Source organism: Mariniflexile fucanivorans (assembly GCF_004341235.1).
Taxonomy (GTDB): Bacteria; Bacteroidota; Bacteroidia; order Flavobacteriales; family Flavobacteriaceae; genus Mariniflexile; species Mariniflexile fucanivorans.
The window spans coordinates 173,014-230,684 of sequence record NZ_SLUP01000005.1; the positions used below are offsets into that span (position 1 = coordinate 173,014).

At 34.3% G+C, this 57,671-nt stretch carries 46 protein-coding genes and 1 tRNA gene (2 of these 47 only partly in view); 17 read left to right on the forward strand and 30 right to left on the reverse strand.

The genetic code is table 11. The features are described from left to right. The 9 genes from argC to EV196_RS11555 form a co-directional block, all read right to left on the reverse strand. Positions 1 to 544: the 5' portion of an N-acetyl-gamma-glutamyl-phosphate reductase gene (argC, locus tag EV196_RS11515; protein ID WP_132217912.1), read on the reverse strand. 440 nt of this gene lie to the left of the window's left edge; 544 of the gene's 984 nt are visible here — the first part of the coding sequence; its start codon is at positions 542 to 544; its stop codon lies beyond the left edge, outside the window. Between the two features lie 185 nt (positions 545 to 729). Next, on the reverse strand, positions 730 to 1,905 hold the full coding sequence (locus EV196_RS11520; RefSeq protein WP_132217913.1) for an argininosuccinate synthase: 1,176 nt from the start codon (positions 1,903 to 1,905) through the stop codon (positions 730 to 732). A 55-nt stretch (positions 1,906 to 1,960) separates the two neighbouring features. Then, positions 1,961 to 2,527 (reverse strand): GNAT family N-acetyltransferase, encoded by a 567-nt coding sequence (locus EV196_RS11525; RefSeq protein WP_132217914.1) that lies wholly within the window; start codon positions 2,525 to 2,527, stop codon positions 1,961 to 1,963. A gap of 92 nt (positions 2,528 to 2,619) precedes the next feature. Then, on the reverse strand, positions 2,620 to 3,234 hold the full coding sequence (locus tag EV196_RS11530; protein ID WP_132217915.1) for a GNAT family N-acetyltransferase: 615 nt from the start codon (positions 3,232 to 3,234) through the stop codon (positions 2,620 to 2,622). A 524-nt stretch (positions 3,235 to 3,758) separates the two neighbouring features. Continuing rightward, positions 3,759 to 4,736: a ThuA domain-containing protein gene (locus EV196_RS11535; protein WP_207902859.1), complete on the reverse strand. Its 978-nt coding sequence runs from the start codon at positions 4,734 to 4,736 to the stop codon at positions 3,759 to 3,761. Positions 4,737 to 4,764: 28 nt separating this feature from the next. Beyond that, positions 4,765 to 5,817 carry a sugar phosphate isomerase/epimerase family protein gene (locus EV196_RS11540; RefSeq protein ID WP_132217916.1) on the reverse strand — a complete coding sequence of 351 codons (1,053 nt, stop codon included), beginning with the start codon at positions 5,815 to 5,817 and terminating at the stop codon, positions 4,765 to 4,767. A gap of 64 nt (positions 5,818 to 5,881) precedes the next feature. Further along, positions 5,882 to 7,027, reverse strand: a complete 1,146-nt coding sequence (locus tag EV196_RS11545; protein ID WP_243652232.1) for a Gfo/Idh/MocA family protein — start codon at positions 7,025 to 7,027, stop codon at positions 5,882 to 5,884. Between the two features lie 7 nt (positions 7,028 to 7,034). After that, positions 7,035 to 8,213, reverse strand: coding sequence for an MFS transporter (locus tag EV196_RS11550; RefSeq protein WP_132217917.1), 1,179 nt, complete (start codon positions 8,211 to 8,213; stop codon positions 7,035 to 7,037). Between the two features lie 232 nt (positions 8,214 to 8,445). Then, positions 8,446 to 9,477, reverse strand: coding sequence for an AraC family transcriptional regulator (locus tag EV196_RS11555; RefSeq protein WP_132217918.1), 1,032 nt, complete (start codon positions 9,475 to 9,477; stop codon positions 8,446 to 8,448). Between the two features lie 297 nt (positions 9,478 to 9,774). On the opposite strand from EV196_RS11555, the gene EV196_RS11560 reads away from it, so the two are divergent. Then, positions 9,775 to 12,591 (forward strand): TonB-dependent receptor, encoded by a 2,817-nt coding sequence (locus EV196_RS11560; protein WP_132217919.1) that lies wholly within the window; start codon positions 9,775 to 9,777, stop codon positions 12,589 to 12,591. Between the two features lie 65 nt (positions 12,592 to 12,656). Here EV196_RS11560 and EV196_RS11565 read toward each other — a convergent pair whose 3' ends face one another. The 7 genes from EV196_RS11565 to ilvD all read right to left on the reverse strand — a co-directional run bounded on the left by EV196_RS11565 (position 12,657) and on the right by ilvD (position 23,834). Then, complete coding sequence (locus EV196_RS11565) at positions 12,657 to 14,894, reverse strand: DUF7133 domain-containing protein (RefSeq protein WP_132217920.1); 2,238 nt, start codon at positions 14,892 to 14,894, stop codon at positions 12,657 to 12,659. A 228-nt stretch (positions 14,895 to 15,122) separates the two neighbouring features. Next, entirely contained in the window at positions 15,123 to 16,715 is a 1,593-nt protein-coding gene (locus EV196_RS11570) for an NADP-dependent glyceraldehyde-3-phosphate dehydrogenase (RefSeq protein WP_132217921.1), read from the reverse strand. A gap of 171 nt (positions 16,716 to 16,886) precedes the next feature. Further along, entirely contained in the window at positions 16,887 to 18,152 is a 1,266-nt protein-coding gene (gene ilvA, locus EV196_RS11575; protein WP_132217922.1) for a threonine ammonia-lyase IlvA, read from the reverse strand. 68 nt (positions 18,153 to 18,220) lie between these two features. Then, a complete protein-coding gene (gene ilvC / locus EV196_RS11580; RefSeq protein WP_132217923.1) occupies positions 18,221 to 19,696 on the reverse strand; it encodes a ketol-acid reductoisomerase in 1,476 nt (491 codons plus the stop codon). A 15-nt stretch (positions 19,697 to 19,711) separates the two neighbouring features. Further along, positions 19,712 to 20,245 (reverse strand): acetolactate synthase small subunit, encoded by a 534-nt coding sequence (ilvN, locus tag EV196_RS11585; RefSeq protein WP_132217924.1) that lies wholly within the window; start codon positions 20,243 to 20,245, stop codon positions 19,712 to 19,714. Between the two features lie 111 nt (positions 20,246 to 20,356). Continuing rightward, positions 20,357 to 22,090 carry a biosynthetic-type acetolactate synthase large subunit gene (ilvB, locus tag EV196_RS11590; RefSeq protein WP_132217925.1) on the reverse strand — a complete coding sequence of 578 codons (1,734 nt, stop codon included), beginning with the start codon at positions 22,088 to 22,090 and terminating at the stop codon, positions 20,357 to 20,359. Positions 22,091 to 22,151: 61 nt separating this feature from the next. After that, the gene (ilvD, locus tag EV196_RS11595) at positions 22,152 to 23,834 is read right to left on the reverse strand and encodes a dihydroxy-acid dehydratase (RefSeq protein ID WP_132217926.1); all 1,683 of its coding nucleotides are present in this window, start codon (positions 23,832 to 23,834) and stop codon (positions 22,152 to 22,154) included. A gap of 602 nt (positions 23,835 to 24,436) precedes the next feature. Between ilvD and metK the strand changes: the two genes are divergently transcribed. Both metK and EV196_RS11605 read left to right on the forward strand, forming a co-directional pair. Next, the gene (metK, locus tag EV196_RS11600) at positions 24,437 to 25,690 is read left to right on the forward strand and encodes a methionine adenosyltransferase (protein ID WP_132217927.1); all 1,254 of its coding nucleotides are present in this window, start codon (positions 24,437 to 24,439) and stop codon (positions 25,688 to 25,690) included. A gap of 194 nt (positions 25,691 to 25,884) precedes the next feature. Beyond that, entirely contained in the window at positions 25,885 to 26,331 is a 447-nt protein-coding gene (locus tag EV196_RS11605; RefSeq protein WP_132217928.1) for a hypothetical protein, read from the forward strand. A gap of 285 nt (positions 26,332 to 26,616) precedes the next feature. Here the strand turns inward: EV196_RS11605 and EV196_RS11610 are convergent. The 3 genes from EV196_RS11610 to EV196_RS11620 all read right to left on the reverse strand — a co-directional run bounded on the left by EV196_RS11610 (position 26,617) and on the right by EV196_RS11620 (position 30,419). Next, positions 26,617 to 26,698: transfer RNA gene (locus EV196_RS11610), tRNA-Tyr, on the reverse strand. A 58-nt stretch (positions 26,699 to 26,756) separates the two neighbouring features. After that, positions 26,757 to 29,456, reverse strand: coding sequence for a carboxypeptidase regulatory-like domain-containing protein (locus EV196_RS11615; RefSeq protein WP_132217929.1), 2,700 nt, complete (start codon positions 29,454 to 29,456; stop codon positions 26,757 to 26,759). A 111-nt stretch (positions 29,457 to 29,567) separates the two neighbouring features. Beyond that, positions 29,568 to 30,419 (reverse strand): GLPGLI family protein, encoded by an 852-nt coding sequence (locus EV196_RS11620; RefSeq protein WP_132217930.1) that lies wholly within the window; start codon positions 30,417 to 30,419, stop codon positions 29,568 to 29,570. Between the two features lie 175 nt (positions 30,420 to 30,594). Between EV196_RS11620 and EV196_RS11625 the strand changes: the two genes are divergently transcribed. Together EV196_RS11625 and EV196_RS11630 are read left to right on the forward strand one after the other, a co-directional pair. Continuing rightward, complete coding sequence (locus tag EV196_RS11625; protein ID WP_132217931.1) at positions 30,595 to 31,383, forward strand: hypothetical protein; 789 nt, start codon at positions 30,595 to 30,597, stop codon at positions 31,381 to 31,383. Between the two features lie 4 nt (positions 31,384 to 31,387). Next, complete coding sequence (locus tag EV196_RS11630; RefSeq protein WP_132217932.1) at positions 31,388 to 32,002, forward strand: deoxynucleoside kinase; 615 nt, start codon at positions 31,388 to 31,390, stop codon at positions 32,000 to 32,002. A gap of 6 nt (positions 32,003 to 32,008) precedes the next feature. Here EV196_RS11630 and EV196_RS11635 read toward each other — a convergent pair whose 3' ends face one another. The 7 genes from EV196_RS11635 to EV196_RS11665 all read right to left on the reverse strand — a co-directional run bounded on the left by EV196_RS11635 (position 32,009) and on the right by EV196_RS11665 (position 43,922). Beyond that, positions 32,009 to 33,007: an App1 family protein gene (locus EV196_RS11635; RefSeq protein ID WP_132217933.1), complete on the reverse strand. Its 999-nt coding sequence runs from the start codon at positions 33,005 to 33,007 to the stop codon at positions 32,009 to 32,011. 9 nt (positions 33,008 to 33,016) lie between these two features. Beyond that, on the reverse strand, positions 33,017 to 34,330 hold the full coding sequence (locus EV196_RS11640; RefSeq protein WP_243652233.1) for an MgtC/SapB family protein: 1,314 nt from the start codon (positions 34,328 to 34,330) through the stop codon (positions 33,017 to 33,019). 241 nt (positions 34,331 to 34,571) lie between these two features. Then, positions 34,572 to 37,043: a chondroitinase-B domain-containing protein gene (locus EV196_RS11645; RefSeq protein ID WP_165876154.1), complete on the reverse strand. Its 2,472-nt coding sequence runs from the start codon at positions 37,041 to 37,043 to the stop codon at positions 34,572 to 34,574. 141 nt (positions 37,044 to 37,184) lie between these two features. Continuing rightward, positions 37,185 to 39,563 carry a sodium-translocating pyrophosphatase gene (locus EV196_RS11650; protein WP_132217935.1) on the reverse strand — a complete coding sequence of 793 codons (2,379 nt, stop codon included), beginning with the start codon at positions 39,561 to 39,563 and terminating at the stop codon, positions 37,185 to 37,187. Between the two features lie 135 nt (positions 39,564 to 39,698). Next, positions 39,699 to 40,226 (reverse strand): inorganic diphosphatase, encoded by a 528-nt coding sequence (locus EV196_RS11655; RefSeq protein WP_132217936.1) that lies wholly within the window; start codon positions 40,224 to 40,226, stop codon positions 39,699 to 39,701. Positions 40,227 to 40,372: 146 nt separating this feature from the next. Further along, positions 40,373 to 42,880, reverse strand: coding sequence for a DUF5686 and carboxypeptidase-like regulatory domain-containing protein (locus tag EV196_RS11660; protein WP_132217937.1), 2,508 nt, complete (start codon positions 42,878 to 42,880; stop codon positions 40,373 to 40,375). 64 nt (positions 42,881 to 42,944) lie between these two features. Continuing rightward, a complete protein-coding gene (locus tag EV196_RS11665) occupies positions 42,945 to 43,922 on the reverse strand; it encodes a pyruvate dehydrogenase complex E1 component subunit beta (protein WP_132217938.1) in 978 nt (325 codons plus the stop codon). 159 nt (positions 43,923 to 44,081) lie between these two features. Here EV196_RS11665 and EV196_RS11670 point away from each other — a divergent pair, with 159 nt between their 5' ends. The 6 genes from EV196_RS11670 (at position 44,082) to EV196_RS11695 (ending at position 49,653) form a co-directional block, all read left to right on the forward strand. Beyond that, complete coding sequence (locus EV196_RS11670; protein ID WP_132217939.1) at positions 44,082 to 44,828, forward strand: electron transfer flavoprotein subunit beta/FixA family protein; 747 nt, start codon at positions 44,082 to 44,084, stop codon at positions 44,826 to 44,828. Between the two features lie 77 nt (positions 44,829 to 44,905). Next, positions 44,906 to 45,865, forward strand: a complete 960-nt coding sequence (locus tag EV196_RS11675; protein ID WP_132217940.1) for an electron transfer flavoprotein subunit alpha/FixB family protein — start codon at positions 44,906 to 44,908, stop codon at positions 45,863 to 45,865. Positions 45,866 to 45,985: 120 nt separating this feature from the next. After that, positions 45,986 to 46,609: a bifunctional nuclease family protein gene (locus tag EV196_RS11680; RefSeq protein ID WP_132217941.1), complete on the forward strand. Its 624-nt coding sequence runs from the start codon at positions 45,986 to 45,988 to the stop codon at positions 46,607 to 46,609. 18 nt (positions 46,610 to 46,627) lie between these two features. Further along, on the forward strand, positions 46,628 to 48,154 hold the full coding sequence (locus EV196_RS11685; RefSeq protein ID WP_132217942.1) for a NupC/NupG family nucleoside CNT transporter: 1,527 nt from the start codon (positions 46,628 to 46,630) through the stop codon (positions 48,152 to 48,154). A 161-nt stretch (positions 48,155 to 48,315) separates the two neighbouring features. Continuing rightward, entirely contained in the window at positions 48,316 to 49,140 is an 825-nt protein-coding gene (locus EV196_RS11690) for a thymidylate synthase (protein ID WP_132217943.1), read from the forward strand. Positions 49,141 to 49,143: 3 nt separating this feature from the next. After that, positions 49,144 to 49,653 carry an energy transducer TonB gene (locus EV196_RS11695; protein ID WP_132217944.1) on the forward strand — a complete coding sequence of 170 codons (510 nt, stop codon included), beginning with the start codon at positions 49,144 to 49,146 and terminating at the stop codon, positions 49,651 to 49,653. Between the two features lie 61 nt (positions 49,654 to 49,714). Here the strand turns inward: EV196_RS11695 and EV196_RS11700 are convergent, their stop codons facing one another. Further along, positions 49,715 to 50,011, reverse strand: a complete 297-nt coding sequence (locus EV196_RS11700; RefSeq protein ID WP_132217945.1) for an isoamylase early set domain-containing protein — start codon at positions 50,009 to 50,011, stop codon at positions 49,715 to 49,717. A gap of 303 nt (positions 50,012 to 50,314) precedes the next feature. Here EV196_RS11700 and EV196_RS11705 point away from each other — a divergent pair, with 303 nt between their 5' ends. Continuing rightward, on the forward strand, positions 50,315 to 51,205 hold the full coding sequence (locus EV196_RS11705) for a dihydrofolate reductase (RefSeq protein ID WP_132217946.1): 891 nt from the start codon (positions 50,315 to 50,317) through the stop codon (positions 51,203 to 51,205). A 34-nt stretch (positions 51,206 to 51,239) separates the two neighbouring features. Here the strand turns inward: EV196_RS11705 and EV196_RS11710 are convergent, their stop codons facing one another. Next, positions 51,240 to 51,419, reverse strand: a complete 180-nt coding sequence (locus EV196_RS11710) for a hypothetical protein (RefSeq protein ID WP_132217947.1) — start codon at positions 51,417 to 51,419, stop codon at positions 51,240 to 51,242. A 168-nt stretch (positions 51,420 to 51,587) separates the two neighbouring features. Between EV196_RS11710 and EV196_RS11715 the strand changes: the two genes are divergently transcribed. Genes EV196_RS11715 through lspA form a run of 4 tightly spaced genes read left to right on the forward strand, consistent with a single transcriptional unit; the run spans position 51,588 to position 55,164 of the window. Further along, positions 51,588 to 53,144 carry an NAD(P)/FAD-dependent oxidoreductase gene (locus EV196_RS11715; protein ID WP_132217948.1) on the forward strand — a complete coding sequence of 519 codons (1,557 nt, stop codon included), beginning with the start codon at positions 51,588 to 51,590 and terminating at the stop codon, positions 53,142 to 53,144. Positions 53,145 to 53,149: 5 nt separating this feature from the next. Further along, the gene (locus EV196_RS11720; RefSeq protein ID WP_132217949.1) at positions 53,150 to 53,710 is read left to right on the forward strand and encodes a sugar O-acetyltransferase; all 561 of its coding nucleotides are present in this window, start codon (positions 53,150 to 53,152) and stop codon (positions 53,708 to 53,710) included. Positions 53,711 to 53,752: 42 nt separating this feature from the next. Continuing rightward, the gene (gene fabD, locus EV196_RS11725; protein ID WP_132217950.1) at positions 53,753 to 54,634 is read left to right on the forward strand and encodes an ACP S-malonyltransferase; all 882 of its coding nucleotides are present in this window, start codon (positions 53,753 to 53,755) and stop codon (positions 54,632 to 54,634) included. Next, positions 54,634 to 55,164 (forward strand): signal peptidase II, encoded by a 531-nt coding sequence (lspA, locus tag EV196_RS11730; protein WP_132217951.1) that lies wholly within the window; start codon positions 54,634 to 54,636, stop codon positions 55,162 to 55,164. Before fabD ends, lspA begins: the two co-directional genes overlap by 1 nt. A 194-nt stretch (positions 55,165 to 55,358) precedes the next feature. Here the strand turns inward: lspA and galE are convergent, their stop codons facing one another. Further along, complete coding sequence (gene galE, locus EV196_RS11735; protein WP_132217952.1) at positions 55,359 to 56,384, reverse strand: UDP-glucose 4-epimerase GalE; 1,026 nt, start codon at positions 56,382 to 56,384, stop codon at positions 55,359 to 55,361. Beyond that, positions 56,377 to 57,531 (reverse strand): DegT/DnrJ/EryC1/StrS family aminotransferase, encoded by a 1,155-nt coding sequence (locus EV196_RS11740; protein WP_132217953.1) that lies wholly within the window; start codon positions 57,529 to 57,531, stop codon positions 56,377 to 56,379. The genes galE and EV196_RS11740 overlap by 8 nt, the downstream gene beginning before the upstream one ends. 125 nt (positions 57,532 to 57,656) lie before the next feature. Here EV196_RS11740 and EV196_RS11745 point away from each other — a divergent pair, with 125 nt between their 5' ends. Then, positions 57,657 to 57,671, forward strand: the 5' end (the start) of a protein-coding gene (locus EV196_RS11745) for a 3-deoxy-D-manno-octulosonic acid transferase (RefSeq protein WP_132217954.1). It continues 1,221 nt past the right edge of the window; 15 of the gene's 1,236 nt are visible here — the first part of the coding sequence; the start codon lies at positions 57,657 to 57,659; its stop codon lies beyond the right edge, outside the window.

A 57,671-nucleotide genomic window follows, 5' to 3' on the forward strand; every position in this document is an offset into this window, starting at 1 on the left:
AAGGAAAATGTGAGGTTTCAGACAATGATGTTCCTGCACCTGTAGCACCTGTAACTGCGTTAATATGTACATCGTTATTTAGTAATCCTTTTTCCGCAAGCGGCAATAATGATAATTGAATAGCAGTTGCAAAACAACCTGGGTTGGCTATATAATTTGCTTTCTTTATGTCTTCTCTTTGTAATTCTGGCAAACCGTACACAAAGGTTTTTCCATTAAAAACTTTATCATTTTCAAGTCGGAAATCATTTCCTAAATCAATAATTTTTGTGTTTTCAGAAAAGGTATTTGATGATAAAAACTTAATAGAGTTTCCATGACCTAAACATAAAAATAACACATCAACCTCTGGGTTAACAGTGTCTGTAAATTTCATGTCTAAATCGCCCAATAAATCTTGGTGAATACTGCTTATTTTATTTCCGGCATTGGATGTGCTATATACAAAGTTGATTTCTGCATGGGGATGATTAATTAACAATCTAACTAATTCGCCCGCTGTGTAACCTGCGCCTCCAATAATTCCGACTTGGATGTTTTTCATTGTTCTACTGTTTTTTATTCTATCGTCATGTCGAAATGAGGCACGATTGAGACATCACATAAAGTAGATTTCTAAAATTATGCGATTTCTCCTTTCGTCGAAATGACTCACTTCTTTTCATTTTAATACTATTTTAACTTTCGAAATTGTCAGCTTTAAAAAACCTGACTGTTTCATCAAAGCTACTATGAATTTACTTGATGATATATTTTGTTCTGGTTTCCTAAGATTTTAATAAATCCTTTAGCTTCATCGGCAGTCCAACCTTTATTTTCTTCACCGTAACTTCCAAACTTAGCACTCATTAAATCATGTTCCGAACTAATGCCATCTAATGTGAAATGGTATGGTCTTAAAGTAACCGTTACATCACCTGTCACTTTTTCTTGACTACTTTGTAAAAAGGCTTCAATGTTTCTCATTACAGGATCTAAATACTGACCTTCATGTAAATGCATCCCATAGAAACTTGCTAAATATTCTTTATGCTGTAATTGCCATTTTGTAAGCGTATGCTTTTCCAATAAATGGTGTGCTTTAATGGTAATTAATGCAGCTGGTGCTTCAAAACCAACACGCCCTTTAATGCCAACAATAGTATCACCCACATGAATATCACGACCAATAGCATATGCTTTTGCTAGATTATTTAAGGTTTCAATATTAATTTCAGGATCATTCTCAATACCGTTTACAGCTACTAACTCGCCTTTTTCAAACGTTAATTTTACTTTTTCATTTTCGGTATGTTTTAACTGCGACGGATACGCACTATCTGGTAATGGTTTATCCGATGTTAAGGTTTCGGATCCACCAACACTCGTTCCCCAAAGTCCCTTGTTGATTGAGTATTTTGCTTTTTCCCAAGACATATCGATGCCATTGGCTTTTAAATAGTCGATTTCTTCCTGTCTGGTTAATTTTTCATCTCTAATTGGCGTGATTATTTTAATTTCTGGCGCCAAGGTTTGAAATATCATATCGAAACGTACTTGATCGTTTCCTGCACCTGTACTACCGTGAGCAATATATTCTGCATTAATGCTTTTAGCATATTCAACAATTTCAATAGCTTGAATAATACGTTCTGCACTTACCGATAATGGATAGGTGTTATTTTTTAACACATTTCCAAAAATTAAATACTTCACTACTTTTTGATAAAAAGTAGCTACGGCATCAATATTCTTGTAATTTGTAACACCCATTTTATAGGCGTTTGATTCTATATGGTCAATTTCAGTTTTTGTAAATCCACCTGTATTTACGCTTACTGCATGTACTTCAAATTCTTTTGATAAACTTACTGCACAGTACGACGTATCCAAACCGCCACTATATGCTATTACTAGTTTTTTCATATCCTCTCCCTAACCCTCTCCAAAGGAGAGGGAATTTTTGTTAATTTATTTTTATTTATTTTAATTCTCTTATTTCTGCTTCAAAACAGGCGTTCACATAGTACTTGAAATTTAATTCGTCTCGTAACTTTCCTAACTTCTCAAGTTCTTGCACTAATACCGCTGACATTTTAGACAAAGTAACATGTGTCATTCCCAACAATTCATTGTAATGATGTACTTTAGGTGTTTGCGCTATGGAGATAAGAAATGTATCACTGTAAAATTCAGTTATTCTAGCCATCAACAACAAACCAAGGTTGTAACTTCTGTAGGCATTATCTACCCACAAAGAAGAACGCTCATAAACAAAATGCCCTTTAACTTGATGCTCATGAACAAAAATATGGCCAATAATTTGATCCTCTTTTTTCAATATAAAGCATCCGTTTTCTACACGTTTTTTCAGCATTTCAACACTCACAAAATACAGAGTAGGCAGTTCTTTGGACCTTTCTGAAATAATTTCTAACGATCTATTAGAAAGTTTATACACCAATTTTATTTCTATCCCTGCTTCTGCACAAAATGATTCTGCTTCTTCTATCACGCTATCAATTTCTATGTCTAATATTGTATTCATTTAATTTATATGACTCTTAATTTTGGTAAAACCTACCCATATTTTCAACAACAAAATCAACTTTTGATGTCATTAAAAATCTCCAACTAACATTACTTCTTATCCTTTTTTAAAAACATGGTTTGTTTTATGCTTTTAAGTCTATTAAAAACTTTTTCTTTTATTTTTTTGGGTTCAAATTTTTTAGCTTTCGGGTCGTACAACATGCCTGTACACAAGCACATTTTTCTGTTGGTACGTGTTAAAACATCATAATTTTTACAAGTTTGGCAACCATCCCAAAAAGTTGGATCATCTGTTAATTCTGAAAACGGTACAGGTTTATAACCCAAATCGGTATTCATTTTCATAACAGCTAAACCCGTAGTAATACTAAAAACTTTAGCATCTGGAAATTTGGTTCTGGAATGTTTAAAAACCTTATGCTTTATTTTTTTTGCTAGTCCCATATTTCTATAATCTGGGTGCACAATTAAACCAGAATTAGCCACATACTTACCATGACCCCATAACTCGATATAACAAAAACCTGCAAATTTATCACCATCTAAAGCAATAACAGCATTCCCGTTTTCCAACTTTTTCGTGATGTATTCTGGGGTCCGTCTTGCAATACCCGTGCCTCTAACAGCTGCTGATTCTGCAATAGTATCGCAAATAGTTTCTGCGTATTTTGAATGTGATTTATCTGCAATTACAATTTCCATTATAATTTAAAATATATTTAAAAGTTAAAGTTAATTTTTTTTAACTGAACTGGACTCACCTAGTTCAAAAAATAAAGCGCGCCACTAAGGGCGACGCGGATAGATGCGACACATTAAATATGTGTTGATGACTATATTAAATAAACTTTGAAACTTTATGGATGAAATTCTATACACTCTAAAAAATTAAATTACGTTTTGGTTTTTGCTCATTGAAAGACTAGAAGCTGCGACGAGTAATACTCGCGCGGAAACCGGGTGATGAAGGACGTATTTTATTTTTTAATGTATTCATGACGTAAAATTATGATTTTATTCATTACGTCTGTTAAAATTAGGTGGTTTTTTTGATAAAATTATGAATATCTCTACTTTTTAAGACTTTATTTTATATAATTTCATACATAAGACAATCCTAATCAAAAAAAAACAAATTATCTAAGAATCTAAATACCAAATATTAAGCATTTTTCACCTAATGAAAAATATCAGGAAACTTATTTTGTTATCCTACTCTTTGAAAACTACTTTTTATATTGAAATTCTCTTGTGGAGGTTTTGCTTTCTGTTGGAAAATCGCTTGGAATATTTGTTTGTTTTACTTTACCAGTTGCTGCCCATTCCACACCTCTTTTTAGAAGCGTTATAAAACCAACACATTCCAGTGCTGTTGTGTCGTGCCCTAATGTGGTATGAAACACTCTACCTTTACCATATTTGATGGTCATAACCACAGGTTCTTTTTGCTGTAATTCAGAAGCTTTTAACGTACTAACTGCTGTTGCTAAAACAGTTACATTTTCAGCAGGCCCTCTCATATAAGCGTAACATTCATCGTCTGCATGCATCCAAGTTAATGGCAAACCTTTTGTTATTGGGTGTTTTTTATTGTAAATAGTTACCAGAAAATCTTCTCTTTTACCATGCTTACCTCCAGGTCCTGGAGTGTAATCTTTTTTAGGCTTATTATATTCGTCTATGTAAAAATAGGGACCATTTTTTTCGGTTCTATTGCCCCAGCCGCCAATACCAATCATTTTATTGTATGCTTCCCATTCTGGAAAAGAATTATCAGCAGCATGTACACTTACAAAACCACCACCATTTTTTATATAATCATCAAATTTTTGTTGTGTTTCTTCAGGCCACGAAGCAGCTTTATATCCGAAATTAGAAATAACGACATCGTATTTAGAAAAATCAGGATTGAAATTTGGGTCAGTTATTGGCTTCCCTTCAACACCTTCCTGAACATTTGCCAATGGCAACCAGTCCTTGTGTGTTTCGCTATTGTTTAAATATTGAGTTCTTTCAATATCAACTTCAAATAAATTGGTTTCTTCTAAATATTGCTTCATCATGATGGTCGATTTTGGCCATACCGAATGATTATTTTGACCATCAACAATCAACACTTTTATTTTACCTTTATCTACATTCTCGGAAAATCCTTTTGTAAAAAAACAAAGACTGATTACTAAAAAAACAACTTGCTTCATCATAACAACACCTAATTTTTAATATTAATTTCTAGATACCTAATATCTTTTTTAAATAATTTTCATCTGGTTTTGCCCCTGCAAAATCATCAAAACTACGTTCTGCAGCTTCAATAATATAACTTTGAATAAATGGTGCACCTTCTCGAGCGCCTTGAGCAGACGATTTTATACAACATTCCCATTCCATAACTGCCCAAACATCACACCCATAAGTGGTTAGTTTAGAAAATATTCCTGAGAAATCTACTTGTCCGTCACCTAAAGATCTGAATCTTCCAGCACGATCTTTCCAATCGGAATACCCACCGTAAACACCTTGTTTTCCTGACGGATTAAACTCGGCATCTTTCACATGAAATGCTTTAATACGTTCGTGGTAATAATCTATAAACGTTAAATAATCCAACTGTTGAAGCACAAAATGACTTGGGTCGTATAAAATATTAGCACGTTTATGGTTTCCTGTGGCTTCTAAAAAACGTTCAAAAGAAGTGCCATCGTGTAAATCTTCACCTGGATGCAATTCATAACAAATATCCACTCCATGTTCATCAAAATGATTCAAAATTGGCAACCAACGTTTCGCTAATTCTTCAAAACCCATTTCCACTAAACCTTGCGGACGCTGAGGCCACGGATACATGGTGTGCCATAATAAAGCACCTGAAAATGATGCGTGTGATTTTAAACCCAATCTACCACTTGCAGTTCCAGATTTTATAACAAAATCGATAGCCCATTCGGTTCTTGCCTTTGGGTTTCCTTTTACTTTATCTGGCGCAAAACCATCAAACAAGGTATCGTAAGCTGGATTAACAGCAACTAATTGCCCTTGCAAATGTGTTGAAAGTTCGGTGATTTCTAAACCGTATGAATTTACTTTTCCTTTTATTTCATCGCAATAAATTTGACTTTCTGCAGCTTTTTCAATATCGATTAATCCAGATTCCCATGTGGGAATTTGAATGCCTTTATAACCTAAATCGGCAGCCCATTTACATAAATTATCTAACGTATTAAATGGTGCTTCGCTTCCTGCAAATTGCGCTAAAAAAATGGCTGGTCCTTTGATTGTTTTCATATCTATATTCTAAAAGCCCCACCTAACCTCCCCAAAGGGGAGGAACTGAGACGTATTAATTATTTTAAATTTTTGTCCAAGCTGTATTATTTTTGTCGCTTTCAACGGCTGCATAAATAAATTTCATACCTCTAATACCATCTTCAATGGTTGGGTAATCTGGTTTCTTTATGGTTTCTCCCGTATTAAAAGCTAAAATATGTTTGGCGAAATTTTTATAAATAGTGGCAAAAGCTTCCAAATAGCCTTCTGGATGCCCCGATGGAATTCTTGAAACTTCTAAAGCTTCAGCATGCAACCCGTTTCCATTTGGGGTGTATATTTTTTTAGGTTCCTCTAACCAACGTGTGATTAATTCATTCGGGTTTTCTTGATGCCATTCCAAGCTTCCTTTTTCCCCATAAACCCTCACAGATAAATTATTTTCTTCACCTAAAGCAATCTGTGAAATGGAAATACTTCCTTTGGCACCATTTTCCATACGGATTAGCATGTTGCCATCATCATCTAAAACGCGACCTTCTCCAAAAACACCTAAATCGGCAGCTATTTCCTCAATTTTTAATCCTGTAATATATTCTATTAAATTTTCGGCATGCGTACCAATATCACCTAAAGCGCCACCAATTCCCGATCTTTTTGGATCTGTTCTCCATGCCGCTTGTTTTTGCCCTGTTTTCTCTAAAGAAGTGGACAACCAACCTTGAAGATACTGCGCTTGAATTTTTCTAATTTTACCCAACTCGCCTTTTGCAATCATAGCTTTCGCTTGTTTTACCATAGAATTACCCGTGTAATTATGCGTAAGTGCAAATAATTTACCACTATTTTTTATAACGGTTTCAAGTTCGGTAGCTTCTTCAAGTGTAAGCGTTACTGGTTTATCGCAAATAACATGGAAGCCATTTTCTAGCGCCATTTTTGCAGGCGGAAAGTGCATGTGGTTAGGTGTTACAATCGCAACAAAATCCATTCTTACATCTTCTGGCAACTCTTGTTCTTTATGAATCATGTCTTCAAATGTTTTATAACATCTGCTTTCATTTAAATTAAGGTCTTTTCCGGATGCTATAGATTTTTCTTCAGTACTACTGAAAGCACCACATACTAATTCTATCATACCATCAATGGCAGCTGCTTTTCGGTGTACATCTCCAATAAATGAACCGATGCCACCACCGACCATTCCCATTCTTAATTTTCTAGCCATAATAAATTTATACGTGTTCTTTATTTAAAGATTTATTTTTCTTCATATATATGTTTAATCCTAAAAACGCCACAATAAGAATGGCAGGTAAAATAGACATGGTTCGTAATGCTTCGCCAGCACTTGCATTATCCATTAAATTCCCCATAATTGGTAATACTATAGATACTGAAAACATGCCTGCGCCACCCATAATTGAAAGCCCTAACGCCCCTGTTTCTGGTAAATATTCTGCGACAAACCCCAACATGGTTGGCCAAAAGAAGGTGACTCCAACAGCGAATACCGCAGCTGCGACAAATATCATTCCACCACTTGTAACCGTAAGTAACCACAATCCTATAAAAGTGAAGATTGCTGAATATAATAACATGCCAGATGGTTTTAATTTATGCACTACTTGACCAGCAAACAATCTGCCTAAAGCCATAATACCATTTATAAAAGCAAGCACTAATAAAGGTGCTTCGACGGATGTTTTTAAAAGCGATTCAATACGTTGTGTAGTACCAAGCTCTGAAGCCGCTGTTAACAGCATACAGAAAACCATAAACAGAAACAAGGGTTTGAAAACACTTGAAAACATGGTTTTATTACTTACCCCTAACTGAACACGCTCGGTTACTGGCATTTTTTGTCCGAAAAACAAAACCGCATAAAGCACTAATGGTACAAACAAGGTTGCTACCATAACTTGCCAACTTAAGCCCATAAGATCCATAACAAGCCAACCAACTAAAGCGCCAATAACGATCCCACCAGGAAACCATACATGGAACCTGTTAAGCATTTTTGTTTTTTCGGTGGTGTACATGGATGCAATCATTGGGTTTAATGCAGCTTCTACCATACCGTTTCCTACACCTACAAATAAAGTTGCTATAAATAGCGACGTCATGGAATCTGCCATAAGCGTTAACACAATACCAATGGCGTGTGTAACGAATGCCATCCACGTGATTTTCTTAATTCCTAACAAATCCACTAAAGGCCCACCAATAATCATGGCGATTGTAAACCCAAAAAACGCAGGAGCAAAAGCATAACCTAATTGCTCTAAAGTTAAACCGATACCTTCCGGTCCGAAAACGGTTTCTAATCTTGCCCGTATGGCAAAAGTCATGGCTGTTGTAATTAATGCGAGACAACTGGCTAGGAAAAGTCGGTTTTTGTTAATGTTCTCCATTTTTTAAATGATTCAGTTTAGTGGTTTAATTTTAGAGTTATATCCTTTTACGAACTATATTCTCATGGTATAAAAAAAATATTTCTCACGAAATCAAGTTTCATAATTTGTGAATGACACAATTTATAATATTGAAACATTAGAATCATGATAACATTGTGAAAATAAGGTATTAGAATAAAAAACCCGTTTATTTTTATTCAGTGAAAAATATCAAACAAAAAAAAATACGCTAAACCAATTCCAAATTAGCCACTTCACACTTCATTCTATATTCGTTAGGCGAACATTTTTCATGTTTTTTAAAAACAGTTGCAAAATATTGACTAGATGCAAAACCACACATATAGGCTACATCGGCAATGGTTAAGTTGTTATTACTTTGAAATATTTTTTTAGACATATCCAAACGCTTCATAGTTAAATAACGCATGGGTGTTAAGTTTGTAATTTGCTTACAATGGTATGTAAATCGTGTTAATCCCACACCAGCAGATTGTGCCATGAGTTCAATGGTCCATTGCTCTGATAAATTCTTTTCAAGTTCTTTTAAAAAATATTGAACACTTCTGGAACTATCCGTTAATGATTCATTCAATACTATATCATTCGTATCGAGCAAATCAAGTAAATTTACAAGTAAATAATTAATAAGGATTCTTATTTTAGAAGCACTACTGCCATTTTCGTCTGTATTAATCGCTTTATTAAGTTGAGAAAAACAATCTTTTATACTTTGATTTGTTTTTAAAATAGATTTTTCATTTTGTCTTAAAATGGTGGTTAGCCTTGATAAATCTTGTGGTGTTAAGGTTATCCAATCGGGCCAAACCCAATCTTGATGTGGCCTCCGCACACCCAAATCTATAATTACCCAATAAAATTTTCCCATGCCAATATGCGGGTTTCCCACTTTATGCGCTTCCCAAGGTCGGGTAATGGTAAGATGATTTGGTGTAAGCAACACTTCTTTACCTTCCTGCGCGTAAGGCATGCTGCCAGATTCTAAAAAATGAAATTCTATACCTTCATTTCTATGCCAATCCAAACCCCAATCTTGAGATTCATTAGCATCCCAGTACCCCAAGCTATTCAAACCCAATGTGTTTTCATCTAATCTATCACCAGGATAGGTATGTCTTGCAAGTGCTTTGAACTTTATTTTTTTTCGTTTGAAAGCGTCCGTTAATGGCAAACAAGTATCGGCATGATAGACAACGCCATCCGCTTTATAAGGTTCAATCTTTTTTTTGTTTGCTTTCACTCAAAGTGTTTGAATAATTTCACTTTGCAAAATACAATTTTTTTACATTTAAAAATATCAGTAAAATCATGATTCATCAAACGATTATTATTACAAAGAGCCTTAGAAACCAATTAGTTTCTTTTCAGAATAACAACGTTTTAGATAGAAAAATTAGAAAACACATCCATTTACTCAAAATTTTATAAAATTTGAAACACTTGTTTAAACGCTTTCAGTGATTTTATATAAACAGGAATGATGATATATTTTTTAAATTTGCATTCATTTTATAAAACACAAAAATCATCCCTATTTATGATCAAAATTAAGTATATCATTACCTTATTGATAATAGCCTCCACGGTTTCTATCTTTGCTCAAACATCCATTAGCGGAACAATTAAAGACAGTAACAACAAACCCATTGAAGGTGCTACTGTTGTTTTAAACACAACTTCTCATTTATATGGAACCACAAATATGGATGGATATTTCAATATTAATAATGTGCCAACGGGTAATTATAATCTGATTATTTCTCATTTAGGATATAAAACCATTGAAACTTCCATTGAAGTTAATGCAAACAATAAAACGTTTTCATATACTTTACAAACCGATTTGCTAAACCTACACACGGTAGTTGTAACCGGTACTTTTAACCCTAGAACTCACATAGAGTCTAACACTTCTGTTAGCACCCTTACAGCCAAAGACATTCAACAAGTTTATCCGCAAGGAACTGCCAATTTACTTCAAAATATACCTGGCACTTTTGCTGATGCTTCTGCGGGCGAGGTATTCACCAAAGTTTACACCCGAGGTATTTCGGCTGCTGCCGAAGACGATTTGGGTTGGTATTATGTATCATTACAAGAAGATGGTTTGCCTGTTAGTTTAGTGCAACACTCTTATTATGGATCGGATCTTTTTCATCGTACCGATTTAACAACTTCAAAAGTAGAAGCATTACGAGGCGGAAGCGCTTCCATTACGGCGATGAATGCCCCTGGTGGTGTTTATAATTTTATTTCTAGGAATTACACTGAAGACCTAAGTGGTGAAATACAATTACAAAGTGGGATTCAAGGAGAAGGCAACCCATTATATAGAGTAGATGGTGTTTTAGGTGGCGCTTTGGGAAACGACTGGTTTTTTAATGCTGGCGGACACTACAGACTTGATGAGGGTGCTAGAAATACAGATTTTACTTTTAGTAAAGGGGGACAGTTTAAATTCAACGTTATTAAAGAAAACTCTAGTGGTTATTTAAAACTTTACGGAAAATATTTAAACGATTACACAAACCGATATAACGGCCTTGCAGCTACAGATTGGAATAACCCAAAAGCGGCTTTTGGTCTGGATTTCAACTCTACCGCTTTAATGATGCCAGAATTTCATGCTAATATTCCTGATGGTAGAAATTTAAATAACACCAACAGCTTTGATCCATCGCAAGGAGTTCATGCTAAAGATTTAGCTTTTGGTTTTGATGTTTTTCAGAATTTAGGAAACAGCTGGTCTTTTAAAAACAACATGAAGTTTTCTTCAAAAAGTGCCAATTGGCAAACCTCTATAAGTAATGCTTTTGTATCTATTAGCGACCCTACAGTTTATGCTTTAGTTAGTTATCAAAACCCTTTTCCTGCTGGACAAATTGTATTTCGTGATGCAAATTCAGGAAATGAGTTAGCTAGAATTGATAATACTGGTGTTACAAGCGGTGAACCATCTGAATATTTAACCGCTGGCACACTCCCTAACGATGCTGTTATGGGTACCTCAACATGGTATAAGGATAATGATGCCGATGAATTTATGCAACAATTTACCCTTAGGAAAGAATGGGAAAACCATGATTTAAATTTTGGATTGGCTTCTGGTTTTTCAGATACTTCGGTATTTACACAAGGTAGTTTTGCTTTTTCAACCTATGAAAACAACCCTAGAATACTACAAGTTACTTTAGAGAATCCTGGGGAGCCTGTTATGGCTTTATCTGATGCTTATGGTGTGAGTAATTATGGTGCGTTGTTTTTTACCAATAGTAGAGCTAACATTACGCAATTAGCCACTTTTGCAAACGACCGCTGGAAACTTTCAGACAATATTCAACTTGATTTAGGTGTGCGTTTTGAAACCATTAAACACAAAGGAAGCAACGATCGATTTGCGCCATTCACGCAATCTGGTGGTTTAGATGGTGATGAAAACACTGCTTACGATAATAACATTTTACAGCCTACTGGCGAGCAAGATGCTTTTAACTACACCTATAATTATGTTTCCTATTCTACGGGAATTAATTATAAAATAACAGATGATGCTGCTTTGTTTGGACGTTTTTCAAAAGGACATAAAGCTCCAGAACTGAATTATTATTTCAACAATTTCGCGAACGTTCCTATCAACAAAAAAGGAGAAGTACAGGATATTAATCAGGTTGAATTAGGATTAAAATCTAATTTAAAAGACTTTTCATTCGCAACCACTTTATTTTGGAGTGAACTTAAAAATATTGGCGTTACTAATTTTGAATTTGATGAAGATACCAGTAGCATCTTCTATACACCCATTCAATTTAACACATCAAGAACTATTGGGTTAGAATGGGAAAGTGTATATACACCTTTAGAATATTTTGCTTTCCGATTTAATGGGGTTATTCAAAATCCGAAAGCTACTAAATGGTTTATTTACGATGCCGCTGACAGTGTAGATACGAGTGATGATAGCACCACAGATTATTCAGGAAACACCCTACCCTCCAACCCTAAATTAATGTTTAATGTAGTTGCTGAATACAATAAAAACAAAACAGCTTCTTTTATAAAATGGCGTTATATGGGCAAACGTGAAGGCAATGTTGCCAATGCGTTTCAATTGGCTGCTTATAGTGTTTTTGATGCAGGCATTGGATATAAAATAAATAGTCATTTATCTGCCAATATATTAGCTACCAATCTTCTAAACTCTGATGGATTAGCAAATTTTTATGGCGCTAACACTTTTGCAGCGAATGCTAATGGAGCAACTTCTGAATTTATCGAAGCAAATCCTGATGCTAGTTTTGTTGTGGTGCCTATTTTACCAAGAGCGATACTTTTACAGTTAAATTATAAGATTTAAAACCATCGCATAAAAAAGTTGGATTCTCATCCAACTTTTTTATTTACTTAAACTTTTTGAAAATGTTATTTTTCTTTTTCAAGTTCTTTCAAAGTCCAGTAATCCTCTCTGTCTTTAGATTGTTCTCTGGCTTTCTTAACAACATTTTTATGAACACCATCTATATCATTCATAGCTCTAACATAGGTAAGCACATCTGCAATCCATTGATCGTCATTCGCTTTTAATGGCATCATAATTCCATAATCTGTACCATCAATAGGACCAATAAGTCCGTTCAATAAAATTTTACTAAGTTTCCCTTTTTCATCACCTGTAACTCTAGGACTTCCAATTAACGTAGGCGCTATAAGTGTTCCATCTTCAGTTGGCACACCTTTTAAATCGATGCCGTGACATGTAATACAAAGCTGATTATACGAATCGTAGCCTCTAAAAATACTTTGTTTATCTCCTAATCCTTTAGCGGCTAAACGTGTTTTTAATTGTGCTAATCTTGAATCGTCTTTCTTTAAACTTTCTTTTACAGAGTGTGATACAATTTCATTACTTTCATATTTCGCACCAATTTTATTAAGAATATCAGTCGCTTTTTTGTCTTTGCTATAACGTAAACTTAGCGCTAATTGATTTGCAACTTCTAAAGATCCATCTGAAGCCAATTTTTCTAAACTAGAAAACAAATCAGTATCTCCAGCTTTTAAAAATTTCTCACTTAATCGAATGGCTGTAACACGCACTCTTTCGTCTTCATCTAAAAACTTTTCTTTAATTAATGCTTTATCTACCACGCCCAATCCTTCCAAAGTCCATAACGCATGTACACGTTGAATTCCTAAATCCATATCGGTTCCAAATAATTTAATCCACCACGAATTATTATCTGAAGCTATTTCCTTTAATTCTGAAATTACCGATTTATCATCTTTTAGAATGATTAATTTTTGTGCTGTATTTCGGTACCAACCGTTTTTATGTCCTAAATATTCAATTAAATCTGAAGCTTTTTTACCTAAAAGATTGGGTTTTTTACTGTCTGGTTTAATATCTTCATGTACAATTCTGTAAATTCTTCCTTTACCTATGTTTTTATCTAATTCTTTACGAATAATAACAGGGCGCAATGAACTTCCTTTTTTAGTCCAATTACTTTCTTGAATAATACCTCGATACATATCTACAATATACAACGCACCATCGGGGCCTGTTTTTGCTTGTATGGGTCTGAAATTCAAATCGGTTGATGCCATAAATTCAGCTTGATCATACGCATTGTATAATACTTTTTTGCCGTCTTCAATTTTTACTTTAGCACGACGAATAAGTCTACCAACAGGTTCTGGAATAAATAAATCACCATAAGTTGAAGGAGGTAATCTATGACCTTGAAATATTTCTTGTCCTGCCACGCCAGTAAAATGGTTTAGGGTGTTATCGGGACGCAATCTATCCGGACCTCCTTGCACATCGGGTGTACCAACCACTGGCCAAGGCTCCATAAAACCTTCTGACAACCTGCCTTCAGGGTTATAATTTCCATATGCCGCTGGCTGTTGAAAACCATAAGCTGGATTTTCACTTCCTGCCGAAGAATAATACATAACTCCCATATCATCTTGGGTTAAACCCCATTGCCCACTAGGCATGTTTTCAAGAGAATCTACAATAACTTTATTCTTTTGAAATTTAAAACGTATTGGGTTGTAAGTTGTATAAACCCAGTTATCTAAATTCCAAAGCAAACCACTTTGTTGATGTTCTAAATTTCCACCGCGACGATTTGGGTTGTAATAAACACGTTCTTTTTTATCGGCTACACCATCGCCATCGGTATCTTTATAACTCCATAAATCATACGAAAAAGTTTCATTTACAATAAGTTCATTTTCAAGAGGCAGTATCATTCGTGGAAGCAAAAGACTATCAATAAAAACGGTACTTTTATCCATTCTGCCATCGCCATCTGTATCTTCAAGCAATTTTATTTTACTAATAGACCTATTGGTGCCCGAACCATCAACATCTTGCATATAGGTATTCATTTCTGCAACATACATGCGTCCGTCACCATCCCAAGCAATGGTTACAGGTTCGTCTACCATGGGTTCGCTTGCCACTAACTCTACTTTATAACCTTCTGGCAAATAAAATGTTTTCATACTTTCTTCTGGTGAAAGAAAATTTGAAGGAGCTTCCATTACTATTTCTGGTTTTTCGTATATCTTGTCTACGTATTCTTTCTTTTTACAGTTGAAGAAAAATAAAACCACGAGTAAAATCGGTAAAATGTCTTTAATCATCATTTAGTTTATTCATTAAAATAAGTCGTTTTTTACGTTAATTATTTAGTTTACTAACAAATTGGCTGTAAATCCAAATATACATATCCATACTAAAATAGTCGTACAGTTTTTTTCAGTGAAAAATATTGCACTAAATAATAAGGAGTAGCAAACACTACTCCTTAAGGTATTATGAATAAAGTTAAATAAAAATGTACTAAATAGAAAATTTAGTGATTCTTGATGATTTTAAAGAATATAATCGGTGCTAATAAAATTAGACGTTTTCTTATCTAATAATTCTTTTAAAATAGCATTGTTGTACTCGTTATCTTTTGAAGCCACAAAAGTTCTAATTGAAAATGAACGCAACGCATCGTGAACACTTAAGGTTCCATACGCAGAATCTTTTCTTCCTGTAAATGGATAAACGTCTGGACCACGTTGACAAGAACTATTTAAATTTACACGACAAACCAGATTCACTAAAGTATCAATTAGTGGTGATAAAGTTTTAACATCTTTACCAAACAAACTTACTTGTTGCCCGTAGTTAGACTCTGCCATATCGTGCAAAGGTTCTTCAATATCCGAAAACGGAATTACAGGAATTACGGGGCCAAATTGTTCTTCTTTATACACATCCATACCCGTATTAACTGGATATAAAACGGCTGGGGAAATAAAATTATCGGTTACTACGCCTCCTTTTTTATTTAAAATTTTCGCGCCTTTCTCTAAAGCATCGGCAATTAACTCTTTTATATAACCTGGTTTTTCTACTTCAGGAAGTGGTGTTAATTTAACGCCAGACTCCCATGGATTTCCAAATTTAAGCGCATCTACTTTTGCTGTGAAACGTTTGTTAAACTCATCTACAACAGACTCATGTACATACAACACTTTTAGCGCCGTACAGCGTTGCCCATTGAAAGACAAAGTACCTGCAATACATTCATCGACTGTTGAATCTAAATCGGCATCAGGCAAAACAATCGCTGGGTTTTTAGCTTCTAAACCTAAAACCATACGTAATCTATTTCCTTTTGGGTGTTGCGCCTGTAAAGCATTCGCAGATTTACTATTACCGATTAACGCCAACACATCTATTTTTCCTGAATGCATAATTGGAGTTGCCAATACGCGACCACGACCATAAATTACGTTAACAACGCCTTTTGGAAAACTATTTTGAAACGCTTCTAATAAAGGCGAAATTAATAGTACTCCTAATTTTGCAGGTTTAAAAATTACAGGATTACCCATAATTAATGCTGGAATAAGCAAAGTAAATGTTTCATTTAACGGATAATTGTAGGGACCTAAACATAAAACAACCCCTAAAGGTCCTCTACGAATATGTGCATACACACCATCACTTTTTTCAAACTTTGCAGAATCTCGGTCTATTTGTTTGTAGGCTTCAATAGTATCGTAAATATAATCGACGGTTCTATCAAATTCTTTTTGAGAATCTGGCAGGTTTTTACCAATTTCCCACATTAAAAGTTTAACAACCTCTTCACGTTTGGTTTTCATTTGCTCTACAAACTTTTCCATGCAAGCAATTCTATCAATCACTTTCATGGTGGGCCATGAACCTTGACCTTTATCATAAGCTGATAAGGCAGAATTAAGCACTTCTAAAGCTTCCTTTTCACCTAACTGCGGAATGGTTCCTAACAAAGTAGGTTTATATTCTGAAGTTGAAGATATGGTTGAATACACTTCGGCAGTTTCACCTTTCCATTCAATCAATTCACCATTGGTTAAATAGGTTTTTTGATGCAGTAAGGTGTCTATTTTATATTGTTCTGGAATTTCTAAAAAATCAGTACTCATTGTTTAAAATTATATGGTTTTACTCTTGCTAAGATACCTATAATTTAGCACAAACCTTTTAAAACGAAAAACACACCTAAAGAAATATCAAATTCTTAATATAATATTTACATGCCAATAATATGCATAAGACTCAAACGTTTTCGGCTAAAAAATTTAAAAAAAAACTTATTACACCAAAAACTGAAACAAATCGGGTTTATTATTCAAGTAATCGCCATAAAAATTACGTTGTTTCATTTTGGCAATTAGAGGTTCTAAATCGGTTGCAGATTTTAATTGAATACCAACAACTGCCGATCCATTTTCTCGATTGGTTTTCTTGGTATATTGAAAATGGGTGATATCATCATTAGGACCTAAAATATCGACCACAAATTCTTTTAAAGCACCAGCACGCTGTGGGAATAAAATAATAAAATAGTGTTTTAAATTAGCATACAACAAGGCACGCTCCTTAATTTCGGCGGTTCGGGTAATATCGTTATTACTACCACTTACAACGCATACCACGTTTTTCCCTTTTATTTCTTCGGCATAAAAATCCAACGCTGAAATACTTAAAGCACCTGCTGGCTCTACCACAATAGCATCTTTATTATAAAGCTCTAAAATAGTTTCGCACACCTTTCCTTCAGGTACTGTTAACATAGCATGCAAATTGGCTTTACAAATATTAAAGGTTAAATCGCCCACACGCTTTACGGCAGCTCCATCAACAAATTTTTCAATATGCTCTAATTCTGTGTTTTTATTATTTTGAATTGAAACCATCATAGATGGTGCACCTTCTGGTTCTACACCAATAATTTTTGTATTGGGAGATAATTCTTTAAACACCGTTGATAACCCTGCTGCTAATCCACCACCACCTACAGCAATGAACACATAATCGACAGGTTCTGTTGCTTGTTGTAAAATTTCTAAGCCAATGGTTGCTTGCCCTTCAATAACTTTTTTATCATCAAACGGGTGAATAAAAGTTTTTTGAAATGCTTCACATTCTAGCATGGAAGCATGATACGCATCATCGTAGGTATCACCAACTAATTTAATTTCAATAAAATCTTCACCAAACATTTTTACCTGTTCAATTTTCTGATTAGGTGTTGGTGAAGGCATGTAAATAGTCCCTTTTATTTTCAAAAGTTTGCATGATAAAGCCACACCTTGCGCATGGTTCCCTGCACTAGCACATACTACACCATTTTTAGATTCTTCTGCAGTAAGTGAACTTATTTTATTATAAGCACCTCTAATTTTGTACGAACGCACCTGTTGAAGATCTTCTCGTTTTAAAAGAATATGGGCCCCAAATTGATTTGAATATCTTATGCTAGGACTTAAAGGCGTAACTGCCGATACCTTTTTAATGGTATCGGCAGCTACTTTTATATCTTTAAGACTAGGAAAATATGTTGATTTTTCCTGACTCATTTAATGAATTTTTATAAAAAACCCACAAGTTAAAAAACATTGTGGGTTTAAGAAAATAGTTCTTAATATTATACTATTGGTTTCATAGCTTTCATTGAAGCTCTTAAGAAAGACCCCACTTTTTCAACTGGATGCTCTCTTAATGCTTTGTTTACGGCTATTAATTTAGCGTTATCAACCGCTTTACCGTTATCTTTTGCATAGGCTTTACCAATAACATCAGTATCGATTTTCTTCATAAAATCTGCTAATAATGGTTTACAAGCATGATCGAATAAATAACAACCATATTCAGCAGTATCAGAAATTACAGAGTTCATTTCGTATAATTTACGTCTTGCAATGGTGTTTGCAATAAGTGGCGTTTCGTGTAACGATTCGTAGTATGCAGAAGCATCGATAATTCCAGAATCGGTCATAGCTTCAAACGCTAATTCAACACCAGCTCTTACCATTGCTACCATTAACACTCCGTTATCGTAATATTCTTGTTCTGAAATTTCAACGTTTCCAGCAGGTGTTTTTTCAAAAGCAGTTTCAGCAGTTGCAGCTCTCCATCCTAATAAATCTTTATCATCATTAGCCCAGTCTGCCATCATACCAGAAGAAAATCTTCCTTCCATAATGTCATCCATGTGTTTTTGGAATAATGGACGCATGATATCTTTTAATTCTTCAGACAATTCAAACGCTTTAATTTTTGCTGGATTTGAAAGACGATCCATCATATTGGTAATACCACCATATTTAAGACCTTCTGTTACTGTTTCCCAACCATATTGAATTAATTTTGAAGCGTAACCAGCATCGATACCTTTTTCAATCATTTTATCGAAACAAAGAATAGATCCTGTTTGTAACAATCCACAAAGAATGGTTTGCTCACCCATTAAATCAGACTTCACCTCAGCAATAAAAGACGATGCTAATACACCTGCTCTATCACCACCTGTTGCAGCAGCATACGCTTTTGCTTGTGCCCAACCTTTTCCTTCTGGATCGTTTTCTTCGTGTACTGCGATAAGTGTTGGAACACCAAAACCTCTTTTATATTCTTCTCTTACTTCAGTTCCTGGGCATTTTGGTGCTACCATGATAACTGTTAAGTCTTCACGTACTTGGGTGCCTTCTTCAACAATATTAAAACCGTGAGAATAAGATAAAGTCGCTCCTTTTTTCATTAAAGGCATCACCGCTTTTACTACACTGGTGTGTTGCTTATCTGGTGTTAAGTTTAACACCAAATCGGCTGTTGGAATTAACTCCTCGTAAGTACCAACGTTAAATCCGTTTTCAGATGCATTTACATATGATTTACGTTTTTCAGCAATAGCTTCTGCACGTAATGCATAAGAAATATCTAAACCAGAATCTCTCATGTTCAATCCTTGGTTTAACCCTTGAGCACCACACCCAACGATAACAATTTTTTTACCTTTTAAAGCATTTACACCATCTTCAAACTCTGAAGAATCCATAAATCTACACTTCGACAATTGAGTTAATTTATCTCTTAACGATAGTGTGTTAAAATAATTTCCCATTTTTAATTTTAGTTATTATTGATTATTGAAGGCTAAAAGCGCTTCGGTTATTTTCATTTCTTCTTTTGTTACTGAAATACGTCCAGCACGCACAAATTGCATAATTCCGAATACATTTAAATCTCGACGTAAAGATTCAATTTCGTTTCTTCTTCCAGACTTTTCTAACACAAAAAACTCTTTGTTTACAGTAACGATTCTGGAATTACTTTCTTTTATAATATTCTGAATTTGAGGTTCTTCAAACAATAAAGCAGACTTTATTTTGAACATACAAGACTCTGTATAAATAGTTTCTTCGTCTTTATGGTAATAGGCTCTTATAACCTCAACTTGTTTTTCAAACTGACCTATAATTTTTTTAGCTTGAGATTCTGTAATATTTACAACAATTACAAATCTGTTAACACCTTCAATTTCCGATTGTGACGTTGTTAAGCTTTCAATATTAATATGTCTGCGTTGAAAAATAGCAGATATACGATTTAACAACCCGATATTATTTTCGGTATAAATTGAAATCGTTAATGTTTTTATTTCTTCGTTCATTTTTTTTTAATATAAAAAGAAGAGGAGAAAAAAGAGAAAAGACGTTATATGTTTTTTTTGTCCTGTGCGCTCTTGGTTCTTTATTCTTGGTTCTTTATTCTATTGTCTATATTAACACAAACGTACATCTGAAACCGATGCTCCCGAAGGAATCATTGGGAATACGTTATCTTCTTTTTCTACACAAACCTCAAGGAAATACGACTCTTTAGAAGCAATCATTTCTTTAACGGCATCTGCCAATTCTTCACGCTTAGTAATACGTTTTCCCTCAATATAATATCCTTTTGCAATGGCTACAAAATTAGGATTTGTCATTTCAGTAGAAGCATAACGTCTATCAAAAAACAATTGTTGCCACTGGCGCACCATTCCTAAGAATTCATTGTTTAGTACCACTATCTTAACAGGTACTTTTTGCTGAAAAACGGTACCTAATTCTTGAATATTCATTTGAAAACCGCCATCACCAATAATGGCAACCACTTCTCTATCTGGCGCAGCCATTTTAGCACCTATTGCTGCTGGTAATGCAAACCCCATGGTACCTAAACCTCCCGAAGTGATGTTGCTTTTTGAGGTTGTAAATTCGGCATATCTACAGGCAATCATTTGATGTTGACCTACATCTGAAACAATGGCCGCATTGCCTTTGGTTTCTATATTTATTTGTTTTAATACCTCACCCATGGTTAAACCATCTTTAGTAGGATAGATATCATCTTTTATAACTTTTTCAAATTCGATGGCATACAAATCTTTAAATTCTTGCAACCACGAATCGTGTTTATTTTCATTTAACAAAGGCAGTAACTTAGCTAAACTATCTTTAGAATCGCCAATAACAGCCACGTCTGTTTTTACGTTTTTATCGATCTCTGAAGGATCAATATCAAAATGAATTATTTTTGCTTGTTTTGCGTAGCTATTTAAATTACCAGTTACACGGTCGTCGAAACGCATCCCTATAGCAATAAGCACATCACACACATTCGTTAATTTGTTAGGTGCATAATTCCCATGCATACCTACCATACCCACATTTAATGGATGTGAAGTTGGAACTGCCGAAGCACCCAAAATAGTCCAAGCAGCAGGAATACCAGCTTTTTCTAAAACAGCTTTTAACTCAGCCTCTGCTTTTCCTAAAATAATACCTTGACCCCAAACAATTAAAGGTTTTTTAGCTGAATTTATTAATTGAGCTGCAGATTTAACCGCTTCCAGATTTGTTTTAGGAACAGGAATAAAACTTCTTACACCTTTACATTTTTCGTATTTAAAATCCAGTTCACTTACTTGAGCATCTTTAGAAATATCAATTAATACAGGACCCGGACGACCACTTTTAGCTATAAAAAAAGCTTTTGCCAACACTTCAGGAATCTCAGAAGCTTTTGTTATTTGGTGATTCCATTTGGTGACTGGTGTAGAAATACCAATAATATCGGTTTCTTGAAAGGCATCAGTTCCTAATAAATGTGAAAACACCTGCCCAGTAATGCATACTAAGGGTGTAGAATCTATTTGCGCATCGGCAATACCTGTAATAAGATTTGTTGCGCCTGGACCTGAGGTTGCAATCGCAACACCAACACGTCCAGAAATACGTGCAAAACCTTGTGCAGCATGTACTGCGCCTTGTTCATGACGTGCCAATACATGATGTATTTCCTTTTGAAATTTAAATAACTCATCATAAACTGGCATAATAGCCCCTCCCGGATATCCATAAAGAATATCTACACCTTCGGCTAATAAGCATCTTATAATTGCCTCACTTCCTGTTATACGCATAGTTTCTTGTGCCACTTCTTGTTTTTTATTTGCTGTTTGTGTATCCATAAATTCTCATTTTTATACATGAGATTCCCACTTTCGTGGGAATGACAAAACATTATTTTAATTATAAATCGGTAACGCATCCTTTTGATGCTGATGCTACAGATTTTGCATATTTATAAAGTATTCCTTTTGTATGTTTTAATGCTGGTTGTTTCCATTGGGCTTTTCTTTCGGCTAATTCTTCATCAGAAAGTAAAACATTAATGGTATTATCTTCAGCACTAATTCTAATTGTATCTCCTGTTTTCAATAAGCCAATAGCACCACCTTCTTGTGCTTCTGGCGTAATGTGACCTACTACAAAACCGTGAGTTCCACCTGAAAAACGTCCATCGGTAATTAAAGCAACCGATTTACCTAAACCAGCACCCATAATAAGTGAAGTTGGCTTTAACATTTCTGGCATTCCTGGACCTCCTTTTGGACCCACATAGCGAATGACGACTACGTCTCCTTTTGCTACTTCACCGTTTGAAATGCCCGTATTTGCTGCTTGTTCACCATCATAAACCACTGCTTTACCTTCAAAAAGCAACCCTTCATTCCCTGAAATTTTTGCAACCGCACCTTCTTCCGCAAGGTTACCATAAAGAATCTGTAAATTCCCTGAAGATTTTAAGGCTTTATCTTTTGGATAAATAACATCTTGGTCGTTTTCAAATGAAAGCGGCTCTACATCGGCTAAATTTTCAGCTAATGTTTTTCCCGTAACAGTCATACAATCACCATGTAAATAACCATTATCCAATAAATATTTCATAACGGCGGGTGTTCCTCCAATACCGTGAACATCTTCCATTAAATATTTTCCAGAAGGTTTTAAATCGGCTATTAACGGTGTTCTATCACTAACACGCTGAAAATCTTCTAATGTAAATTCAATATCAGCCGCATGTGCAATGGCTAAAAAGTGTAATACGGCATTTGTAGATCCGCCCAAAGCGTTTACTAATGCAATCGCATTTTCAATAGATTTTTTTGAAATGATATCTAAAGGTTTTAAATCTAATTCCAATAAGTTTTTAATAGCAATCGCTGTTCTTTCACTTTCTGATAATTTATTTGGATTCTCTGCAGGAATAGATGAATTGTAAGGTAATGAGAAGCCCATACATTCTATGGCAGAAGCCATGGTATTTGCTGTGTACATTCCACCACAGGCACCTGCACCTGGAATCGCACTTTTTATAATTTCCCTGTATTCTTCGTCATCAATTTCACCTGCTACTTTTTGTCCTAAAGCTTCAAATGCCGAAACAATATTAAGTTTTCTTCCTTTATATTTCCCTGATGCAATAGTGCCTCCATACATCATAATGGATGGACGATTTAAACGCAACATAGCGATTACCGCTCCTGGCATATTTTTATCACAACCAACAACTGAAATAAGCGCATCATAACTTTGTGCTTGCATAACTGTTTCAATAGAATCTGCAATAATATCTCTGGAAGCCAAAGAATAATTCATACCCGACGTTCCCATAGAAATACCATCACTAACACCAATAGTATTAAAACCTAAACCAACTAAACCAGCAATTTTACATTCAATTTTCACCTCGGCTGCCAAACCGTTTAGATGCATGTTACATGGGTTTCCATCATATCCAGTACTCGCAATACCCACTTGGGCTTTTTGCATATCATCATCAGTTAAACCTATGGCGTACAACATGGCTTGAGAAGCCGGTTGCGATTCATCTTGTGTTAATCTACTACTGTGCTTATTTAGTTTACTCATTTTTTTATGTGGATAATTTTATGCTTTTTTCTAATTATATATTACTGTTTTATCGATTCTGTAAGTCCTTTAAAAAATCGTCAACTTTTATAATATGGCTCGAAAATAATTTATTATGATTTTATAGCGGCAAATTTTTCTTATTCATGGCTAAATCCATTGCATTTAAAAACAATTCAAACAACTGATTATCAGATTTTTAAATAAATTTTTTTATGATGTTCAAAACACTCAAAATATTCAATAAAAAAACCTTCCATTTACGGAAGGCTCATAATATTTAATATCGTATATAAATAAGCCTCCTTAACGATGCAAAATAATGACAGCGCCATTTACAGAAATACTATTTAATATTTGTTTCTTCATATTTAAAACAAATGTTGAAAATAAAAACATGAAAGCCTATTTATTCGTTAAAAAAATAAAAAACAATTTGCATTTCCTTTTATTTTTTTACTTTTGCAACAGAAATAACAGAGGAAGGATTTGACTGATTGCAACCTCTTTATACCAACAAAATTTAGGTATAAATAAAAATGCTAAAGGCAGTGTAAACTTCCTTCGACGTTATCGTCAAATCTTCCGCATAATATAAAACAATGGCGTATTTATTTACTTCTGAAAGTGTCTCTGAAGGACACCCAGATAAAGTAGCAGACCAAATTAGTGATGCTTTAATTGATAATTTTTTAGCTTTTGACAAAGAATCGAAAGTAGCTTGCGAAACCCTTGTTACTACAGGTCAAGTAATTCTCGCAGGTGAGGTAAAATCGACCACCTATTTAGATGTTCAAAAAATTGCTCGTGACACCATAAATAAAATTGGATATACCAAAGGCGAATACATGTTTGACGGTAATTCGTGTGGTGTACTTTCGGCAATTCATGAGCAATCGGATGACATAAACCGCGGTGTAGATCGTGCTTCTAAAGAGCAGCAAGGTGCTGGCGACCAAGGGATGATGTTTGGTTACGCTACCAACGAAACGGAAAATTTCATGCCTTTAGCATTAGATTTATCGCATAGAATTTTAATTGAACTTGCTGAACTACGCAGAGAAAATAAAGACATTACTTATTTAAGACCCGATTCTAAAAGCCAGGTAACTATTGAGTATAGCGATGATAATATTCCGCAACGTATCGATGCCATTGTAATCTCTACGCAACATGATGATTTTGGAGATGATGATACCATGCTTGCAAAAATTAGAAAAGACATTGTAGATATTTTAATACCAAGAGTTGCTGCCAAATTACCAGAAGGCATTCAAGCGTTATTCAACAGCGATATTAAATACCACATAAACCCAACAGGTAAATTTGTTATTGGTGGCCCTCATGGAGACACTGGATTAACAGGTCGTAAAATTATAGTAGATACTTACGGTGGCAAAGGCGCTCATGGTGGTGGTGCATTCTCTGGAAAAGACCCAAGTAAAGTAGATAGAAGTGCTGCCTACGCAACCAGACATATTGCAAAAAACTTAGTAGCCGCGGGAGTTGCCGATGAAGTTTTAGTACAAGTAAGCTATGCTATTGGGGTTGTAGAACCAATGGGTATTTTTATTAATACGTATGGCACTTGCCCTTTTAATTTAACCGATGGCGAAATAGCTACCATAGTTTCAAAAATATTTGATATGCGCCCATTTGCTATTGAAGAACGTTTAAAACTACGCGCTCCTATTTACAGCGAAACTGCTGCTTACGGGCATATGGGACGTGTAAACGAAACTGTAACAAAAACATTTAACCAACCAAATGGCGAAAGCATCACTTTAGATGTTGAGTTATTTACTTGGGAAAAACTGGATTATGTTGATAAAGTAAAAGCTGCTTTTAGTTTATAACTTTTACTCTTAATATATTTTGAAAAAGACCGTCTATTAAGATGGTCTTTTTTATTTATGGCAAACTTGACTTTGTAGAAAATTTCAACTACCTTCGTTTAACAACCAATAAAGTTCATTGAAACGGAACTTTATCTTTGCATTATGTGTAAGGCAGAATAGAAGCCTACAATAATTTTCAATAAATACACACTATGAAAATAAATAAAAATATACTATTCTTGTTAATTTTAATTTCAAGCAACATTTTATTCTCTCAAAAATTCAGCTACCATTGGGATAAAGAAACAGGGGAAATAACTAGTTTTGATAAACATATTTTTGAATTCAAAAACACATACATTTATGATATGGATTTTGAGAAAAAAGGTGAAACTTATCCTGTGGATTTTGTGCTTTTAATTGAAAAGAAAGATAGAAACACAAATGGACGTCTAGTGACTATGTGGGACAATAAGAAAACTAGTATTAAGATATTGAATTGCTTTGAAAAAACATATCTTAACTCCACTGACAAATACTTTACGATAAAATGTGAAAACCTAAAAGGAGGAATTATGTATTTCAATCTTGATTATCAATCGAGTTGGAGATTATGGATAGATAAGGGAGAAAATGAAAGAATTTATTTTCTAAAATAAAAAGGTGATTTATAACTACTAATATAGTAGACAAGCGAAAAGAGTAATTCTAGAAAATGACAATATTTATATTGAATTTCACCCAACACATAACACGTATATAATTTATTGCTGGCTTCTCACCTACTTACGAAAGTCCTCGCGGACTTTTTTTGGTCGGTATTTATTTACTAAATTAGTTAATTAAACCACGCAACAAACCATATACAAACCCGTTAAACGAACCCTCTAAAAATACATATAAAATCAAAAAAGCAAGCTTATCAGCTTGCTTTTTAAGTTTTGTGGGGAGAGCAGGATTCGAACCTGCGAAGACTAAGTCAGCAGATTTACAGTCTGCCCTCGTTGGCCGCTTGAGTATCTCCCCAAAACCGAGCGCAAATATATCATTGTTTCTCAACTATGCAAAATAAAAATGCGCTATTTTACAATTCATACCGCAACCTAAACGACACAAATAATGGTTGTATATAATATTCGGTAGCACTTACCGATATATTACTAGAACTTGTGCTGTTTTGCGCCTTGGTATTGAACAAGTTAGTGGCTTTCACTTCATATTCCAACTTAGAATCTTTATCTTTTTTATAGGCTAATGATGCGTTCCAAAATTTATAATTATTTATGGTTTTATCTTCATCACTATAATTAGTATAAGAGAAATCGGTTTTAAACGTTAGCACTTTTAAAATAAGCGCATCTACTTCAATAGACGGTGATTTTGTAAAAAACTTGGTGTTATTATTCTCTTGAATGCTATAACGATAATCAATTTCAACATTAGGTGCCGTTTTAAAATTGGTTCTTATCTCCGACCCATAACTTTGAGAAAAGCTTTCGTTTACAGTAGGTGTGCTTTGAAAAAATTGATTGAATTTTGAGTAACTTAAATTCCCATTTACCGAGGCTCTAATCAATCCAAAAGTACGCTGAAACCTTCCATTGGCACTAGCACTTTCATCAGCAAAACCAGAATTAAATGGAGAACTTACAAACACAACACTATTAGTATCAACGGGCTCCAACACATTTCTAATATTATCAATGCTTTTGTTATAGTTTAAACTGGCATACACATTGGTATAATTAAACAAGTTAAAGCTAAAATAGGATAAATTTATATTATGAGACAAGGCATTTCCCAAATCTGGAACACCCGAAAACAACGAACTATAGCTATTTAACACCAAGCCACTTGCAAACTTTGACACATCGGTAAACTGTGTTTGCATTTTGTAATTTAAGGTAATTTGCTCACTCTTCTTTAATTGTAAAAGCATATTGAAATCTGGCAAGATTCGGAAAAAATTATCGGTGGTTTTAACATTAAACTGAGTGTTGTTTGTACTATAAGCATGTGCTGAAACACCTGGTGTAAAGGTGAATTTGCCCGATTTCAACCTATAATGTGCTGCTAAATATAAGTCGGTAAAATTATATTCAATAGCATTGGTATCTAAACCATTTAGAATAGTTGGTGTAGGATCAAATTCAGAATTATCATCCAAAAACTGGAAAATTTCAGAATTGAATTTCTGTGAACTTAAGATGCTTCCAAAGGTGAAATTAATATCACTTTTCTTATTTAGGATATTCCAATAGTCTAATTTAGCATCCATTTGATTAGATTTTACGCGCTTATCTTGAGCTACATCATAATCTAACTGGTTGGCATCCAAACCTAAAATAGTTGCCGTTTTATCATAATTATCTTTATTATCCAGAATAGCATTGTAAAACGGATCTTCATCTTGCAAGAAATGCTGAATTTCTAAAGCAAAAATATTGGCAGCATCAAGCGTGTAATAATAATTTAAATTTTGATTGATACTGTAAGGACTCGAATTTTCAAGCTCGTTAATAGTTCCTATTTGAGTTGACAAAACGTTTTGGTCTTGAGATTCTTTTGAAAGCCTTCCTAAAATATCATAATCTAATTGGTTACTGCTATTGGGTTTGTATTTAGCAGATAATTTTACCATGCCCAAATCGCTACTTTGATGGGTATTAGTTTCTTTATTTTCGTTTCTTGACGCATTATCAAAATACTGAACATCTCTAATTTCTTGCATGTCTGTTCTATTTCCTGAAAAAATGGCGAAACCACTTAAATCCAACGCTTTATTGGGCGACCAGCTAAAATTAGCTGCTCCAAATTTGGTGTTAATAGCTTTTGCTCTATTGTTTTGAGCCGTTAAAAACCCAAGACTATTACTTCCTAAATCAATATTGGTACCGCTACTTCTGCTTGGGCTTCTAAAACCACCTGTGAAGTTAAAATAATCGCGACGTGAAAAAGCAATTTCACCTAAATTATTAAAATCTGTAATCGTATTGATACTGTATTTCGGACTGTAATAAAACAGTTTAGGCTGAAATAAATAAAGCCCATTTTGGTTGGAAGCACCCCCACCAGCCGTTATATTTCCAAACCAGAAATTAGTTTTCCCTTCTTTTAGCTTAATGTTAATAGCCACATTATCTTGATTATTGGTAACGCCACTTAATTGCCCAACCTCTGAATAATTTTTAAGCACCTGCACTTTATCTACCGCATTTGATGGAATGTTTTGAACTGCTAATTTGGTATCGCCATCAAAAAACTCTTTACCATCTACCATAATTTTTGAAACCGTTTTTCCTTCAACCTGTACTTGTCCTTCATCATTAATTTCAACACCTGGCAAATTTTTAAGAACATCTTCTAGTTTCCGTTCGGTACCTTTATTAAAAGAATCTGCGTTGTATATTAAAGTATCACCTCTAACAACTACGGGCATTTCGTAAACTATATTTACTTCATCTAAGGTATTATCATTTCGCAATGTGAAGTTTTTAGTAACATCACTTTCCTTAGCTTCGAAGATTTGTTCGTCCGTTTTCATACCTATATAACTTACCTGAAGTTTATAGATCGTGTTCTTTTTCAAACTAAGTTTAAACTTTCCTAGATCGGTTGTTATGCCATAGGATTCTAAACCCTTTGTTTCTTGGTTAATTGCAACTACATTGGCTAACTCAAGCGGGTTTCCAATACTATCTTTTACGACACCTTCTAGTTTTATTTGGGAAAGAGCTACCGAACTTGTTGCTAAAAATAGCAACGCAATTATTGTTTGTCTCAAGTGTGTTTTATGTTTATTATGGACACATGGTGTTTGCTATTAATTATTTTATGTGATAAAATTTTTAATATGCTTGTTTTACTAACTTTTTATAGAGTTTAATTACGAATGTTATCTGCGTCCACCTCCGCCTCCGCCAGGGCCTCCACTACCCCTAAAATTTTGGCGCATCTCTTCGGTTTTCTTTTTCACAATAGCTGTGTATTCTTCTTTTGTAACTTCTTTTCCTTTAGAAGGTACTTTTATAACATCTTTTTCTTCTGGATTTAATATAATTTTAGAACATAAAATAGTGGTTCTATCAGCATTTATTTCCAAAATCAACCCAGGAAGCCCCCAATACTCATCAGGACCTAGGTTTACAGGAATTTGCATGGTGTACCACGCTACTACTTCTATATCTTTAGTTGTAGGTTTTTCAGTTTCGGTTTCCTCACCTCTTGATGGTCTTCTAAAATTTGGAATATTATCGGTATTTACTGTTTTAGTTGTTGTGGCTTTAAAACACATATATTGACCAATTTGTTTTGTCTCACCTTCCATTTTCCAGTCTAATTGCGGTAACGAATCTTTAATTAAAAATTGCTTTCCAAAAAATTCTTGATCCTGCAATAACTCTTTGTTTTTAATATTTTTGTATTGCGGTCCTGCGGAAAAACTACTCATCATACCAGCAAAACGACTATCGCCACCACCTGGAGCATCTAATTTTTCTTCTTCTTTATATATAGATTCCAATTGATTGAATGTTAAAATATATGTTTTTTCAAACATGCTTTTCATTCGTGAAGCTATTTCTTTCCTTCGTTCATCACTCATATCTCCTCCTCCAAAACTACTCATATCTACAGTGGTTTTAGATTCATAATAGGCTTTCCCTTGAAAATCTTTTTGGGCAAATGCCATAACAGAAACAAAAAACACAAAACAGCTAATACTTATTTTAATAGAATGACTTTTCATAAAATATTGGATTTTTAAATTTTGATTTAAAATTATAATTTTAAATCATTTAGACTTAATTAATAGCAATTAGTTTAATGCAAAAACTGTTAAAGTGTTCTTAAATTATTTTACAGCACTAATTAGTAGCTTTTGTATAATTTATTTTATGAAATTTCGTATTTTTCGCTTCACTATGAAATACTTATTATCTTTATTGCTTTTCATCTCTTTTGCCATCAACTCTCAAGAAGCTATTGAAGCCTCTTTTATTGAAGAAAATACACTAGATGCCGACATTTTTATTAGTACCAATAATTTTAAAACGACGTTTTATATTTTAGAAAATGTGCTTTTCAAACATAGCGAAGAAACCAAAGGCATCGATATTGGTTATAGCAACTTTCAACTAGGCACTATTACTTCTGTAAACACTTTCAACCCCTTAAAAATAAACGTTTTTTACAGAGACTTTAATACCGCTTTGATTTTAGATAACCGATTAGCTGAAATTTTTAAAATAGATTTCAATACGCTTTCTGAATACAAAAATGTATCACATATTACTACGGGCTCGGACAATACGCTTTGGATTTTTAATGAAAACAACCAACAACTGGAGCTTTTTGATTACAAAACCAATACTACACGAGCACAAACACTACCTATAAAACATACTGTTTTAGATATAAAGAGCAACTACAACAACTGCTGGGTACTTACTGAAAAACAGCTTTTTGTTTATGATTATTTTGGAAATCTTTTAAAGAAAGTAAAAAATAACGGATATGAAGCCATGAACATAGATAATGAAAATGTTATTTTAAAAAAAGGCAACAGTCTATTTTATTTAAAAAAGAACACCAATACAATACGCCCTATAACACTTCCGAATTTGTTGATAAATCAGTTTTTTGCTACCAACGAAACCTTGTATATTTACAACGATGAAAACCTACATAAATACCAACTAAAAACCGACTAACGTTATGCATATTGCTATTGCCGGAAATATTGGAGCTGGAAAAACAACTCTTACAAAATTACTAGCTAAACATTATAAGTGGGAACCCCAACTTGAAGACGTTGTAGACAACCCATATTTAGACGATTTTTACAACCAAATGGAACGCTGGAGTTTCAACTTGCAAGTATACTTTTTAAATAGTAGGTTTCGTCAAGTGTTACAAATTCGTGAAAGCGGAAAAGACATTATTCAAGACCGAACTATTTACGAAGATGCCCATATTTTTGCACCTAACCTGCATGCCATGGGCTTGATGACCAACCGTGATTTTGAAAACTACAAATCGCTTTTTGAATTAATGGAATCGCTAGTACAAGGACCAGATGTTTTGATTTACCTTAGAAGTACCATTCCTAACTTAGTAGCGCAAATACATAAACGGGGGCGCGATTATGAAAATTCGATAAGCATTGATTATTTAAGCAGACTAAACGAACGCTACGAAGCTTGGATACACGGTTACAACAAAGGCAAACTTTTAATTATTGATGTTGACAAATTAGATTTTGTTGATAATCCTGAAGATTTAGGTTTCGTAATCAATACGATTGATGCTGAAATACATGGGCTTTTCTAAGGAAAACTATTTTATAAAATGATGCTTTTTAGCATGAACAATAGCCTGATCTGTATTTTCAACTAATAAAACTGGGGTCGTTTTATATTGGTTGTAAAGACTTTTTACCCGAAATATTTTCTTTTTATGGTTAACGCTGCGTAAATATATAGCAGAAATCCTTTCCGGATATGCCTCCGCAATTTCCAAGTAAATATCAGGGTCATGCTCACCAATGTCCCCAATTAATATGAAATTCATTTTAGGATAAGCCTTTAAAAGATTTAAAATCTCTTTTTGTTTTTGTGGTTTTTCACCTTTATTTTTTCGGGAAAAAGGTCTGGGGAAATTCCTCAAAATAATAGGTCCTTTTGGAAAGTTGTTCTTTTTTAAAAAATATTCCAGATACCTATATAGATTCCATGGACTATGGCTCACATAAAAAATAGGGTTTGCTTCATGGCCATTTTTGCCTTGGTGCAATAAATGATAAAACTCTGGGGCACCTTCCAACGGCATCCTTTTTCCTGATGAAACCAAAAATGTATTTATAAGAACACGCCATTTTAAAATAGAGGAGATGCCCGTATGTAAAATGGTATCGTCAATATCGCTAATAACCCCAAAAGATGCCTTTTGTGATGGAATGAGCATTTCTCCTGGAAATCGGTTATCAGATTTTATGGTTCTTGATAATTGCTCCAGCTTAAAAGAGAATTCCAACTTCACCCAACCTTCTTCATTGGCATAGCTACTAATATCATCAATCTTTTCATCCAATAAAAAATAGCCTTTATTGTCTGTAGTAGTGTAAAAAAATTTATCATTACCTATTTTAACCCTCAGTTCGGTATTTTTAATCTCATCGGTTTCAAATCTTTTCCAAGCGTTCAAAAGTAATTTGAACACGCCTTTATGTTCTAGATCTATGCTTTCATCTTCAATAGCTCTTCCTCTAGCATATAAATGGTTGGATGATCCATAGGTTTGGAAAGAAATGATTTGAAGCGGATCTTTTTTGAACATAATTTTTATTTAAAAATGCCAAGTTTCAGGCCATAACCAAATGATTAATAATCCAGACACCAGTGAGATACCAAAAGCTATTGCAATCCATTTGGTTAATTGTTTAGTTCCAAGTACCATCGCCATGATGCCTTTAAATACCAAATTTGAAAGGGCTGCCAATAATATGAGTTTCCAACCAAAATCAGCTTCTAAGGAACCGTTCTTCATTAAATTGGATAATGATAATGTTATGGCATCTACATCGGTTAAACCGCTAATTATAGAAACAACATAAAGCGCATTTTCTCCAAATTGCTGTTTGGTGAAGGCCACTGCCAACAAAATGAAGCCATAAAGCAAGCCAAATATTAAAGCACTTTTAAATTGTGCTGGGTTTTCAGGTTCTGGCATCTCTGAGTCTGATTCTTCCTTTTTGATTAAATAAAATAAGGATATAGCGATGATGGTCATAACGATAATCTCAGCGCCAATAGGCACTGCAATAATGGCCAATTTTTCGGGAACTACAATCCCAACTTCAATCAATATTCTTATCATAGATACTAAGGATGCCACTGTAATAATAAATGCCGCAATTTTACTAATCGATTTTGTTTCTGCAGTTTTTCTCGCATAACTAACGGTAGTTGCCGTACTGCTAATAAGTCCACCTAAAATACCATTGGAAATGATACCCGTATTCTTTCCCACGAATTTGTAAACAAAATAGCCCACAACACTAATGCCCACTATAAGAGTCACCATCCACCAAATATTTCTGGGATTGAGCACATCATAAGGACCATAAGTTTCATTTGGAAGAATAGGAAGCACAATCATGCTAATGGCTACCAAAGTGAAAATAGCAGATAAATCTTTTTGGGTCAGTCGTTCTATAAAGCCATGAAGATGTTCTTTTACATACAATAGAATAGCCAACGATGCTCCCATCATCACACCAATCACTCGACTTCCTAAAACAAGATAAGCTCCAATAGCAAACATTAATAACGCAGCGACTTCGGTGGTTTGTCCAACTCCAGTGTCTTGGTTATTTTTATTTTTTATCAAGTTGGCACCAACCAATATTAATGCCAGGGAAAAGCCTAAAACAGGCAAAATAAATGGGTTGTTATAAGACTCGTTTAAAAATCCAGCCACAACTCCCAAAATGGATATGATGGTAAAGGTTCTAACCCCTGCCATTTTATCATCATCCCGCTGACGCTGTAGGCCTACCAACAGCCCCAAGCCAAATGCGATGCCTAATGTAGTTATATCATAATAATCCATGGGGATTAAAGATAAAAAAAAGCCACAAAAATTGTGGCTTTTTTTCATATGTTATTAACTCATTTAGTCATAAACTTTCAATTTATGCGATTTATAATTTGTAATGCCTTGTTTTAGTTTTACTTAAACATCTTATACTGCAAGCGTTTATATGCAATATGAAGAATGACTGATGCCTTTGGGCGACAAAATTATATTAAGAAAACGCTCTGTGATTAAACCTATTAATGTTAGGCAAATCTATCTGTTTTTATAAATGCTGAAATACATAGTTTGTTTTAGGTTGATACTATTCAACCACAAAACGACCCGTAAAACCATTTGCCTTAACAACGTAAACCCCTTTTGAAAAAGCACTTACATTTATATTTTCAATGGTTGAATTAGTGGTTTTTCTTAACAGCAATTTACCCGTAGCATCAAATATCTCAATAGTTTGTAATGCCTCTTTTAATGATGAAATTGTTAGCTCTCCTTTTGTAGGTACTGGATATACAACAAATTTATTGCTTTTTAAAACTTCATTTTTAGTGCTTAAAGAGGAACATGTGTTATCGCCGTGAATTTCTACTTCTTCATAACTATTCCACCCACCAGAAGTAGAAGAAGTATTTCCATACCCTAAAATTCTTATATATTGTACAGTAGGTTTTGTAGTTAAAGGAAAATCTTCAAAACCAACTGTTGTTCCAGAACTTGTTAATACCGTTGTGGCATCAGTAAAATTAATACCATCTGTAGATGTAGCAATTTTAAAGTAAGATGCCCTTTCACTTCCTTTGTGAAAATAAATTTTTACACTTGTAACTATTTTAGGACATTGCAAATCATAGGTTAAATAAGCAGAACCAGTTGTAGACTCTCCAGACCATCGAGTTGTTATGTTGGCATCAAGTGTGTTTCCAGGAACATTAACATCGCCTGTTTGAGTTCCAACACCAGTTACTGTAATTCCAGTAATTTTCACAGGGTTATTAGGGTTGAAAACACCGCTAGATTGATTTACGGTTAGTACAGAACTTAAACTTCCGCCGTTTTGAAAAACGGTTATTGTTGCTGTCCTATCTATACTCGTTGTGTTTTCTGAAACATTTACTGCAATCGTTCCACTATTACTTCCAGTAGTTTGACTTAATGTTATCCATGAAGCATCATCAGAAATTATCCAATTAACGTTTGAACTGATATCAAAACTTTCACTATTTGCAGATTTATTAAATTCTAATGTGTTATTAGATAAAGAGATATATGGTGAGGGACTTGAAAGAAATCCAACTTTAATACCTACATCTTCAACTTTGTATGGAAGATTCGTTCCGGTTCCGCCAAACTCTTCAGCACCAGCATCAAAACCAGTTATTGGCCGCGTGCTATCTAAAATATCTTCAGTTAAAAAGCTAAAAGTATCTATGCCTGCATCTATAGCGGCACTTGCATTTGGTAATCTATAAAAATCCGTCCCACTTTCTAATAATCCAGAGGAAACGGTTTTATTAGAATTTACATTATTTGTTAAATCCCAATTGCCATTTTGGGTTATGTTACCTTTAATTTCCGATGTTCCAATGGGAGTTGTTTCAATTGAAACAGCTTTAATACTTGAATTCAACATAATATTATTGGCAACAATCAAATTTTCGGGTGCCAATGTTGTACTGTTAATTGCTGTTCCTATTCTAATTGCCAAATCGCAGTTAACTAAGGTATTATTTGTTATTTGAACATTTTTTACTTGATAATACTCATTAAGTTCTGAATTTAGAGTCCCGTTTGAAACATTAATTCCTCCTGTAGCATCAGACCCGGAACCTCCAGGTTTTTTATAGTTAGTGCCTTCAATATAATTATTATATATTTTATGCCCCTCACCAATAACCCGGATACCTCCTGAAAACTCGTTATTATTTGCAAAAAAATAGTTTCCATAAACTTCAGAATTGTTACCATGTCTTAATGTTAATGTCCCTTGATAATCTCTAAACGTATTGTTGTAATATTTGTTATTTCCACTTTTGTTAGAGATTATTTCTACTTCGCCACTCCAGTCATAAAAAAAGTTATTATAAACTTCTGTATAGGAATCTGACAAAGAAGTTGCACTATTTCCAATTCTAATGGCATCTTGATCGTTTAATCCATTCACATTATTATTTACAGGAATTCTTTCGGCAAAATAATTATGATGAATTTTGGAATAATTAGCATTCGAATTATCCCGATTATCATTAATAATACTCCCTACACCATTTTTCCCTATAAAGGAACTGTAACTAATTTCATTATACTGCCCGTAAACAATAATCCATTTAAACGTATCTGTAGCTTGTGAAGTTGTTCCATTAAAACTATCTATTTTTATATTGGATACTTTACAGTTATTACATTGATTATTGCTGGCATCTCTAAATTCAATAATGGGTTCTATAACGGTCTTGCTACCAGAAACAAAAGAAACCAAATTTGCAGGATATTGAAAAACAAAACCTTCAAAAACAATATAGGCTCCTCCCAAACTTATTTGCGGTTTCCCTTCTAAAAATACTTGACCAACATTTTGCGCTTTTATTGTAATTGGGTTTACATCTGTACCCGTTTTGTTAATATTGATTAAGGTATTGCTCCACACACCATTAGCAAGTATAATTGTTGAGCCTGCAGTAGCATTTGAAATGGCACTTTGAAGCTCCGTATTATTAGTTACTAATTGAGCATTCGCTTTTATGAACACAAATAGAATAAATAAGAATAGATAATTTTTCATACAATACTGATTTATTGATGGTTTACCAAATTGGTAAACCAGTTCAAATATACTATTTTTTATTAATTTCAATAGAAAAAATAATATATACAAAAAAACCATGCTGTTAACATGGTTTTTTATAGTATTCTATTTAAAGTTTTAATTTACCGGATTCTCTTCACTCTTTTTGTTTTTTAAAAGTGCTATACTTGCTTTTACTTCAGCTTCATCTCCTTTAAACGTTTCGTAACTTGTAGATTTTTCACCATTATTAGTAATTACAGTTGTAACAACTGCTTTTACCGTACCATCTTCATTGTTATGCATATCGACTTTAACTTCTTTAATAATTTCTACTTTTTCAGGAGTTGTATTTGAAACATAAGCGGTAACAATCTCAGCATCTAAAGCGATGCTAGGAGCAATTACCAAGGCAACAACCGACATTAATTTTAATAAAATATTTAATGAAGGGCCTGAAGTATCTTTAAACGGATCTCCAACAGTATCTCCCACCACAGCTGCTTTATGTGCATCTGTACCTTTTTTACCTTGCTCTTCAATAGTTTTTTTAGCGTTATCCCAAGCGCCACCAGCATTCGATTGGAAGATTGCCATAAGCACCCCACAGGTTGTAACACCCGCCAATAAACCACCAAGCATTTCTGCACCACCAATAAAACCAACAGCAACAGGTACTGCAATAGCTAATAACCCTGGTAAAACCATTTCTTTAATAGATGCTTTGGTTGAAATATCGACACATTTATCGTATTCAGCATACCCATCGGCCGCATCAAAAATAGCTCGATCTTCTTTTGAAGCTTTACTCATATCAGAATCATACTTACGCATGACTTCCAAAGCTGCTTTTAATTGGGGGATATCTCTAAATTGACGTCTCACTTCTTCAATCATTGCCATGGCGGCACGACCAACCGCGTTCATAGATAAGGCTGAAAACACAAATGGCAACATACCCCCAACTAGCAATCCTGCCATAATATTAGGTTTGGAAACATCAATAGCTCTAACGTTGGCTGTATGCATAAATGCGGCAAATAAAGCCAATGCTGTTAACGCTGCCGATGCGATAGCAAAACCTTTTCCAATAGCTGCAGTAGTATTACCTACGGCATCTAATTTATCGGTACGTTCACGAACTTCTTTAGGCAATTCTGCCATTTCTGCAATACCACCAGCATTATCAGAAATTGGTCCGTAAGCATCAACCGCTAACTGGATTCCTGTATTTGCCAACATACCTACGGCTGCAATGGCAATACCGTATAAACCAGCAAAATGATGAGATACTAATATAGCTGCGGCAATTAACAAAATAGGAATCATAGTAGACATCATACCGATGCCCAAACCAGCAATAATATTAGTTGCTGCTCCTGTTTCCGATTGTTTTACAATAGAATTTACAGGCCCTTTTCCTGTTCCTGTGTAATATTCAGTCACTTTTCCAACAGCTAAACCAGCTACCAAACCAGCAATAGTTGCCCAAAACACACCCATAGAAGAATATCCAATACCTTCAAAAGTCCAAGAAGCTGGAAGCATTTGGTTTATAATGAAATAAGATGCTATAACCATTAATCCTGCTGAACCAAATTCACCTATATTTAAAGCTGTTTGAGGATTTCCTCCATCTTTTACTTTTACAAAAAATGTTCCGACGATAGACATAATAATACCCACTGCAGCCAATACCAAAGGTAAATACACTGCACCTAAACCATCAAAAGACGCTTGAAATTCTGGTAATACCGTAAAAATAGCTCCAAGAACCATGGTACCAATAATAGAGCCCACATACGATTCGAATAAATCGGCCCCCATACCAGCAACATCACCCACATTATCACCCACATTATCTGCAATAGTTGCAGGATTTAAGGGATGATCTTCGGGAATACCTGCTTCAACTTTACCTACTAAATCGGCTCCAACATCGGCAGCCTTGGTATAGATCCCACCACCAACACGAGCGAATAACGCAATGGAAGATGCACCAAGAGAAAATCCTGAAAGCACATTAAGTACCTCATTAATATTCCAACCTTGACCGCTATAAATCATGAACAATCCGCTTAAGCCCAAAACACCTAAACCAACAACACCCAATCCCATAACAGCACCTCCTGCAAAAGCAACTTCTAAAGCTTTTCCTAAAGATGTTCTGGCAGCACTTGTGGTTCTTACGTTCGCTTTGGTCGCTACCTTCATACCTATAAATCCTGCCAAAGCAGAGCAAATAGCACCTACTATGAAGGATACAGCCACCATGCCGTTAGAACCCGTTTCATTTGTTCCTTTAAAATATAATAAAACCGCAACGGCTATAACGAATATTGATAAGATTTTATATTCGGCTTTTAGAAAAGACATCGCACCATCAGCAATGTTTTTCGCAATTTTAATCATCCGTTCATTACCCTGATCTTGCTTTGTTACCCAAGCGCTTTTTACAAAGACAAATACCAATGCCAAAACACCAAAAAGCGGTAAAAATTTCACTATTAATTCCATAAAAAAGTTTAGTTAGTTGTTTGTAATTATTTATTTTTTTAATAGTGCTAAAAATAGTGAAATATAAGTGATAAAAAAAACCACCTTTAGTTAAAGATGGTTCATTTATTATTGAAAAAATTAAGAATATTTTAATTAGATGGTGAAAGTTCGTTTCTTCTTGTGGTCGCTTTCATCATAACGTTGTACACATTCGTGATAAATCTTAATAGCTTCTTCAGCATTTCCCCAACCTCCTGTATCTACTTTCTTTTCTTCTAAATCTTTATATACTTGAAAAAAGTGTTCAATCTCTTTAAGTCTGTGCGGGTTTAATTCAGAAATATCATCTCTATTACTCCATACAGGGTCTGAAACAGGTACACATATAATTTTTTCGTCTGGTCCTTTTTCATCTGTCATGTAAAAAACACCAATAGGTTTTACTTCCATTACTACCATTGGAAATGTAGGCTCTATACCTAAAACCAATACATCTAATGGATCTTTATCTAAGGCTAGAGTTTCAGGAATAAAACCATAATCACCTGGATACATCATTGATGAAAACAAGGTACGATCGAAACGAATTTTATGCAATGTAAAATCGTATTCGTACTTATTTCTACTTCCTTTAGGGATTTCTATTAAAACATCAAACGTTAATGTGCTTTTTTTACTCATAGTATTATTAGTATTTAGTGTACAAATGTACTTAAAGCCTAAAGATTTAACAACAAATCAAAGTTAATTGTACAATAAATTTAAGCTAAAACTTTTTACATGAAAAATAATTAAAAAACACCTATTACAAAAAGAGTTCTACTAAGTTAAAAATGAAATCCAAATGACCCTGTGATACCAAATTTTCTAGCATTTGGGTTTTTAACTTCATCTAAATAATTACCTCTAAAATTAAAGTCTATTCTAAACACTTTAAAAATATTGCCAACACCAAAACTATACTCATAATACATTTTATCGTTAGGTGCAATAAGTTCGAAATTATTTGGGTTACTTGGCACATTATTTAATAATTTATTCTCATTTGAAATTTCCCCCCAGACCCCTCGAATACCAACAATTTCGCGAAGGTTTAATTTTCTTAAAAATGGAATTCTAGAAAAGAAACGTCCGTTAAAATTATGCTCTAATTGCAACGAAGTATAGGTATCTGAAACAAATTCATAATAATCTAGTTGAGAAAATGTATTATAAATTGAGAAATACGATTGATTTCCCGGAATGGCACTTAACAAACCAAGTGGCACCTCTCCAAAAGTTTTACCAGCTTCAATAGTTGTTGTTAACCTACCCAAACCACCCACTAACCATGGCTGGATATATGAAAACTGAACTTTTGTATAATCAAAATCACTGCTCAATAAAGATTTATCACCACGACTTACTTGTGCAAAAATACTTGCATAATCATCGTTAGCATTGAATCGTTCTACCCCAAAACCTGTCATTTTTCGTTGTGGAAAATAAGATACTGAAAACGTAGATTCGTATTGCTTAATATCAGACTCTACACCTGTTGGTGTATTATAATCTAAACTAAATGTTGGCGAAGCCGATGATAAGGTTCTGTAGTTGCCGCCAATTCGAAAAACAACATTTCGCCAAGGCTCCATTTCAACGGCTAAACTTGTTAAATTTATAGATGTTAATTTATCGTTTGCACCTGTTCCAACAACCGATGAAGATGCTAAACTTCTACCTAAAACATCGGTACTGGTAGTTAAACTGGCACCTGTTTGTTCTACGTCTCTCCTATTTCCTCCGGAAATAATAAATCGGTTTTTCTTATCAATCAACCATTTTCCTGAAATGCCATATTTAAATTTATCGTCCTTAAAGCCGTAAGCCAAAAAGCCTTCTAAACGCCAAAGGTCATTTTTTCCAAAATAGGTACGTCCACCGGCACGTAAACGCATGCCTTCCACTTCATTAAAACCAAAGGTTGAAAAAATGGGACCATAATCTAAAGGCAATTCATTAAATTCAATATAACCCGAAGCTAAAATGCTTCCTAAATTATAAAGCCTTTTAAACTTTTTTACCGTTTTTAAAGTGTCTAACATTTTGTAGACTCCTTTTTCATCTTTATTTAATGCTTCTAAGCGATTTTCTGTCCAGAAACTATCATCACGATCATAAATATCTTTGTCATAATTATAAACTTCTGTTTCGTAAAACTTCTTGTTTTTTTCAATGTCGAATTTATAATTATCGTACAAAGTGGTTCGTTTGCCATAAACACCACGTGATTTTTCTTTTTTATTGAAGGCAAAATCACTCATCATATAATCACGTTTCACAAGAAAAATAGAGTCGTTTAAAACATCAAATTCTTGCTCAATGTAAATTTCTTTCACCCAGTTAATATTTGCACTTTTTGACGCTTGAAGATTAATTTCTTTTATGGCATACGTAGAATCTGCTACCCAAAAATCACCTTTAAAAGTAAGTTCGTTTTTTCGGCGCGGGTAATAAATAATATTGTAGCACCATTTATTTTCTATAAAGGCACTGTCCTTTAGCACATAATTATAGGTGTTTATCCCTGTTCTTGATAAAGGGCTCACGAAACTTTTATCGAAAAAATTTAGGTAATTATCGTAAATATCATAATCGGAATACAAATCGTCAACAAAGTCTATAATGATTTGATTATCACTAAATCCTGAATTTTTGTTTCCGTTCAATACTTCCTTTTCCTTCTTAATAACATTATCACCATATACAGTTGAAACGGCTTCATTAATAAAAATAGGTAAATAGGTTTTTCCTGTTACGTTAGAGGTATCCACTTCATTAAAAACAAATTCCATTCCCCTAAACAACTTGCTTTTTATAAGAGCGCTGTCGATGGTGTTGATATCAAATTCTACCTTTTCGTACTTATTGTATTCGAATTGATTAAAATGTTTTAACCCATTTTTACGTTTATGCTCCCATATTTTTCGAAGCAAATCAATAGCAGGGTTGTTCTTTTTCGATTGTTTTCCTGCCACAATAAACACTTGACTTAGTTGTGCAGCTTCTTCCTTTAGAACAAAATTTAAATCGTAATTTACTTTTTTTTCTAAAGGAACATTTAAAGTTTCATACCCTAAAAAAGAGACAGTTAAAGCGGTCCAGGTATCTGTAGATTCCATGTAAAATTTACCGTTTTCATCGGTAATAGTACCTTGGGTTGACCCTTTAAAGATAACATTGGCAAATGAAACAGGTTGATTATCTTCATCAAACACATGCCCACTAACTTTGGTTTGGGCAAATGTGGAAATAATTCCGATGAAGAAAAATGTAAATAGTAGTTTTGGGTTCATAATACAAAAAAACTTCATCGACAATATATGCCAATGAAGTTTATATAACGTGAAAATTGTTTTTTTATTTATACAATACTTTTTTTACTGCTTTTATAACCTCATCCTTATTTGGAAGCCACTCTTCAAGTAAAACTGGTGAATAAGCCGCAGGTGTGTCCGCAGTATTTATTCTTACAATGGGTGCATCCAAATAATCGAATGCTTCTGCTTGCACAAAGTAAGTGATTTCTGTTGAAACATTTCCAAATGGCCATGCTTCTTCTAAAATTACCAATCGGTTGGTTTTCTTAACCGATTTCAAAACAGCTTCTTTATCCAAAGGGCGTACGGTACGTAAATCGATAATTTCACAAGAAATACCTTCTTTTTGAAGTTCATCAGCAGCTTTGTAAGCTTCTTTAATGATTTTTCCAAAAGAAACGATAGTAACATCTGTACCTTCGCGCTTAATATCTGCTACACCTATTGGAACAATATATTCTCCTTCTGGCACTTCACCTTTATCGCCATACATTTGCTCACTTTCCATAAAAATAACTGGATCGTCATCACGAATAGCCGCTTTTAATAATCCTTTTGCATCGTATGGATTAGAAGGCACAATTACTTTTAAACCTGGAGTATTAGCAAACCAACTCTCAAAAGCTTGTGAGTGTGTTGCTCCTAATTGTCCTGCAGATCCCGTTGGCCCACGAAAAACAATAGGACATTTAAACTGGCCACCAGACATTTGTCTGATTTTAGCAGCATTATTTATAATTTGATCAATTCCAACAAGCGAAAAGTTAAAAGTCATGTATTCAACTATCGGTCTGTTCCCTGTCATAGTCGAACCTACAGCTATCCCTGCGAAACCAAGTTCTGCAATAGGCGTATCAAGTACACGTTTTGGCCCAAATTCATCTAACATTCCTTTTGATGCTTTGTACGCACCATTATACTCAGCTACTTCTTCGCCCATTAAGTAAACGCTTTCATCTCTGCGCATTTCCTCACTCATTGCTTCACAAATAGCTTCTCTAAATTGAATTGTCTTCATAAATATATTTTAATTCGAATTGCAAAAATAACAATAAATGAGATACCTTTTTAAAAGATTTATTTAAAATTTACTATGCATGCATAGTAAATATTCAGAATAAAATAATTAACTTCGTAGCTTTAATAAATTTACACCCTATTTTAATACCTTATAATTATGAAAATATTAGTGTGCATTAGTCATGTTCCCGACACCACATCTAAAATCAATTTCACTGAAGGTGACAGCAAATTTGACACCAATGGCGTACAATTTGTAATCAACCCAAATGATGAATTTGGTTTAACCCGCGCCATGTGGCTTAAAGAAAAACAAGGTGCTAACGTTACTGTTGTTAATGTAGGTGGTGCAGAAACAGAACCTACTTTACGTAAAGCCTTGGCTATTGGAGCCGATGGTGCCATACGAATTAATACTGCTGCTACCGATGGTTTTTCGGTTGCTAAACAAATAGCACATGTTGCTAAAGATGGTGGTTACGATTTAATTATAGCAGGTCGTGAATCTATAGATTACAACGGCGGCATGGTTCCTGGTATGATTGCAGCTTTAATAAGCGCAAACTTTGTTAATAATTGCATTAATTTAGAAATTGACGGAAACAATGCAACTGCTATTAGAGAGATTGATGGAGGAAAAGAAACCATATCCACATCTTTACCTTTAGTAATTGGTGGCCAAAAAGGATTGGTGGAAGAAAGCGAATTACGCATCCCAAACATGCGAGGTATTATGATGGCGCGTCAAAAACCATTAAATATTTTAGATCCTATTGATGCCAATAACGAAACAACCTCTGTGAAATTTGAAAAACCAGCTCCAAAGGGTGCTGTGAAATTAGTATCGGAAGATAATTTAGACCATTTAATAAGCTTGCTTCATAATGAAGCGAAAGTAATATAAATCCCAATTTTCAAATTCCAAATTCCAGAAATCAACTATTGGAATTTGGTACTTGATTTTTTAATTTTAATTTTATTATGTCAGTTTTAGTATATACAGAATCAGAACAAGGAAAATTTAAAAAAGTAGCTTTTGAAGTCGCTTCGTATGCCAAAGCTGTTGCCGACCAATTAGGAACCACCGTTACAGCCATCACTATAAATGCGAATGATGTTTCAGAATTGGGCAACTACGGTGTTGATAAAGTTTTAAAAGTTTCTAATACAGCGTTAGATAACTTTAACGCCAACGGATATGCCGAAGCAATTAAACAAGCTGCCGAAAAAGAAGGTACGAAAGTAGTTATCTTAAGTTCTAGCGCTAACAGTAAATATGTAGCGCCCCTTTTAGCGGTAGGCTTAAATGCAGGTTACGCTTCAAACGTTATTGAAGCGCCTTCAAACATATCTCCTTTTACCGTAAAACGTCCTGCTTTCACCAATAAAGCGTTTGAAACCTTAACCATAAATACAGATATCAAAATTGTTGGTGTCTCTAATAATTCATATGGTTTAGTTGAAAAAAGTGGTAGCGCTTCCGCGGAAGATTTTTCTCCAACAATTTCAGATTTAGGTGTAAAAGTAGAATCTGTTGACAAAGCTTCAAACCAAGTAAGCATTGCCGATGCCGAAATAGTAGTTTCTGGCGGGCGCGGTTTAAAAGGGCCTGAAAATTGGGGTATGATTGAGGAACTTGCTTCCGTTTTAGGAGCAGCAACAGCCTGTTCTAAACCCGTATCCGATTTAGGCTGGAGACCTCACAGTGAACACGTTGGACAAACCGGAAAACCTGTAGCCGCCAATCTATATATTGCCATCGGTATTTCAGGAGCCATCCAACATCTGGCAGGAATAAACGCTTCCAAAGTAAAAGTTGTAATCAATACAGATCCCGAAGCACCTTTCTTTAAGGCGGCCGATTATGGTGTTGTTGGTGACGCCTTTACGGTAGTACCACAACTTATTGAAAAATTAAAAGCTTTTAAAGCGCAACAATAAATTATTTTTTTATAAATTGTATCGTTTAAAGAACTGCTTAAATTAGCATTATATTTTTAAATCTGCTTTTGCAGTTGGTAAAGTCCTAATTTAAACAGTTCTTTGCGTTTTTATAAATTTATGAGTTTAGTAAGATTAAATATAAAAGGAATATCATATAGCCAAACCCAAAACGGCGCTTACGCATTGATTTTAAACGAAGTAGATGGCGACCGTAAATTACCTATTGTAATTGGCGCATTTGAGGCACAATCCATTGCCATCGCATTAGAGAAAGAAATACGTCCGCCCAGACCTTTAACACACGATTTATTTAAAAATTTTGCCGATAGATTTAATATTGTTGTAAAACAAGTCATCATCCATAAATTAGTTGATGGTGTTTTTTACTCAAGTCTAATTTGCGAACGCGATAAAATTGAAGAAATTATAGATGCCAGAACCAGTGATGCCATTGCATTGGCACTGCGTTTTGATGCACCTATTTTCACCTATAAAAATATTCTTGACAAAGCGGGAATCTATTTAAAAGTCAACCCTAAAAAAGAGGATGAAGATGACGAGGCACAAGATAGCATATTAATGGACGAGTTAATTGCTAATGAACTTGAGCCAAATGCTCCGAAAGAAACTTATAAAGGAAAAACGCTTCAAGAATTACATTCATTACTGGACGAAGCCGTTGCTAATGAAGATTATGAAAAAGCGGCACATATCCGGGACGAAATTTCAAAAAGAGAATAATAATTTACCACATTTCTTATGAAAAAAATATTTTTGTCTATTGCTATAATCTTATTAGCTTTTACATCAACGATAACAGCACAAGACAAAGATAATCCCAAACTTCAAGATACCGTTTTAAATGAAAAAACAGAAGTTTCTTCTTTAAAAAACAACAACACCGATTCTTTAAAAGTTGATACAGAAACAACCCCTTTAGAAACAACCGCTGTAAAATCCAATCCTATTATTATACCAAGTGAAGGTTTCTCTATAAACAGCCTTTGGCGAGGTGCTTTAGGAATGGTTTCTTTGATTTTTATAGCCTTTTTATTTAGCAGCAACCGAAAAGCCATTGATTGGAAAATTGTTGGTATTGGGTTAGCATTCCAACTTTTAATCGCTATTGGCGTTTTAAAAGTTGAATTCATTAAATCTGGTTTCGAATTTGTGGGCGGCCTTTTTGTAAATGTATTAGATTTTACCAGAGCAGGTAGTAAATTTTTATTTGAAGGCTTGGTGGTAGACATGGATACGTTTGGCTTTATATTTGCCTTTCAAGTATTGCCAACTATTATTTTTTTCTCAGCATTAACCTCTGTTTTATTCTATTTAGGCATCATCCAAAAAGTAGTTAAAGCCATGGCTTGGTTACTTTCAAAAGCATTAAAAATTTCTGGAGCCGAAAGTTTAAGTGTTGCAGGAAACATCTTTTTAGGACAAACTGAAGCTCCCCTTTTAATAAAAGCATATTTAGAAAAAATGAACAAATCTGAAATGCTTTTGGTTATGATTGGTGGTATGGCAACGGTAGCTGGTGCTGTATTAGCTGCTTATATAGGTTTTTTAGGTGGAGACGACCCCGTTTTAAGACTGTTTTATGCGAAACATTTATTAGCTGCATCTGTAATGGCGGCACCAGGGGCTATTGTTATTTCTAAAATTTTATATCCTCAAACGGAAAACGTTAACACAGATGTATCAGTGTCTCAAGAAAAAATTGGATCAAACTTTTTAGATGCTATTGCCAATGGAACTACCGAAGGCTTAAAATTGGCCGTTAACGTAGGCGCTATGCTTTTAGTGTTCGTTGCATTTATTGCCATGTTTAATGGTATTTTAGGTTGGGTTGGCGATGTTTCTACACTAAACACATGGGTTGCTGCCAATACAGGCTACCAAAGTCTATCAATAGAACTTATTTTAGGTTATATTTTTGCACCGTTAATGTGGCTTATTGGAGTTGCCAAAGAAGATATGATGATGATGGGACAACTTCTTGGTATAAAAATAGCCGCCAGCGAGTTTATAGGTTACATTCAACTTAGAGATTTAAAAGACATTGCGAATGCTACGCATTTAAATTATGAAAAATCTATTATCATGGCAACATATATGCTTTGTGGTTTTGCGAATTTTGCATCCATAGGTATTCAAATTGGCGGTATTGGTTCATTAGCACCAGGGCAACGTAAAACCTTATCACAATTTGGCATAAAAGCACTTATTGGTGGTAGTATTGCATCTTTAGTTTCTGCTACTATTGCTGGAATGATTATTGGATAATACCTTCCTGCGAAATCAGGAATCTTTTCAGTTTAGTTAATAACTTTCTCATATATTTTAGAGCATTAAGAATAGGGTTTGATCCTTTTTTATATTTTTAACTTCAGAAAATTTAAGTTCAATTTAAAGAGTTTCTTCCCTTTGGGAAGACGGAAGATAGGATGAAGCAATATCACGATTTAGTACAACATGTTTTAGAAAACGGAAACGAAAAAGCAGACCGAACAGGTACGGGCACTAAAAGTGTTTTTGGATACCAAATGCGATTCGATTTAAATGAAGGTTTCCCCATGGTAACCACTAAAAAACTGCATCTAAAATCGATAGTTTATGAATTGCTTTGGTTTTTAAAAGGCGACACCAACATTAAATATCTTACTGAAAATGGCGTTCGCATTTGGAATGAATGGGCTGATGAACATGGCGATTTAGGCCCCGTTTACGGTCACCAATGGCGCAACTGGAACAGCGATGAAATTGACCAAATAAAAGAAGTAGTTGAAACATTAAAAAACAACCCAGATAGCAGACGCATGTTGGTTTCTGCTTGGAATCCATCGGTGTTACCAGACACCTCTAAAAGTTTTAGTGAAAACGTTGCCAATGGTAAAGCAGCATTACCACCTTGCCATGCCTTTTTTCAGTTTTATGTAGCGGAAGGGAAACTGTCTTGCCAACTGTATCAACGCAGTGCCGACATCTTTTTAGGCGTGCCTTTCAACATTGCATCGTATGCTTTATTTACTATGATGATGGCTCAAGTTTGCGGCTATGAAGCTGGCGAATTTATTCACACTTTTGGCGATGCACATATTTACAGCAACCATTATGAGCAGTTGGAATTACAACTTTCTAGAGATGTAAGGCCTTTACCGAAAATGATAATAAACCCTGATGTAAAAGATATTTTCAACTTTACTTTTGAAGATTTTACGTTGGAAGATTATAATCCGCATCCACATATTAAAGGCGTTGTAGCTATATAAAACATGAAGAACTTACTTATTTTATTCTTGCTTATTTTTTATTTTTCAACTTATTCACAAGAAAAAACTGTAGAAGATATTGAATTTATTGAGACGGCTGAAAAAACATTAGATGATATCTCTAACGAAATACCTTTTGCGGTAATAGAAAATGTTCCTGTTTATAAAGGTTGCGATGATTCTATGACAAATACCGAACTTAAAAATTGCATGTCAACATCTATCTCAAAGCATGTTGCCAAAAACTTCAACACAAAAATAGCAAATGGTTTAGGGTTTCCTGATGGAAAAGTAAGAATAAATTTAATTTTTAAAATAGATAGAGAAGGCAATGTGGTCGATATTAGATCTAGAGCACCGCACAAAGCACTGGAAAATGAAGCTATTAGAGTTATTAAATTGATTCCTAGAATGGACAAACCTGGTTATCAAAAAGGGAAACCGGTAACAGTTCCTTATTCATTACCTATTGTTTTCAATATTCAAAACCCTAAAAAGTCTTCAAAAAAATAACCTTACAAAAAAAGCGCTTTCAAAAAATTGAAAGCGCTTTTTTCATTTAATGCAGCTTAGACTAAACAGTTACTACACCGTTATCAGCAGCAGCAAAATCGTTCCATACATAAGCATCGGCTGCATCATCGTTAATAAATGCACCATCTACAATGTATTTAAACTCATATGAGTTGTCTTGATCTAAATCTACAGTACCTTTAAAAGTCCCGTTTTTTAATTTTTTAAGTGGTGCCGCTTTCGCATTCCAATCATTAAAAGTTCCTACAACAGATACTTTTTTAGCATCTTCTGCCAGTATCGAAAATGTTACTTTACATACTGGTTTGCTCTTTAAATATTGTTTCGTAATAGCCATAATTATATTTTTTGTGTTGTTTAATGCTACAAATTTATGAAAGAATTTCCCAGTCAGAGGCATTTAATCTATTAAACAACAAAGAATTGTCAATTTAATAATATCAATTCATGAAAATTTCAAGTTATTAACAATTGCAGCATTTTTGTTGTATTATTATCAATGTGAAATATTTGTTTTTTTATTGATTTCCAGACACTTCAAAACGAAAACGTTTTCGAGAAAACCATTCGAACTAAGATTTTAAATAGACCCCTAAGAATCACTAAAAAGCATTAACTTTGTAAATTATTTTCAAGTATTATGTTCGGCAAAAAGAAAGACATCCCACAAATAGATAAAGACCAATTAGAACTTATTCAAAACGCACAAAAACGCATCAAACAAAAAAAGCGTTTATATATTCATTTTGTTGTATTTTTAATAGGCGCTGTATTTTTAATAATGGCCAATACCGTTTTGGGCATTGGTGAAAATTTTAAAATATTTGAATTAAACTGGTTTGTTTACGCTATTTTTATTTGGTTATTTTTATTTGTTTACCACCTATTTAATGTATTCATCACCCATAAATTTATGGGTAAAGCTTGGGAACAACAACAACTAAACAAGCTGGTTGCTAAACAACAAGCCCGCATTGAAAAGCTTAAACTAGAGTTACCAGAAGATGCCTTATTACTAAAAAAAAAAGTAATTAATAATAAAACGAATCTTACAATAATTGTAGCAGCGGCTGAAAATGATGCTATTGGCAAACACAACAAATTGATTTGGCATATAAGTGACGATTTAAAACGATTTAAAACCCTTACAAGTGGACACCATATCATCATGGGGCGCAAAACATTTGAAAGTTTCCCGAAACCATTACCAAATAGAACGCATGTAGTTATTACCAGAAATCCTAATTACCAAGTTCCCGAAGGCGTTATATTGGTGCATACGTTAGCAGACGCTATTAAAGCCAGTACAAACGATCCGCAACCTTATATAATTGGTGGTGGTGAAATTTACAAACAAGCCATTTTAGTTGCTGATAAAATTGAGCTAACACGCGTACATGAATCGTTTTCTGCCGATACATTTTTCCCTAAAGTTGATACATCAATTTGGAAAGAAACTAACGCCGTTTTTCATAAAAAAGATGATAAAAACGAATTTGATTTTACCTTTTTTACTTATGAAAGAAAATAATTCTTTCACATAAAATAAAGCAAACGAAATTTGTTTAACCTGCTTGCAATTTATCTGCTCCATCTAATAATCCTACCAATTCTTCTGGCTTGTGAATTAATACAGGAATGTGTTGTGGACAAATATAAAATTCGCTTTTCTGATAATAAAATTTTGTAACAGGTGTTTCTTCTGATGATTTTTCGCAAACCAAACATTTTCTTTCTATACTCATAATTTCTAATATTTTAATGGAGATAAAATTATCTTTAATATTTTTATTAAACACTAACTTTTATCATGTTTTATGTTTTATTGCTTTAATTAGTTTTATATTTTTAATTCTAATAACCATCAAAAAATTCTTAAGACCTCCTATCTCAAATTTCATTAATTTTGCAACATGATAAAAGAACTTCAGCTTCGCATTTCACTTAAAGAAGAAGAACGCAGCGATATTTTGCTGCAAAAAGCATCACATATTCTAGATATTGATAAAGAAGATATTACAGGAGTAAAAGTACTTCGAAAATCCATTGATGCCCGAAAACCTAAAATTGTTTTCAACTATAAAATTGCAGTTTATATTCGAGAAGTATTACCAAAAACCTCCGAATATCAATTTGATTATAAAGATGTTTCAAAAGCAAAACCCATACATATTATTGGGTTTGGTCCTGCAGGTATGTATGCCGCTTTGCGTTGTATTGAATTGGGTTTTAAACCCATTGTTTTAGAACGCGGTAAAAATGTAAAAGACCGTCGCAGAGATTTAAAAGCCATTAATCGAGACCATTTTGTAAATGAAGACTCCAATTATTGCTTTGGTGAAGGTGGTGCTGGAACGTATTCTGATGGAAAACTTTACACCCGAAGTTTAAAACGTGGCGATGTGCGCCGTATTTTTGAAAACTTAGTTTATCATGGTGCAACCGATCAAATTTTGGTCGATGCACACCCTCATATTGGCACCAACAAACTGCCTAAAGTGGTTCAAAATATTAGAGAAACCATTTTAAAACACGGTGGCGAAATTCATTTTGAAACACGGGTGACAGATTTCACTATAAAAAACAATAAAATACAAGCCATTCAATTACTAAATGGTAACGAAATGCCTGCCAACCGCGTGATTTTAGCAACAGGACATTCCGCTCGCGATATCTTTTATTTACTTCATAATAAAGAAATTGCTTTAGAAGCCAAGTCGTTTGCTATGGGCGTTCGGGTTGAGCATCCACAACATATTATCGATGCCATTCAATACCATTGTAGTGGTGACCGCCATGAATTATTACCTCCAGCATCATACAGCTTGGTACAACAAGTTAATGATCGTGGTGTGTATTCATTTTGTATGTGTCCCGGCGGATTTATAGTTCCTGCGGCAACAGCAAATGGCGAAGTGGTGGTAAATGGCATGTCGCCTTCAAAACGGAATAATTTATTTGCAAATTCTGGTATTGTTGTTGAAATTGATGTGAACAAAGATTTACCCAAATATGAACAATTTGGCGCACTAAAAGGTTTGGAATATCAAAAAAACTTAGAGCGGATGGCATTTACCGCTGGTGGCAGAAGTCAGGTAGCACCTGCCCAACGATTAACCGATTTTGTTGAAGGACGATTATCGGCAGATTTAAATCCTACTTCTTACCAACCTGGATTAAATTCGGCACCTTTACATTCACTTTTACCTAAATTAATTGGTAGTAGATTACGAAAAGGTTTTGATTCCTTCGGACAAAAAATGAAAGGCTATTATACGTCTGAAGCAAATATTATAGGCGTAGAATCCCGAACGTCATCCCCTGTGTGCATCCCTAGAAATGAAAATTTAGAACATCCACAAATTGAAGGTTTATTTCCTTGTGGCGAAGGTGGTGGTTATGCTGGAGGTATTGTGTCTGCAGCTATGGATGGAGAACGTTGCGCTGAAGCCGCTATAAAAAACCTATAATTTTTATGACTGAAAAAGAAAAGATGTTGGCAGGTGAATTGTACAATCCAACAGATCCTGAATTAGTAAAAGCGCGCCATCGTGCTCGTTTATTATTTCATAAATTTAATGTTCTAAGTGAATTACATTTAGAAGAACGCCAAAAAACGCTTTATCAAATATTTGAAAATGCTGGCGAAAACTTATTTGTAGAACCGCCTTTTCATTGCGATTATGGCAGCAATATTAAAGCAGGAAAAAACCTGTTTATGAATTTTAATTGCTGCATTTTAGACGTTGCTGAAGTTACCTTTGGCGACAACTGCATGATTGGGCCTCATGTTCAAATTTACACAGCCACGCATCCTCTTGAATTTAAAGCTCGTAATAGTGGCAAAGAACTTGCTAAACCAGTTACCATTGGAAATAATGTTTGGATTGGTGGAAATGCCGTAATTTGCCCTGGCGTTGTTTTAGGCAATAATGTAGTCGTTGCCGCTGGGGCTGTTGTTACAAAAAGTTTTCCTGACGATGTCGTTATTGGAGGAAACCCTGCTAAAATTATTAAAACCATTAATAATCTCTAAAATTATAATTCTTACTTTTGCATACTTAAAAACTAATCAACTATGAACGCATATATATTCCCTGGTCAGGGCGCACAATTTACAGGCATGGGTTTAGACCTTTACGAAAACTCACCTTTAGCACAAGAATTGTTTGAAAAAGCAAATACCATATTAGGTTTCAATATTACAGATATTATGTTTGAAGGAACGCCTGAAGCTTTAAAAGAAACCAAAGTAACACAACCCGCCATATTTTTACACTCTGTAATTTTAGCTAAAACCTTAGGTGATAGTTTTAAACCAGATATGGTTGCTGGTCACTCCTTAGGAGAATTTTCAGCATTAGTTGCTAATGGTACTTTAAATTTTGAAGATGGTTTAAAATTAGTATCGCAACGTGCTTTAGCCATGCAGAAAGCTTGCGAATTACAACCAAGTACTATGGCTGCTGTTTTAGGTTTAGAAGATGCTATTGTTGAAAAAATATGTGCTGAAATCGATGGTATTGTAGTAGCCGCTAATTACAATTGCCCAGGGCAATTAGTAATTTCTGGTGATGTTGAAGCTATTAACAAAGCTTGCGAAGCCATGAAAGACGCCGGTGCAAAACGTGCTTTGGTATTGCCTGTTGGAGGTGCTTTTCACTCGCCTTTAATGGAACCTGCTCGTGAAGAACTAGCTGCGGCTATTGAAAACACGACGTTTAGCAAACCAAACTGCCCTATTTACCAAAATGTAACCGCCAATGCAGTTATTGATGAAGCTGCTATAAAAGCTAATTTAATATCTCAATTAACAGCACCTGTACGTTGGACGCAATCTGTACAACAAATGATTACTGATGGTGCTAGGTTGTTTACTGAAGTAGGCCCTGGAAACGTTTTACAAGGCTTAGTAAAAAAAATAAATAGGGAGGCTCAAACGGCTTCTGCAAGTTTATAATGAAGTTCACTAAACGTACCGCTTATATCATTTTAGTAATTGTTGCTACAATTGCTATCGACCAAATTTCAAAAGTTCTGGTTAGAGCAAATATTCAACCACGTACCGATTTTCAACTTGGTGAACGTATTTCGTTAATTGGAGATGCTTTTATTATGATGAATGTTGAGAATTCGGGAGCATTTTTAGGGATGGGTAGCGATTTAAACCCAACACTTAGAATCGTCTTATTACTTATTTTGCCCATTATTGTTTTGGGGTTTGTTTTACGTCATATTTTAAAAGATAAAACTATAGATAACTGGTCGCTTTTTGCTTTCGCTAGTATTATTGGTGGTGGTATTGCAAATGTTTATGATCGTATTATTTACGGTTCGGTAACCGATTTTTTCTATATTGATTTAGGTGGTGTCTTTAGAACGGGGATTTTTAATATGGCTGATTTATCGGTAACAACAGGAATGTTTATCCTATTGTTTGTTAGTTTCGGAAAGAAAAAGAAAAGTGAAGACTTAGAAAAAACAGCTTAAAAAAAGCTATTTAAACTTCATTTCATAAAATACAAAAGAGACTGTCTGAAAAGTGTAATTCTGTGTCATATTGAGCCTGTCGAAATATTTTAACTTACTGATGATCAATATCAGTTTCGACAAGCTCAACCTGACAAAGTAAATACAATACACTTTTCAGACAGCCTCTTTATATATATATTTTCAAAGAAGATTTATTTATTTCCTCTTACTTTTTGTTCCCAATGCCATGCTGAACGCATGGCATCATCTAAAGTTAATTGAGATTTCCAACCTAATTCATCATTTGCTTTTTTAGTATCGGCATACGCTGAAATAACATCACCTTCTCTTCTTCCAACAATTTTATAATTCAACTTTTTACCAGAAACTTTTTCAAAAGAATTTACAACTTCTAATACAGAACTCCCTGTACCTGTTCCCAAATTAAACGTTTCGTAATTCGCTTTGTTTTTGTTTTTCAATAAACGCTCAAGCGCTACAACGTGTGCGTTAGCTAAATCGACTACATGAATATAATCACGAACACAGGTGCCATCAGCAGTAGGGTAATCATCACCAAAAACAGACAATTGTTCTCTTATTCCAATAGCAGTTTGCGTAATAAATGGCACTAAATTTTGAGGTACGCCAATGGGTAATTCCCCAATATTAACCGACTCGTGTGCCCCAACTGGATTAAAATAACGCAATGCAATCGCCTTGAGACTTGGTACTACTTTACAAGTATCTCTAATAATTTCTTCGCCAATTTGTTTGGTATTTCCGTAAGGAGATTCTGCTGCTTTAACAGGTGCATTTTCAGTAATTGGCATTTCATCTGCTTGTCCGTAAACAGTACAAGACGAACTAAAAATAAAACTAGCTTCTGGTAGTTTTTTTAATTCCTTAAGGATATAAACCAAGGTATTAATGTTGTTTTCATAGTACAACAATGGTTCTTTCACACTTTCACCAACGGCTTTACTAGCTGCAAAATGAATTACGCCTTTTATGTCCTTATGTTTAGCAAAAAAAGCTTCAACATCTGGTCTATCTTTTAAATCAAGTTTTTCGAAAATTGGTTTCTTTCCACTTATAGCGGTAATACCATCTAATACGCTTATTGATGAATTCGATAAATTGTCAATAATAACAACTTCATAACCTTCTTTCTGCAATTCTACAACGGTGTGCGAGCCAATAAAGCCCAAACCACCTGTAACTAATATTTTATCCATTTATAAAGTTTATAATTGTTGATGTAATAAATTCAATTTGTTCATCGTCCAATTCGGTGTGCATCGGTAATGAAATAACATCTTTCACCAATTGATTAGTAACCGTAAAATCTGCTTCATTATATCGAGAATCTAAATAAGCTTTTTGTAAATGAAGCGGAATTGGGTAATATACGCCACAAGGAATTGCTTTTTCATTTAAATGCTTTACCAATGCATCTCTGTCAACCCCTAATACGCGCAACGTATATTGATGAAATACATGGCAATCGCAAGTATCGCAAATAGTTTTACAACCGTTTGATAATTTAGGCATGATGATTTTATCGATACCTTCAAAAGCTTTATTATATTTTATTGCTGCTGCTTGTCTAGCTTTATTATAAGTATTTAAATGAGGTAATTTTGCATCTAAAACAGCTGCTTGAATACTATCTAAACGCGAATTGACACCAACAACGTCATGATGATATCGTTCGTACATACCATGATTCACAATACCTCTAATGGTATGTGCTAAAGCATCATCATTTGTAAAAATAGCACCACCGTCTCCATAGCATCCTAAGTTTTTGGATGGGAAAAACGATGTTGAAGCCACATGACCTATAGTGCCTGCTTTCGCTTTATTACCCTCTTTAAACGTGTAAGTTGCTCCAATAGCTTGGGCATTATCTTCAATTACGAATAAATTGTGTGCTTCAGCAATTTCCAAAATAGCTTCCATATTAGCACACTGTCCAAATAAATGTACAGGTACTATCGCCTTGGTTTTCGGCGTTATAGCTTTTTTTATGGCTTCAATATTTATGTTGAAATCATCTTCATTAACATCTACAAGTACAGGTGTTAATTGTAAAAGCGCGATAACCTCAACGGTGGCAGCAAATGTGAAATCGGCAGTAATAACTTCATCACCAGGTTTTAAACCTAAACCCATCATGGCAATTTGTAACGCATCGGTACCATTAGCACATGGAATGACGTGTTTTACCCCTAAATATTGCTCCAAATTCTTTTGAAATTGATGCACTTTAGGCCCATTTATATAAGATGTTGTTTCTAAAACTTCTTGGATAGATGTGTTAACTACCTCTTTAATGTTGTCGTATTGACCTTTAAGGTCGACCATTTGAATTTTCTTCATCTAAAATTGTAACTAATACGAAGTATGTATTAAGATTTTATAAGTTACGAAATTACAAAATTTGTACACGGTAACCAATGAATTTATTTTAAAGAAATGTATTTTAGCTGCAAATAAAAAAAGTCTTGGGTTTTATTTAC

What these genes read in the sequence shown, in the direction of transcription:
- EV196_RS11520 (WP_132217913.1), bottom strand. Translation starts at nt 1,905, where the DNA reads ATGAAAAAACTAGTAATAGCATATAGTGGCGGTTTGGATACGTCGTAC.
- EV196_RS11525 (WP_132217914.1), bottom strand. Translation starts at nt 2,527, where the DNA reads ATGAATACAATATTAGACATAGAAATTGATAGCGTGATAGAAGAAGCA.
- EV196_RS11530 (WP_132217915.1), bottom strand. Translation starts at nt 3,234, where the DNA reads ATGGAAATTGTAATTGCAGATAAATCACATTCAAAATACGCAGAAACT.
- EV196_RS11535 (WP_207902859.1), bottom strand. Translation starts at nt 4,736, where the DNA reads ATGATGAAGCAAGTTGTTTTTTTAGTAATCAGTCTTTGTTTTTTTACA.
- EV196_RS11540 (WP_132217916.1), bottom strand. Translation starts at nt 5,817, where the DNA reads ATGAAAACAATCAAAGGACCAGCCATTTTTTTAGCGCAATTTGCAGGA.
- EV196_RS11545 (WP_243652232.1), bottom strand. Translation starts at nt 7,027, where the DNA reads ATGGCTAGAAAATTAAGAATGGGAATGGTCGGTGGTGGCATCGGTTCA.
- EV196_RS11550 (WP_132217917.1), bottom strand. Translation starts at nt 8,213, where the DNA reads ATGGAGAACATTAACAAAAACCGACTTTTCCTAGCCAGTTGTCTCGCA.
- EV196_RS11560 (WP_132217919.1), top strand. Translation starts at nt 9,775, where the DNA reads ATGATCAAAATTAAGTATATCATTACCTTATTGATAATAGCCTCCACG.
- EV196_RS11565 (WP_132217920.1), bottom strand. Translation starts at nt 14,894, where the DNA reads ATGATGATTAAAGACATTTTACCGATTTTACTCGTGGTTTTATTTTTC.
- EV196_RS11570 (WP_132217921.1), bottom strand. Translation starts at nt 16,715, where the DNA reads ATGAGTACTGATTTTTTAGAAATTCCAGAACAATATAAAATAGACACC.
- ilvA (WP_132217922.1), bottom strand. Translation starts at nt 18,152, where the DNA reads ATGAGTCAGGAAAAATCAACATATTTTCCTAGTCTTAAAGATATAAAA.
- ilvC (WP_132217923.1), bottom strand. Translation starts at nt 19,696, where the DNA reads ATGGGAAATTATTTTAACACACTATCGTTAAGAGATAAATTAACTCAA.
- ilvN (WP_132217924.1), bottom strand. Translation starts at nt 20,245, where the DNA reads ATGAACGAAGAAATAAAAACATTAACGATTTCAATTTATACCGAAAAT.
- ilvB (WP_132217925.1), bottom strand. Translation starts at nt 22,090, where the DNA reads ATGGATACACAAACAGCAAATAAAAAACAAGAAGTGGCACAAGAAACT.
- ilvD (WP_132217926.1), bottom strand. Translation starts at nt 23,834, where the DNA reads ATGAGTAAACTAAATAAGCACAGTAGTAGATTAACACAAGATGAATCG.
- metK (WP_132217927.1), top strand. Translation starts at nt 24,437, where the DNA reads ATGGCGTATTTATTTACTTCTGAAAGTGTCTCTGAAGGACACCCAGAT.
- EV196_RS11605 (WP_132217928.1), top strand. Translation starts at nt 25,885, where the DNA reads ATGAAAATAAATAAAAATATACTATTCTTGTTAATTTTAATTTCAAGC.
- EV196_RS11620 (WP_132217930.1), bottom strand. Translation starts at nt 30,419, where the DNA reads ATGAAAAGTCATTCTATTAAAATAAGTATTAGCTGTTTTGTGTTTTTT.
- EV196_RS11625 (WP_132217931.1), top strand. Translation starts at nt 30,595, where the DNA reads ATGAAATACTTATTATCTTTATTGCTTTTCATCTCTTTTGCCATCAAC.
- EV196_RS11630 (WP_132217932.1), top strand. Translation starts at nt 31,388, where the DNA reads ATGCATATTGCTATTGCCGGAAATATTGGAGCTGGAAAAACAACTCTT.
- EV196_RS11635 (WP_132217933.1), bottom strand. Translation starts at nt 33,007, where the DNA reads ATGTTCAAAAAAGATCCGCTTCAAATCATTTCTTTCCAAACCTATGGA.
- EV196_RS11640 (WP_243652233.1), bottom strand. Translation starts at nt 34,330, where the DNA reads ATGAAAAAAAGCCACAATTTTTGTGGCTTTTTTTTATCTTTAATCCCC.
- EV196_RS11645 (WP_165876154.1), bottom strand. Translation starts at nt 37,043, where the DNA reads ATGAAAAATTATCTATTCTTATTTATTCTATTTGTGTTCATAAAAGCG.
- EV196_RS11650 (WP_132217935.1), bottom strand. Translation starts at nt 39,563, where the DNA reads ATGGAATTAATAGTGAAATTTTTACCGCTTTTTGGTGTTTTGGCATTG.
- EV196_RS11655 (WP_132217936.1), bottom strand. Translation starts at nt 40,226, where the DNA reads ATGAGTAAAAAAAGCACATTAACGTTTGATGTTTTAATAGAAATCCCT.
- EV196_RS11660 (WP_132217937.1), bottom strand. Translation starts at nt 42,880, where the DNA reads ATGAACCCAAAACTACTATTTACATTTTTCTTCATCGGAATTATTTCC.
- EV196_RS11665 (WP_132217938.1), bottom strand. Translation starts at nt 43,922, where the DNA reads ATGAAGACAATTCAATTTAGAGAAGCTATTTGTGAAGCAATGAGTGAG.
- EV196_RS11670 (WP_132217939.1), top strand. Translation starts at nt 44,082, where the DNA reads ATGAAAATATTAGTGTGCATTAGTCATGTTCCCGACACCACATCTAAA.
- EV196_RS11675 (WP_132217940.1), top strand. Translation starts at nt 44,906, where the DNA reads ATGTCAGTTTTAGTATATACAGAATCAGAACAAGGAAAATTTAAAAAA.
- EV196_RS11680 (WP_132217941.1), top strand. Translation starts at nt 45,986, where the DNA reads ATGAGTTTAGTAAGATTAAATATAAAAGGAATATCATATAGCCAAACC.
- EV196_RS11685 (WP_132217942.1), top strand. Translation starts at nt 46,628, where the DNA reads ATGAAAAAAATATTTTTGTCTATTGCTATAATCTTATTAGCTTTTACA.
- EV196_RS11690 (WP_132217943.1), top strand. Translation starts at nt 48,316, where the DNA reads ATGAAGCAATATCACGATTTAGTACAACATGTTTTAGAAAACGGAAAC.
- EV196_RS11695 (WP_132217944.1), top strand. Translation starts at nt 49,144, where the DNA reads ATGAAGAACTTACTTATTTTATTCTTGCTTATTTTTTATTTTTCAACT.
- EV196_RS11700 (WP_132217945.1), bottom strand. Translation starts at nt 50,011, where the DNA reads ATGGCTATTACGAAACAATATTTAAAGAGCAAACCAGTATGTAAAGTA.
- EV196_RS11705 (WP_132217946.1), top strand. Translation starts at nt 50,315, where the DNA reads ATGTTCGGCAAAAAGAAAGACATCCCACAAATAGATAAAGACCAATTA.
- EV196_RS11710 (WP_132217947.1), bottom strand. Translation starts at nt 51,419, where the DNA reads ATGAGTATAGAAAGAAAATGTTTGGTTTGCGAAAAATCATCAGAAGAA.
- EV196_RS11715 (WP_132217948.1), top strand. Translation starts at nt 51,588, where the DNA reads ATGATAAAAGAACTTCAGCTTCGCATTTCACTTAAAGAAGAAGAACGC.
- EV196_RS11720 (WP_132217949.1), top strand. Translation starts at nt 53,150, where the DNA reads ATGACTGAAAAAGAAAAGATGTTGGCAGGTGAATTGTACAATCCAACA.
- fabD (WP_132217950.1), top strand. Translation starts at nt 53,753, where the DNA reads ATGAACGCATATATATTCCCTGGTCAGGGCGCACAATTTACAGGCATG.
- lspA (WP_132217951.1), top strand. Translation starts at nt 54,634, where the DNA reads ATGAAGTTCACTAAACGTACCGCTTATATCATTTTAGTAATTGTTGCT.
- galE (WP_132217952.1), bottom strand. Translation starts at nt 56,384, where the DNA reads ATGGATAAAATATTAGTTACAGGTGGTTTGGGCTTTATTGGCTCGCAC.
- EV196_RS11740 (WP_132217953.1), bottom strand. Translation starts at nt 57,531, where the DNA reads ATGAAGAAAATTCAAATGGTCGACCTTAAAGGTCAATACGACAACATT.